Annotated in this window: 61 protein-coding genes and 2 pseudogenes (1 of these 63 running past the window's edge); 61 read left to right on the top strand and 2 right to left on the bottom strand. The window is 35.5% G+C overall.

Features of this window, described 5'->3' with window-relative positions; translation table 11 throughout:
• From xdhB to J4O15_RS16325, 61 genes and pseudogenes are all read left to right on the top strand, one after another.
• Positions 1-632, top strand: partial view of a xanthine dehydrogenase subunit XdhB gene (gene xdhB / locus J4O15_RS10805; protein WP_009220182.1) — the 3' portion only. It extends 268 nt beyond the left edge of the window; 632 of the gene's 900 nt are visible here — the last part of the coding sequence; the start codon falls outside the window, past its left edge; its stop codon occupies positions 630-632.
• Positions 613-1,104, top strand: a complete 492-nt coding sequence (xdhC, locus tag J4O15_RS10800; RefSeq protein ID WP_008752137.1) for a xanthine dehydrogenase subunit XdhC — start codon at positions 613-615, stop codon at positions 1,102-1,104. Before xdhB ends, xdhC begins: the two co-directional genes overlap by 20 nt.
• Before the next feature lie 29 nt (positions 1,105-1,133).
• Positions 1,134-2,867 (top strand): adenine deaminase, encoded by a 1,734-nt coding sequence (gene ade / locus J4O15_RS10795; protein WP_208100751.1) that lies wholly within the window; start codon positions 1,134-1,136, stop codon positions 2,865-2,867.
• Between the two features lie 123 nt (positions 2,868-2,990).
• Positions 2,991-4,373, top strand: coding sequence for an NCS2 family permease (locus J4O15_RS10790; protein ID WP_009220184.1), 1,383 nt, complete (start codon positions 2,991-2,993; stop codon positions 4,371-4,373).
• Positions 4,374-4,720: 347 nt separating this feature from the next.
• A complete protein-coding gene (locus J4O15_RS10785; RefSeq protein WP_009220186.1) occupies positions 4,721-5,413 on the top strand; it encodes an N-acetylmannosamine-6-phosphate 2-epimerase in 693 nt (230 codons plus the stop codon).
• A gap of 39 nt (positions 5,414-5,452) precedes the next feature.
• Positions 5,453-6,742 (top strand): ABC transporter substrate-binding protein, encoded by a 1,290-nt coding sequence (locus J4O15_RS10780; protein WP_009220187.1) that lies wholly within the window; start codon positions 5,453-5,455, stop codon positions 6,740-6,742.
• A gap of 75 nt (positions 6,743-6,817) precedes the next feature.
• A complete protein-coding gene (locus J4O15_RS10775) occupies positions 6,818-7,735 on the top strand; it encodes a carbohydrate ABC transporter permease (protein ID WP_208100750.1) in 918 nt (305 codons plus the stop codon).
• A gap of 20 nt (positions 7,736-7,755) precedes the next feature.
• A complete protein-coding gene (locus J4O15_RS10770; protein ID WP_040457664.1) occupies positions 7,756-8,589 on the top strand; it encodes a carbohydrate ABC transporter permease in 834 nt (277 codons plus the stop codon).
• Positions 8,590-8,592: 3 nt separating this feature from the next.
• Complete coding sequence (locus tag J4O15_RS10765; protein WP_208100749.1) at positions 8,593-10,155, top strand: DUF4127 family protein; 1,563 nt, start codon at positions 8,593-8,595, stop codon at positions 10,153-10,155.
• Positions 10,156-10,253: 98 nt separating this feature from the next.
• Positions 10,254-12,422: a DUF4434 domain-containing protein gene (locus J4O15_RS10760; RefSeq protein WP_208100748.1), complete on the top strand. Its 2,169-nt coding sequence runs from the start codon at positions 10,254-10,256 to the stop codon at positions 12,420-12,422.
• A gap of 121 nt (positions 12,423-12,543) precedes the next feature.
• Entirely contained in the window at positions 12,544-13,893 is a 1,350-nt protein-coding gene (locus tag J4O15_RS10755) for an extracellular solute-binding protein (protein WP_208100747.1), read from the top strand.
• A gap of 103 nt (positions 13,894-13,996) precedes the next feature.
• On the top strand, positions 13,997-14,905 hold the full coding sequence (locus J4O15_RS10750) for a carbohydrate ABC transporter permease (RefSeq protein WP_009220195.1): 909 nt from the start codon (positions 13,997-13,999) through the stop codon (positions 14,903-14,905).
• A gap of 1 nt (position 14,906) precedes the next feature.
• Positions 14,907-15,791, top strand: a complete 885-nt coding sequence (locus J4O15_RS10745; protein ID WP_009220196.1) for a carbohydrate ABC transporter permease — start codon at positions 14,907-14,909, stop codon at positions 15,789-15,791.
• A gap of 23 nt (positions 15,792-15,814) precedes the next feature.
• A complete protein-coding gene (locus J4O15_RS10740; RefSeq protein WP_208100746.1) occupies positions 15,815-16,666 on the top strand; it encodes a MurR/RpiR family transcriptional regulator in 852 nt (283 codons plus the stop codon).
• A gap of 348 nt (positions 16,667-17,014) precedes the next feature.
• Positions 17,015-18,163 (top strand): RNA polymerase sigma factor RpoD, encoded by a 1,149-nt coding sequence (rpoD, locus tag J4O15_RS10735; RefSeq protein ID WP_040457672.1) that lies wholly within the window; start codon positions 17,015-17,017, stop codon positions 18,161-18,163.
• Positions 18,160-18,813, top strand: a complete 654-nt coding sequence (locus J4O15_RS10730) for an epoxyqueuosine reductase QueH (protein WP_208100745.1) — start codon at positions 18,160-18,162, stop codon at positions 18,811-18,813. Before rpoD ends, J4O15_RS10730 begins: the two co-directional genes overlap by 4 nt.
• A 77-nt stretch (positions 18,814-18,890) precedes the next feature.
• The gene (locus J4O15_RS10725) at positions 18,891-19,157 is read left to right on the top strand and encodes an HPr family phosphocarrier protein (protein WP_009220200.1); all 267 of its coding nucleotides are present in this window, start codon (positions 18,891-18,893) and stop codon (positions 19,155-19,157) included.
• Between the two features lie 108 nt (positions 19,158-19,265).
• Positions 19,266-19,508 (top strand): HPr family phosphocarrier protein, encoded by a 243-nt coding sequence (locus tag J4O15_RS10720; protein ID WP_208100744.1) that lies wholly within the window; start codon positions 19,266-19,268, stop codon positions 19,506-19,508.
• 192 nt (positions 19,509-19,700) lie between these two features.
• Positions 19,701-20,243, top strand: a complete 543-nt coding sequence (ispF, locus tag J4O15_RS10715) for a 2-C-methyl-D-erythritol 2,4-cyclodiphosphate synthase (protein ID WP_208100743.1) — start codon at positions 19,701-19,703, stop codon at positions 20,241-20,243.
• 10 nt (positions 20,244-20,253) lie between these two features.
• Positions 20,254-21,663, top strand: coding sequence for a cysteine--tRNA ligase (gene cysS / locus J4O15_RS10710; RefSeq protein ID WP_208100742.1), 1,410 nt, complete (start codon positions 20,254-20,256; stop codon positions 21,661-21,663).
• Positions 21,648-22,103, top strand: a complete 456-nt coding sequence (locus J4O15_RS10705; protein WP_208100741.1) for a Mini-ribonuclease 3 — start codon at positions 21,648-21,650, stop codon at positions 22,101-22,103. The genes cysS and J4O15_RS10705 overlap by 16 nt, the downstream gene beginning before the upstream one ends.
• Positions 22,096-22,851 carry a 23S rRNA (guanosine(2251)-2'-O)-methyltransferase RlmB gene (rlmB, locus tag J4O15_RS10700; RefSeq protein WP_208100740.1) on the top strand — a complete coding sequence of 252 codons (756 nt, stop codon included), beginning with the start codon at positions 22,096-22,098 and terminating at the stop codon, positions 22,849-22,851. Before J4O15_RS10705 ends, rlmB begins: the two co-directional genes overlap by 8 nt.
• Positions 22,841-23,794 carry an L-lactate dehydrogenase gene (locus J4O15_RS10695; protein ID WP_208100739.1) on the top strand — a complete coding sequence of 318 codons (954 nt, stop codon included), beginning with the start codon at positions 22,841-22,843 and terminating at the stop codon, positions 23,792-23,794. The genes rlmB and J4O15_RS10695 overlap by 11 nt, the downstream gene beginning before the upstream one ends.
• A 109-nt stretch (positions 23,795-23,903) precedes the next feature.
• On the top strand, positions 23,904-24,761 hold the full coding sequence (locus J4O15_RS10690; protein ID WP_009220207.1) for a MerR family transcriptional regulator: 858 nt from the start codon (positions 23,904-23,906) through the stop codon (positions 24,759-24,761).
• A 391-nt stretch (positions 24,762-25,152) separates the two neighbouring features.
• Positions 25,153-25,662 carry a DUF1097 domain-containing protein gene (locus J4O15_RS10685; protein ID WP_040457665.1) on the top strand — a complete coding sequence of 170 codons (510 nt, stop codon included), beginning with the start codon at positions 25,153-25,155 and terminating at the stop codon, positions 25,660-25,662.
• A gap of 24 nt (positions 25,663-25,686) precedes the next feature.
• Positions 25,687-26,895 carry an FAD-dependent oxidoreductase gene (locus J4O15_RS10680; protein WP_208100738.1) on the top strand — a complete coding sequence of 403 codons (1,209 nt, stop codon included), beginning with the start codon at positions 25,687-25,689 and terminating at the stop codon, positions 26,893-26,895.
• A 10-nt stretch (positions 26,896-26,905) separates the two neighbouring features.
• Positions 26,906-28,168 carry an NAD-dependent dihydropyrimidine dehydrogenase subunit PreA gene (preA, locus tag J4O15_RS10675; protein WP_208100737.1) on the top strand — a complete coding sequence of 421 codons (1,263 nt, stop codon included), beginning with the start codon at positions 26,906-26,908 and terminating at the stop codon, positions 28,166-28,168.
• 20 nt (positions 28,169-28,188) lie between these two features.
• Entirely contained in the window at positions 28,189-29,559 is a 1,371-nt protein-coding gene (gene hydA, locus J4O15_RS10670; protein WP_208100736.1) for a dihydropyrimidinase, read from the top strand.
• 101 nt (positions 29,560-29,660) lie between these two features.
• Positions 29,661-30,917: a Zn-dependent hydrolase gene (locus J4O15_RS10665; RefSeq protein WP_208100735.1), complete on the top strand. Its 1,257-nt coding sequence runs from the start codon at positions 29,661-29,663 to the stop codon at positions 30,915-30,917.
• Between the two features lie 64 nt (positions 30,918-30,981).
• Entirely contained in the window at positions 30,982-31,437 is a 456-nt protein-coding gene (locus J4O15_RS10660) for a beta-alanyl-CoA:ammonia lyase (protein ID WP_208100734.1), read from the top strand.
• A gap of 11 nt (positions 31,438-31,448) precedes the next feature.
• Positions 31,449-33,020, top strand: coding sequence for a CoA transferase (locus tag J4O15_RS10655; RefSeq protein WP_208100733.1), 1,572 nt, complete (start codon positions 31,449-31,451; stop codon positions 33,018-33,020).
• 13 nt (positions 33,021-33,033) lie between these two features.
• The gene (gene acrC / locus J4O15_RS10650) at positions 33,034-34,176 is read left to right on the top strand and encodes an acryloyl-CoA reductase (RefSeq protein WP_208100732.1); all 1,143 of its coding nucleotides are present in this window, start codon (positions 33,034-33,036) and stop codon (positions 34,174-34,176) included.
• 10 nt (positions 34,177-34,186) lie between these two features.
• The gene (locus J4O15_RS10645) at positions 34,187-34,999 is read left to right on the top strand and encodes an electron transfer flavoprotein subunit beta/FixA family protein (RefSeq protein ID WP_208100731.1); all 813 of its coding nucleotides are present in this window, start codon (positions 34,187-34,189) and stop codon (positions 34,997-34,999) included.
• Positions 34,999-36,036, top strand: a complete 1,038-nt coding sequence (locus J4O15_RS10640; RefSeq protein ID WP_208100730.1) for an electron transfer flavoprotein subunit alpha/FixB family protein — start codon at positions 34,999-35,001, stop codon at positions 36,034-36,036. The genes J4O15_RS10645 and J4O15_RS10640 overlap by 1 nt, the downstream gene beginning before the upstream one ends.
• Before the next feature lie 88 nt (positions 36,037-36,124).
• Positions 36,125-37,483, top strand: a complete 1,359-nt coding sequence (locus J4O15_RS10635; RefSeq protein WP_208100729.1) for an MATE family efflux transporter — start codon at positions 36,125-36,127, stop codon at positions 37,481-37,483.
• A 257-nt stretch (positions 37,484-37,740) separates the two neighbouring features.
• Positions 37,741-43,317 carry an RHS repeat-associated core domain-containing protein gene (locus tag J4O15_RS10630; protein WP_208100728.1) on the top strand — a complete coding sequence of 1,859 codons (5,577 nt, stop codon included), beginning with the start codon at positions 37,741-37,743 and terminating at the stop codon, positions 43,315-43,317.
• 12 nt (positions 43,318-43,329) lie between these two features.
• A complete protein-coding gene (locus tag J4O15_RS10625) occupies positions 43,330-44,004 on the top strand; it encodes a hypothetical protein (protein ID WP_208100727.1) in 675 nt (224 codons plus the stop codon).
• A gap of 42 nt (positions 44,005-44,046) precedes the next feature.
• Complete coding sequence (locus J4O15_RS10620; RefSeq protein WP_208100726.1) at positions 44,047-44,532, top strand: hypothetical protein; 486 nt, start codon at positions 44,047-44,049, stop codon at positions 44,530-44,532.
• Between the two features lie 130 nt (positions 44,533-44,662).
• Positions 44,663-45,205: an RNA 2'-phosphotransferase gene (locus J4O15_RS10615; RefSeq protein WP_208100725.1), complete on the top strand. Its 543-nt coding sequence runs from the start codon at positions 44,663-44,665 to the stop codon at positions 45,203-45,205.
• 37 nt (positions 45,206-45,242) lie between these two features.
• The gene (locus tag J4O15_RS10610) at positions 45,243-45,707 is read left to right on the top strand and encodes a hypothetical protein (protein ID WP_208100724.1); all 465 of its coding nucleotides are present in this window, start codon (positions 45,243-45,245) and stop codon (positions 45,705-45,707) included.
• Between the two features lie 42 nt (positions 45,708-45,749).
• The gene (locus J4O15_RS10605; protein ID WP_034212203.1) at positions 45,750-46,217 is read left to right on the top strand and encodes a hypothetical protein; all 468 of its coding nucleotides are present in this window, start codon (positions 45,750-45,752) and stop codon (positions 46,215-46,217) included.
• 64 nt (positions 46,218-46,281) lie between these two features.
• Positions 46,282-46,755, top strand: a complete 474-nt coding sequence (locus J4O15_RS10600) for a hypothetical protein (protein WP_208100723.1) — start codon at positions 46,282-46,284, stop codon at positions 46,753-46,755.
• A gap of 28 nt (positions 46,756-46,783) precedes the next feature.
• The gene (locus tag J4O15_RS10595; protein ID WP_208100722.1) at positions 46,784-47,275 is read left to right on the top strand and encodes a hypothetical protein; all 492 of its coding nucleotides are present in this window, start codon (positions 46,784-46,786) and stop codon (positions 47,273-47,275) included.
• 128 nt (positions 47,276-47,403) lie between these two features.
• Complete coding sequence (locus tag J4O15_RS10590) at positions 47,404-47,943, top strand: RNA 2'-phosphotransferase (protein WP_208100721.1); 540 nt, start codon at positions 47,404-47,406, stop codon at positions 47,941-47,943.
• Positions 47,944-48,060: 117 nt separating this feature from the next.
• Complete coding sequence (locus tag J4O15_RS10585; protein ID WP_208100720.1) at positions 48,061-48,552, top strand: hypothetical protein; 492 nt, start codon at positions 48,061-48,063, stop codon at positions 48,550-48,552.
• Between the two features lie 110 nt (positions 48,553-48,662).
• A pseudogene (locus J4O15_RS10580) lies at positions 48,663-48,989 on the top strand (RNA 2'-phosphotransferase); the annotation flags it as partial.
• Between the two features lie 33 nt (positions 48,990-49,022).
• The gene (locus J4O15_RS10575) at positions 49,023-49,487 is read left to right on the top strand and encodes a hypothetical protein (protein WP_208100719.1); all 465 of its coding nucleotides are present in this window, start codon (positions 49,023-49,025) and stop codon (positions 49,485-49,487) included.
• Between the two features lie 42 nt (positions 49,488-49,529).
• Positions 49,530-49,997 carry a hypothetical protein gene (locus J4O15_RS10570; protein ID WP_208100718.1) on the top strand — a complete coding sequence of 156 codons (468 nt, stop codon included), beginning with the start codon at positions 49,530-49,532 and terminating at the stop codon, positions 49,995-49,997.
• Between the two features lie 65 nt (positions 49,998-50,062).
• The gene (locus tag J4O15_RS10565; RefSeq protein WP_208100717.1) at positions 50,063-50,545 is read left to right on the top strand and encodes a hypothetical protein; all 483 of its coding nucleotides are present in this window, start codon (positions 50,063-50,065) and stop codon (positions 50,543-50,545) included.
• A gap of 21 nt (positions 50,546-50,566) precedes the next feature.
• Positions 50,567-51,052 carry a hypothetical protein gene (locus J4O15_RS10560; protein ID WP_208100716.1) on the top strand — a complete coding sequence of 162 codons (486 nt, stop codon included), beginning with the start codon at positions 50,567-50,569 and terminating at the stop codon, positions 51,050-51,052.
• Between the two features lie 37 nt (positions 51,053-51,089).
• On the top strand, positions 51,090-51,554 hold the full coding sequence (locus tag J4O15_RS10555) for a hypothetical protein (RefSeq protein ID WP_208100715.1): 465 nt from the start codon (positions 51,090-51,092) through the stop codon (positions 51,552-51,554).
• A gap of 17 nt (positions 51,555-51,571) precedes the next feature.
• Entirely contained in the window at positions 51,572-52,045 is a 474-nt protein-coding gene (locus J4O15_RS10550) for a hypothetical protein (RefSeq protein ID WP_208100714.1), read from the top strand.
• A gap of 33 nt (positions 52,046-52,078) precedes the next feature.
• Entirely contained in the window at positions 52,079-52,570 is a 492-nt protein-coding gene (locus J4O15_RS10545; protein ID WP_208100713.1) for a hypothetical protein, read from the top strand.
• A gap of 226 nt (positions 52,571-52,796) precedes the next feature.
• Entirely contained in the window at positions 52,797-53,261 is a 465-nt protein-coding gene (locus J4O15_RS10540) for a hypothetical protein (RefSeq protein ID WP_208100712.1), read from the top strand.
• Positions 53,262-53,303: 42 nt separating this feature from the next.
• Positions 53,304-53,771 carry a hypothetical protein gene (locus J4O15_RS10535; RefSeq protein WP_208100711.1) on the top strand — a complete coding sequence of 156 codons (468 nt, stop codon included), beginning with the start codon at positions 53,304-53,306 and terminating at the stop codon, positions 53,769-53,771.
• A 33-nt stretch (positions 53,772-53,804) separates the two neighbouring features.
• Complete coding sequence (locus tag J4O15_RS10530) at positions 53,805-54,116, top strand: hypothetical protein (protein ID WP_007592494.1); 312 nt, start codon at positions 53,805-53,807, stop codon at positions 54,114-54,116.
• 2 nt (positions 54,117-54,118) lie between these two features.
• The gene (locus tag J4O15_RS10525; RefSeq protein ID WP_008751951.1) at positions 54,119-54,352 is read left to right on the top strand and encodes an Imm74 family immunity protein; all 234 of its coding nucleotides are present in this window, start codon (positions 54,119-54,121) and stop codon (positions 54,350-54,352) included.
• Positions 54,353-54,473: 121 nt separating this feature from the next.
• Positions 54,474-54,896 (top strand): hypothetical protein, encoded by a 423-nt coding sequence (locus tag J4O15_RS10520; RefSeq protein ID WP_008751950.1) that lies wholly within the window; start codon positions 54,474-54,476, stop codon positions 54,894-54,896.
• A gap of 12 nt (positions 54,897-54,908) precedes the next feature.
• Positions 54,909-55,112, top strand: coding sequence for a hypothetical protein (locus tag J4O15_RS15980; protein ID WP_243762034.1), 204 nt, complete (start codon positions 54,909-54,911; stop codon positions 55,110-55,112).
• Complete coding sequence (locus J4O15_RS15975) at positions 55,060-55,326, top strand: hypothetical protein (protein WP_243762033.1); 267 nt, start codon at positions 55,060-55,062, stop codon at positions 55,324-55,326. The genes J4O15_RS15980 and J4O15_RS15975 overlap by 53 nt, the downstream gene beginning before the upstream one ends.
• Positions 55,327-55,385: 59 nt before the next feature.
• A complete protein-coding gene (locus tag J4O15_RS16325) occupies positions 55,386-55,733 on the top strand; it encodes a hypothetical protein (RefSeq protein WP_156431765.1) in 348 nt (115 codons plus the stop codon).
• Between the two features lie 83 nt (positions 55,734-55,816).
• On the opposite strand, the pseudogene J4O15_RS16465 reads toward J4O15_RS16325, so the two are convergent.
• Together J4O15_RS16465 and J4O15_RS10500 are read right to left on the bottom strand one after the other, a co-directional pair.
• Positions 55,817-56,050, bottom strand: a pseudogene (locus J4O15_RS16465) (IS3 family transposase); the annotation flags it as partial.
• A 77-nt stretch (positions 56,051-56,127) separates the two neighbouring features.
• Positions 56,128-56,427, bottom strand: coding sequence for a transposase (locus tag J4O15_RS10500; protein WP_009221248.1), 300 nt, complete (start codon positions 56,425-56,427; stop codon positions 56,128-56,130).
• Between the last annotated feature and the right edge of the window lie 1,244 nt (positions 56,428-57,671).

Here is a 57,671-nt window from a genome sequence, read left to right as displayed (position 1 = left end):
TAAATGTACTTGGTGAAGCTGTGGATCAGATAGGTGGACCGCAGATCAGAAATATAGGAACTATCGGTGGAAATACATGTAACGGTGTTACATCAGCAGACTCCGCTTCCACACTTTTTGCATGGGATGCACAGGTTGAGATAGCCGGAGAGGGCTACAGAAGATTAGTACCTATAAATGAATTTTATATAAAGGCCGGAACAGTGGATTTAAAAGAGGGTGAAATACAGACAGCTATCATCATTCCGAAGAAAGCTTATGAGGGTTATAAGGGACATTATATAAAATATGCCATGAGAGAGGCTATGGATATCGCTACTACAGGATGTTCGGTAAATGTAAAACTCTCAGAGGATAAAAAGACATTCGAAGATGTAAGAATAGCTTATGGTGTAGCAGGTCCTATCCCTATGAGAGTACATACAGCGGAAAACTTTATCAGAGGTAAAGAAGTTAATGAGGAGAATATAGAGGCTTTTGCTCAGAAAGTTTTGGAAGATATAAATCCTCGTGATTCATGGAGAGCAAGTAAAGCTTTCAGATGTCATATAGGCGTGGTTATGGCAAGAAAAGCCTGTGAAAAGGCTGTAAAACAGGCAGGAGGTAAGGTCGATGACAGGGCAGAGTTATAAATTAGTCAGTTGTACCATCAATGGTAAGAAATGTGAGAAAATGGTAGATGTAAGAAGCTCACTTACAGATATGCTTAGAAATGACTACAGACTTACTTCTGTAAAGAAAGGCTGTGAGGTAGGAGAGTGTGGAGCATGTAATGTCCTTATAGACGGTGAAGCATTCAACTCATGTATCTACCTGGCAGTTTGGGCTGAGGGCAAGGATATCCTCACATTGGAAGGTCTTATGGGACCAAATGGAGAAATTTCAGATTTACAGCAGGCATTTATAGATGAAGCGGCGGTACAATGCGGATTCTGTACACCGGGATTTGTAATGTCGGCTACCGAAATTCTAAACAGCGGAAAACTGTATTCAAAAGAAGAACTTAGAAAACTCCTTTCAGGACATCTTTGCAGATGTACAGGTTATGAAAATATACTTGTAGCGGTTGAAAAGACAATGAAAAAGAGACTTGGAGTAGAATAATAAAGGATAGCTGAACTTTCGGAGGGAGTATGGACAAAGACAGCTTAAAGCGACTGATTGATGTGGCGAATGGGAAGAAAAAAGCGGAACTTGTAATAAAAAACGGATCTATTGTAGATGTTTGCAGCGGTAAAGTATTCAAAACCGATTTGGCTATAGCAGAAGGATATATTGCAGGATTTGGAGAGTATGAAGGTGAAAAAGAAATAGATATAGAAGGAAAATATATTTCTCCGGGACTTATGGATGCACATATTCATATTGAGTCCTCATACTGCACTCCGGAGGAGTTTGGCAGGATGGTGGTGCCTCATGGCACTACCACGGTCATTGCCGATCCTCATGAGATAGTGAATGTATGTGGAATAAACGGATTTCACTATATGCAAAATGCAGCCAAAAACACCTGCCTTTCAGTTAAATATATGATGCCGTCCTGTGTACCTGCAACAAGTATGGAGGATGCGGGATGTATAATACTTGCAAAAGATATGAAAGAAGATATTGTATCCGAAGCTGTTCCGGGACTTGGCGAGTTCATGGATTACAATGCAATAATACAAAATGATGATATTGCACTTGATAAGCTAGTTTTAGCAAGAAATCATAAAAAGATAATAGACGGACATAGTCCCAATCTTTTTGGAAAGGATTTGAATGCATATGTTTGCGGCGGAATAGATACGGACCATGAGTGTTCAACTCTCGAAGAGATGGAAGACAGACTGAGTCGTGGCATATATGTACAATTGCGTCAGGGCTCAGCCTGTCACAATTTGGAAGCACTTATACCCGGTATAAATGAATTTAATTTTAGAAGATGTTTATTATGTTCGGATGACAGACAACCAAAGACTATTTTTGAGGACGGACATCTGGAATATCATCTAAGAACCTTGGTAAAGGCCGGAATATCACCTGTTATGGCTATAGCAATGGCTACAATAAATGTAAGTGATTGCTATGGACTAAAGGACAGAGGAATGATTGTGCCGGGTAAAAGAGCGGATTTTGTTATCTTTGATGATCTTAAAGATTTTAAAGTTTCATCGGTTTATATACTGGGAGAAGAGGTCGCAAAAGACGGAAACTATCTAAAAGAATTAGAAAAGTATGATATCTCGGGAGTATCAGATACCGTACATTTAGATAATTTCAAAAAAGAAATGCTACAAATGTGCCTAAAATCCGATGAAGTTTTCGCAATAGAAATGATTGCGGGAGGAGTGCTGTCTAAAAAGACAAAGATTAAGATAAAAAGGGATGAAAAAGGATTTTTTGTCTTTGATAAAAATATAGATGCCTGCAAATGTGCGGTGATAGAAAGACATCATAATACCGGAAAGGTCGGACTTGGAATTATAAAGGGCTATGGTATTAAGAGCGGAGCAATAGCGGCGTCAGTCGCACATGATTCACATAATATAATATGTGTAGGCGTTAATGATGATGAAATGTATATGGCAATAGAGAATGTGAAGGAAAACGGTGGAGGTTTTTCACTGGTCAAAGACGGTAAGGTAATAGAAAGTCTGTCTTTGCCGGTAGCCGGTCTTATGAGTGATTTGAGCGGAGAAGAGGTATCAAAGAAACTTTTAAGTCTTCACAAAAAGGCTGTGGATGAATTAGGGGTGAATGAAAGTCTTGAGCCTGTAATGTCACTTACTTTTATGTCACTTATGGTTATACCTGAGTTAAAGCTCACTGCCAGAGGCTTGTTCGATATTTTTGAAAACAAGTTTATAGACATTGAGGCGGATTAAGTTTTTAAAATATATTAAATGGCAGTGATATATAGGCTGAATAACTTGAATAAAATTTGACTTAGAGGAAACTAAAAACTCCGGGCCGGATACCGGAGTATAATAAAAAAAAGGAGACTATATATGGAAAAGTTTTTTAAGCTAAAAGAAAATGGGACCGATGTAAAAACTGAAGTCATTGCCGGTATTACAACCTTTATGACAATGGCATATATCCTTGCAGTAAACCCTAATATCCTTGCCGATGCAGGTATGGACAGAGGTGCCGTATTTACAGCAACCGCAGTAGCGGCATTTTTAGGTACTGCATTGATGGCATTATTGGCAAATTATCCGTTTGCACTTGCTCCGGGAATGGGACTTAATGCATATTTTGCATATACCGTAGTTTTAGGTATGGGATATAGCTGGCAGACAGCTCTTACAGCAGTATTTGTAGAAGGTATTATTTTTATAGCACTTTCAGTTACAAATGTGCGTGAGGCTATCTTTAATGCGGTTCCACGAAACTTAAAATCAGCTGTAAGTGTGGGTATCGGACTTTTTATTGCATTTATCGGACTTCAAAATGCTAAGATCGTTATCGGCGGTGCTACATTGGTAGAGTTGTTTTCAATAAAGGGATACAATAGTATTCATGCAGCGGAAGGTGTTGCAGGTTCAGTTAATGATGTCGGTATTACAGTGCTTATAGCAATTATAGGTGTTATTATTACAGCACTTTTAGTTGTAAAGGAAGTTAAGGGAAATATATTACTCGGAATATTGGCAACATGGATTCTTGGAATAATTGCTCAATTAACAGGACTCTATGTCCCAAATCCTGCACTTGGACTCTTCAGCGTATTGCCTGATTTCTCAAACGGACTCAGTATACCAAGTATTGGTCCGGTTTTATTTAAACTTGAGTTTGACAAGATTAAGTCATTAAACTTTGTAGTAGTTATGTTTGCATTCTTATTTGTAGACTTATTTGATACAATCGGAACATTGATCGGTGTATCTACAAAGGCGGGAATGCTTGATAAGGACGGCAAGCTTCCGAATATCAAGGGTGCCTTACTTGCAGATGCTATAGCAACAACAGCAGGTGCAATGCTTGGTACTACTACAGTTACAACATTCGTTGAGTCTGCTTCAGGTGTTTCAGAGGGTGGAAGAACAGGTCTTACAGCAATGACAACAGCTGTTCTCTTTGCAGTATCACTTCTTTTATCACCTATATTCCTTGCTATACCTTCATTTGCAACAGCACCTGCACTTATAGTGGTAGGATTTTATATGTTCACAAATGTGGTACATATTGATTTCTCAGATATGACAGAGGCTATACCTTGCTATATCTGTATAGTTGCAATGCCGCTCTTCTACAGCATTTCAGAAGGTATATCAATGGGAATCATATCATATGTATTGATCAATGCATGTACAGGAAGATCTAAAAAAGTTACACCGCTTATGTATGTACTTTCAATATTGTTTATACTAAAATATGCGTTACTTTAATTAGAGCTTATATTTTCACTGCCTTAAATAAATATTTTAAACAGGGATATGGGGAAACCCATATCTCTTTTTTATCGAGGGTTTTAGTAAAGAAATCATAATTATAAAATTAAATTTTATAAAGTTTAGCATTTAGTAGGCATAGTAGATATAATATATAAATCAATCTAATAAGAGAAAATATGATAAATAGCCGTATTAGTATATTGTGCACAAATAAAAACAATGTAAAATGTGTACTTTTAATAATGCCCGTATGGAGTGAAGAAAGTAAAAACAGAATGATACTAAAGTATTGAAAATTTCTTTCAGAAATGGTAAGATATTTTCAGATGGAGGTAGTAAAAATGAATGACAAAATCAAAAACCTACAAGGGAAACTGATTGTTTCATGTCAGGCACTGGAAAATGAACCTTTACATTCAGACTTCATTATGGGGAGAATGGCTCTCGCAGCAAAGATGGGCGGAGCATGTGGCATCAGAGCAAACTCTATTGTGGATATAGAAGAGATAAAAAAACAGGTTGATTTGCCGATAATCGGAATTATAAAAAAGGATTATGCAGGCAGTGAGGTTTATATCACACCAACTATGGATGAGGTGGATGCTTTGGTAGAGGCAGGAGTTGATATAATTGCTATGGATGCAACATGTAGACTTAGACCTGAGGGAAAGAGTCTTAGGGAATTCTTTTCAGAGGTCAGGGAGAAATATCCGAATACATTATTTATGGCGGATTGCTCCACGGAAGAAGAGGCTTTATTTGCAGATGAAATAGGTTTTGACTTCATCGGTACTACTATGGTCGGTTATACTAAGGAGAGTGAGGGACTTAGAATCGAAGCAAATGATTTTGAGATTCTTAGGAATATCATTTCCAAAGTAAAACACAGGGTTATAGCCGAAGGAAATATAAATACACCTGATAAATGCAGAAGAGTTATAGAGCTTGGTGCTTTCAGCGTAGTAGTGGGTTCTATTATTACAAGACCTCAACTTATAACAAGAGAATTTTCGAAAGTACTTGAGAAAATATAAATTTTATTTTTAATATAAGGAATTAAGGAGGTATTCGGTATGAAAAAAATGTTATCATTGGGATTAAGTTTTTCAATGGCGGTAATGTTGGGAGCTTGTGGAGCAAAAGCAACACCAACTACAACTTCAGTTTCAAGCGAGGGCGGAACGAAGCAAACACAGCGAGAAACAGTCAATTTCTGGTATTTGTGGGGAGGTGAAGAAGCAAAGATTATTGAAGAAATTATCAGTAAGTACAATTCCAGTCAGGATAAGTACGAGGTGGTAGGAACAAGCACACCAGATCAACAAGTAATTATTACAGCTATTTCCGGAGGACAGGGACCGGATATTACTGATGATTTCGGAGGCAGTGTTCCAAAGTATGCAAATGAAAATATTGCACAGAATTTAGATGAATATATTAAAAAAGATAATGTGGACATGACAGCGTTTGTTGATGCCGCTTTGGAACAGCAAAAGTATGAGGGAAGTATCTATTCTTTACCAATAAGTGTGAATGTGTTTGCTCTTTATTATAATAAAGATTTGCTGGATAAGGCGGGAATTACAAAGACACCTCAAACTTTGGAGGAACTTATGCAAATGAGCGAAGATACTACTTTACTTGACGGAGAAAGTTTGACACAATTGGGTGCACCGTTTGTGCCTACCAATTATTGGCCGAATATTTTTACATATGCATACGGCTCAGATTTTGGTCAGCCGAGTAATTGGACGCCTGATAATGAAGGATTTAAAAAATCACTTGAATTTATGGAGAGTCAGGTTAAAAAATTCGGTAAAGATGCTTTGGGTAATTTTATTACTTCCGGTAATTCCAACTTAAATACTCCACAAGATCCGTTTTTAAATGGAACACAGGTATTTCGTATCGACGGACCGTGGCTTTATAACATGGCTAAGGATGCGGGTGTAAATTTTGAAATGATGCCTATCCCCGGTGCTGAAAATGTGGGAGGTGAAGGATGGTCAACAGTAGATACATCTATGCTATATATTCCCACAACAAGTGCGCATAAGGATGGAGCATGGGATTTTATGAAGTATATGTGTATGGGAGAAGGAAATAAACTTTTCTGTAAATTAAAGGGAGATTTGCCACCGACAAAAGCATTATTGGAAGATCAGGAAATTGTTTCACTGTCTCCGGCACAGAGTGTATTTAGCGGAATTGTAGCAAAGAATAATCTTGGAGCACTTCCTCAATCTTTACATACGGTAGAATATTCTAAGGCGATAAAGGATGCGGTTGAGACAGTTTTGTTGGGGGATAGCACAGAACAAGCTTTGACTAAAATGAAAGAGGCTGTAAGTGCTATAAAATAAAAAATAGCTTAATAATAAACTTTAACCTGCTGCTGTATCAGTAGCAGGCTTATTTCAAATAGTTGGGGAAATAAAATGAATAAAACCAATAGACAGTCAGTGAGAACCAATTTAGAAGGATTTCTATTTGCCTTACCTTGGTTGATTGGATTCATAATATTTAGTGTATATCCTATTTTTATGTCAGGCTATTATAGTTTTACAGATTTTAGCGCAATAAAGGATCCTGTGTTTGTCGGACTGGAAAATTATAAGTCTTTGCTTAAAGACCCGTTGTTTTATAAAAGTTTAAAGAATACCGTGGTGTATGTGCTGTTTTCGGTAACTATGGGAATATTTCTTGCATTGGTAATTGCCACCATGCTGAACAAAAAATGGAAAGGGAGAACGATTTTTAGGGCGATTTTCTTTTTACCCTCTGTAGTGCCGGTAGTGGCTTCTACAATGATATGGGTATGGGTATTTGACCCGAATCATGGTTATTTGAACAATTTTTTAAGGATTTTCGGGGTTTCTACAATTAACTGGTTGGGCGATCCCTCTTGGACTATGGCGAGTGTAGTTATGATAACACTTTGGGGGATGGGATCAAGTATGGTGATTTTTTTGGCGGCAATGCAGGACGTTCCAAAAGAATTGTATGAGGCTGCAGGGATAGATGGAGCAGGAGGACTGGCGAAGTTTTTTAGTATAACATTGCCCGGGATAGCTCATGTTGTGCTCTATCAAGTAATACTTACCTTGATTAACGGTTTTCAGTATTTTACTCAAGTATATATTATTATACGAGCACAAAGTGGAAATATTTCGCAGGGTATTAATGGAGGTCCGAGAGATTCATTGATGATGTATCCTCTGTATCTGTTTTATAACGCTTTCACAGTATTAAAAATGGGCAGGGCTGCAGCTATGTCATGGATTTTATTTTTAGTGGTCAGTTTTATAACTTTTGTACTGCTAAAAGTATCTAAAAAATGGGTTATGAATCGTTAACAGATGTAAAGGGTGGGTTTATGGCTATTTTAAAGAAAAAAATATCAAAAATCATATTTTATATCGTAATAGTTGTTATGGCATTTGTGTTTCTTTTTCCATTGCTGGTAATGATTACTACATCCTTTAAAACATATAAAGAGGCATTTGATGTTAAAGTGGGAATTTTACCTCATGCGCTTTATTTAGGAAATTATATTGATGTGTTTAAAACTATTCCTTTTCTAAGATATTTTGGGAATACGATGTGGATTACAGGAATGAATGTACTCGGAACGGTAATCGTGACTCCAATGATAGCTTATTCTTTATCGAAAGTGCGTTGGGCGGGAAGAAATATTATATTCACAATGATTACGGCGACAATGATGATTCCGTATACTGCTATTATGATTCCTTTATATAGGATGTGGGTTAAGTTCGGTTTGGTGGGAAGTTTTTGGCCACTGATTATTCCTTCGTTCTTCGGATATCCTCTTTATATTATTATTTTAAGGCAATTTATGCTGGGAATTCCCGATGAACTTTTGGAATCTGCAAAAATAGATGGTTGTAATGCATGGCAGAGATTTTTTTTGATTGCTCTGCCATTGGCAAAACCGGGTATTGCGACTATTACCATTTTTTCATTTATGTATACATTTTCAGATTTTTTAGGTCCGCTGTTATATGCCAATAAAAGCGAGTTATATACTTTGTCATTAGGCTTATATTCATTTATGAATGAGCATAGTATAAATTGGACATCACTTATGGCGGCTGCCACTATGTTTATGCTTCCGATCTTGATAATATTTTTGATTGGACAAAAACATTTTGTAGAAGGAATTTCGACTTCAGGATTAAAGGGGTAAAGGATGAAAGTATTATATGTTCCACTTGATGATAGAGCATGTAACTATGAATTCCCATACGCTTTGTCAAGGCTGACAGATAATATAGAACTTTTGAGACCGCCACATGTATGGATGGGTTTTTTAAAGCAAGGGGCTGATGTTGAAAAAATATGGGATTGGATTTTTCAAAATGCCGGGGACTGTGAATATGCTATTTTATCTGTTGATACCTTGGTGTATGGGAATTTGGTGAACTCCAGAATACATAATCTTTCTATAGATGTATGTATGGAGAGAATGGATAGATTTCGAGAACTGAAAGAAAAAATACCTAAGATAAAGTTACATGCGTTTAACCTTGTTGCAAGAGTGGCCGCTTACAATAACAGTTTTGAGGATCCTATGTATTGGGATGTTTACGGATATGATATTTGGAGATATACATGCTTTTTGGATAGGGAAAGCAGAGGCGAGATAAGTGAGAGGGAAAGAGAAGAAAAAAATAAAATAGAAAAAAAAATACCGGAAGAAGTCATGACGGATTTTGTTGAACGAAGAAATATTGACAGAGAAGTTAATAAAAAAAGTGCTTTATTAGTGAAGGACAATGTATTTGATACATTGAATATACCTAAAGATGATAATGGAGAATATGGAATGTCTGCAATGGACTCTCAAGTAATGTTGAATGAAGTGAACAGATTGGGTATTTCTCATAGGGTATACATATATCCCGGAACGGATGAAGTGGCTTGTAATATTTTTACACGTATTTTTTGTGAGAGTAAATCATATTTACCAAGAGTATATGTGAGATATTCTGCCACAAATGCACCGTTTGTAGTTCCAAAATACGAAGACAGGTTACTTAGTGAAAGTATAAAATGGCAAATTCATTCAGCAGGCGGTATTTTTGAAGAATGTGCAGAATTTTCCGACTGTATGCTGGCAGTCAATATGTCAGGGACAAAACAAGTGGAAGCATCAAGACAAAAGGAAGATATTGATTCAGCCTTCAGGACAAGTATAAATATCCATGAATTTTTAAATTATATTAAATTTTATAGAAAAATAATGGATAAAAGTATCGGTATTGCTGAAATAAGTTGTTGCAATGGTTGTGAAAACAGTTTTATGGAAATGATGATGCAACTTGATGTATTTCCATATATCACAGCTTTTGGAGGTTGGAATACGGCACAAAATACTATTGGCGTAGTTTTATCACATATAATAATAGCATCATTTTATAAAGGGTACAGAAATAATGTTAGGGCTTATTTAAAGAGTGAAAGTTTTAAGTTGGGATTTTTGCTGTCTGACTGGGTTTGTCAGACACTTTTACAGGATAGAGTATCCAAGGAAGTAGATGACATAAAAAATCTTGATCTATATCGATTAAAGGAAAATCATTTAAAAATTCGTGAGTGGTACATGAATGAGTTAGAAATGTGGTTTAATGAATTTTTAAACAAATATGGTTGGGAGAAAAGTTTTGCTATAAAAAATTTTGATTTTGACTGGGATAGTGTTTATTTTTATAATGTAGTTGTGTCAGAAAAAAATGACCATAAAAATTTGTAAAAGTGGGATTTAGTGGGATGAGTAGGAAATACTTTTGCTTTAACAATGTATTTTTTGTATGTATTATAGGAATAATATTTTTTATATGTAATGCGAATTTGGCATACTCAAAGGAGTCGGATTCAAATTGTAATATATTACTTGGTAAAAGTTATGAAGTTAGTTCTGAAGCCAGTGAAATTTATCCTGATACAGGTGGAGAAATAACTGATGGGAATTATGCCTTACCATATTTGACTGAACAAGGTTGGCAAGGTAGAGAAAACATAACTTCATATACAGTTACTGTGGATTTAGGTAAAATAACAAATATTGTCGGATTTAAGGCGGATTTTTTCAGATATGAAAATGCAGGAGTTATTTTGCCTGATTCAGTCAGTCTTAGTGTATCAAAAGATGGAAATAACTATATAGACATATGTAGCGGTATAAAGTCAACGGTTTTCGATGAAATAAGCTCAGTAGCATATGTAGGTAATGCAAAAGAAAAGAATGTTTCAGGACGTTATGTACGATTGACAGTAAGCGGTAGGCAGTGGTCATTTATAGATGAGTGGGAAGTATATAGTTTTAAAAAGAAAAAGAATGTTGAATCTCGTTTTTATGGAACATTTGTACAGCCTGAATTATGTGAAAAGTGGACAGAAAGTGAATGGGAGAGAGAATTTGCTTTAATGAAAGACGTTGGCATGGAACATTTAATTTTGCAATGGACTGCTGACTCAAAAAATATGACAACAGTGTACCCATCAGATATTTCAGGTTTTGAGCAGAACACAACATCAGATTTAGTTGCTAAAGTTTTGAATATGGGAGAAAAATACGATATTGATGTTTATTTGGGCTTACAATTAAACGAAGATTGGTTTGGCAAGTATACCGGAGATCAAGCTTGGATTAATGAGCAAGGAGATGTAGCTGTCTCTTTGGCAAGTGACTTGTGGATGAAATATAAAAATTCTTCATCCTTTGCAGGTTGGTATCTGAGCTTTGAGGTGGATAATTGGAATTTTAAGGATGAGTCTCAATGGAAGATACTGACAGATTTTTATAATAAATTAACAGACAGTATAAACGGTTTTGAGGAACAGAAACCAATTATGATTTCACCATTTTACAATACTGTTGGCGGTTTGAATTCAAAACAATGGGAAGATATGTGGGGATATATACTTACACATTCTAAAATTGATATTTTAGCATTGCAGGATGGAGTAGGTGCCGGTCATGTAAAGAATGAAAAACTGGCTGAATGGTTTAAGGCTACATACAATGCGATTAAGAAGAGCAAATCAAAGACTTCCTTATGGGCGGATGTAGAAACATTTGACTTGGATAGACAACCGATGCCTACAAAAGAGATGATTGCAGATATTAATGCAGTATTACCATATGTTGATAATGTTACATGCTTTAGTTTTAATCACTATTTGAGCCCTCAACAGGTACCGGAAGTATACTATGAAACTTATAAAGAATACGTAGATAGCGGTAGTTTAGATAGTAGCTTGCCTTCAACACCTCAAAATATCTTTGCAGAAAACAGGGGGAGTTTGGCAATCGAATTAAATTGGACTTCTTCTTCTGACAATGTGGGGGTTGCCGGTTATAATATTTATAGAGATGGAGTTTTGGTAAAAAAGACATATACAGAAAACGATGAATTTATGGATGTTCAATTGGAGCCACAAACAAGTTATAAATATATTATAACCGCCAGGGATGCAGCAGGTAATGAATCAAAAAAATCAGAAGCCGTTGTAGCCTCAACCTCTTCAAAAACAAATTATGACACATTGCTGTCAATTGGAAAACCATATACATATGGTGTAGCAAATCCGAACTATGATCCAAAGGGAAGCAAACTTGAATTGTATAAAGATCCTATGTTAAAAAAACTGACTGACGGAAATTTTGGTTCCGGTAGATATGATGATGGAACTTGGGTAGGTATAGAAAATGGTAAAATTTTATCTGTTACAATGGATTTACAAAAGTTAGAATATATTCATGAAGTAGAGATGGAATTTAAACAGGATATTTCAGCATATATTTTTTTGCCTTCTTCAGTAAAAGTAGAGATTTCACAAGACGGAAATACTTTTGTGGAAATAGGAGATACAGGGCAGGCAGTAATAGGAAAAATATCAGGGAATAAAACTTTAAGGATTATTACAGATAAGGAAGTGTCAGCAAGATACATAAGATTTACAATACATCCGGGAAGCTTTGCATGGACATTTTTAGATGAATTAACTGTAAGGTAAGAAAAGCAGATGTCAAAAACAAAAAATTGATAAAGTCAAAGTTTTTGTTTATAATATAAAAGTTTTTACTTAAATTTATTTCAAGTGAAATGAAAAACTCATCAAGGAGGAAAGAGGAAATATGAAGAAACTATTGTTAACAGGATTGACACTTACAGCGGCAGGAATGCTTGCTGCATGTGGTGGAGGAAAGGCAGAGCAGACAAGTGCGGCAGCTGATTCACAAGCTGAAACAAAGCAGGAAGCACAGGCAGGCGAGGCGACAGAGCTATCACTTTGGACATATCCTGTAGGTAAGTGGGGCGATGCGGCAACAGTGGAAGGTATCATTAAGAATTTTAATGAGAAATATCCGAATATCAAGGTATCTGTAGAGTATCTTGATTATCAAAACGGTGATGACCAGATCAATACAGCTATCGAAGGAAAGCAGGCACCTGATATAGTACTTGAGGGACCTGAAAGACTTGTAGCCAACTGGGGTGCTAAGGGACTTATGGTGGATTTAAAGGATTTATTCGAGAAAGATTCAGCTTCAGATATTTATGATCCTGTAAAGACGGCATGTAAGAGCCCAAGCGGTGAATACTATGAGTATCCTGCATTTATGGTTGCACATTGCATGGCTGTTAACAAAACAATGTTTGAGAAAGCTGATGCATTACAGTATCTTGATTTAGATACACATACATGGACTACAGAGAATTTCTTAAAGGCGGTTCAGGCTGTATATGATTCAGGACAGCAAAATGTAGGAGCTATTTACTGCAGTTCACAGGGTGGAGATCAGGGAACAAGAGCATTGGTAAACAATCTTTACTCAGGTACATTTACAGATAAAGAGCACACAAAATATACAGTTGATTCAGCTGAAAATGTTAAGGCATTACAGGCAATTGTAGATCAGGCAGGTTTAAACTTCGATCCTTCTATAGCAGGTGGTGATGAGATTACATTATTCAGAAACGGTACACTTGCAATGGCATTCTGCTGGAATGCTTCACAGCAGACAAATGCAGACAATGGTCCTGCAGGAAAGACAAATGCCGGAGATGAGATAATACCTATGTTATTCCCAAGTGATGACGGAGCTACAGAGCTTTGCGGCGGTATCTGGGGATATGGTATCTTTGACAATGGAGATGCAAATAAGATCGAGGCTGCAAAAACATTTATAGATTTCGTATGTAATGATGAGGCACAGGTAAAGGAAAGTGTAAAGGCTTCAGGTTTCTTCCCGGTTAGACCTTCTGTAACAGGCGTTTATGAGGGAACAGAGACAGCTGATACAATGAAGCTTTTTGAAGAGAAGTTTATGCCTTCAATGGGTGATTACTATCAGGTTACAAAGGGATGGACTACAGCTCGTACAGAGTGGTGGAATATGCTTCAAAGAATCGGTACAGGCGGTGATGTGGCAACAGAGGCTGCAACATTTACAACCAATGCCAATGCGGCGGCTGCACAGTAAAGATTTAACAGTGCTATATTGATTATTAAAAGTTAGATAATCCAACATATTATAAAATGTTGCTAAAGAAAATCTTTAGCAACATTTTTTAGAAAGGGGAAACATGGCTAAAGTTGTTTATACCGGCAGATCAAAAGAACTGGTAAGAAGAGAAACTGCATCTGCTTATATGTTTTTATTGCCGAGTCTGGTTTTCTTTATAGGTTTTGTAATAATACCAATGATTATATGTATTTATACAAGTTTTTTTGATTCCACAATGGGTAAGGATGCAAAGGATGTTTTTATCGGTTTCGGGAATTATATAGAATTGTTTAAAGATGGTATTTTTATAAAGGCATTAAAGAATACTTTTGTTATTGTTATTATTTCAGTTCCTGTAGTTTGTATATTTTCATTATGGGTATCATCCGTTATATATAATCTTAATGATAAAGTATTGTCGGTTTTCAGATGTATATTTTATCTTCCTGTAGTTACAGGTTCGGTAGCGGTTACAGTGGTTTGGAAATGGATGTATAATAATTATTACGGTATCTTTAATTATATAGGAAAGAGTACCGGAGTTTTAAAGACAAATATCAACTGGCTTGGAGATGAGAGATTTGCACTTATGTGCATAATACTTATTTTACTTACTACATCTGTAGGTCAGCCGATAGTATTATATGTATCCGCACTCGGAAATGTGGATAATTCATTGGTGGAGGCTGCACAGGTAGACGGTGCCAATGAGTTGCAATTATTCTGGAAGATAAAGTGGCCACAGATAATGCCGACAACATTATATATTTTGGTTATAACAACTATCAACAGTTTCCAGTGTTTTGCTCTGATACAGCTTTTGACATCAGGCGGACCGAATCATTCCACAGATACTGTAATGTATTATATATACTATATGGCATTTAAGATGTTCAGATACGGATACGGAAATGCAATGGGCGTGGTACTTGCAATATTTATAGCAGTATTGTCTGCACTTCAGTTTAGAGTGGCAAAGGAGAGATAATATGAAAACTTCAAATTCACTAAAAAAACTGTATAATATCGTATCAATTATTGTATTGATAGCTTTGGCTTTTTGCTTTGTATTTCCATTATATTGGATAGTTACGGGAGCATTTAAAACTCCTGTTTCAATAAACTCTCCGACACCTGACTGGATTCCCAAGGAATTAGTGATGGATAATTTTAAGAAGCTTTTTTCAAGACAGATGGCACCGGTTTTTGAATTGGGATTTATAAAGGGACCTGATGCACCTGCAGCCGTAAGATGGATGATAAATACTGTCTTTATGGCGATTATGGCTATGGTACTTACATGCATTACAGCATCTATGGCAGGCTATGCTCTTGCAAAGAAAAGATTTCATGGAAGAGTTTTATTATTTACTCTTATAGTATGTGCTATGGCATTACCTAAGCAGGTTATTTTAATACCGCTTATAAGGGAAATGTCCGCACTAAAGTTATACAATACTATATGGGCGGTTATACTTCCCACTGTAGGATGGCCTTTCGGTGTATTCTTAATGAAGCAGTTTTCTGAAGGAATACCTACAGAGATGCTGGAGGCTGCAAGGATTGACGGTGCAAATGAGTTTAAGACTTTTACAGATATAGTTTTTGAGATGGTAAAGCCGGGAGTGGGTGCATTGGCAATATTTACCTTTATTAACAGCTGGAATGATTATTTCATGCAACTTATAATGTTAAGTTCCACTTCCAATTTGACAATATCGCTAGGTATTGCTAAACTACAAGCAGAAAACTCGACGGATTTCGGACTTATAATGGCAGGAGCTACACTGGCTGCAGCGCCTATACTTATTGTATTTATTGTTTTACAAAAATATTTTACAAAGGGTATTACTCTGGGTGCTGTAAAAGGTTAGACTCCGTTAGAAAAGAGGGGAAAATGATATACGAAAAATCGGTGATTCCAATAATAGAATCAAAATATACACTTTTTACAAATACAGAAAAAAAGATAGCGGATTATTTTTTACAATGTGACACAAATATGGATATAAATATCCAAAATGTGGCGGAGCAATTATATGTATCTCAGGCATCTATTTCAAGATTTGCAAAGAAATGCGGCTTTGTGGGATTTAGAGAGTTTATATTTGCTTATCTTGATAGTGCCAGAGTGAAAAAGCCTAATGGAAACAGTACTACACAGAATGTATTTAATACATATCAGGACCTTTTGAATAAGGCATATTCACTTCTTGACAATGACCAGGTTCAAAGAGTTGTAAAAATGCTTGTAAATTCCAAAAAGGTGATTGCGGTAGGTAAGGGTAGTTCCGGATATGCTGCCAGTGAGATGGAAAGCCGCTTTGTAAGGGTTGGACTTGATATAGATGCACTTACCGATTCGGACAGAATAAGAATGCAGTCGGTATTTTTAAAGGATGGTGATACTGTAGTGGCATTCAGTATCAGCGGAAAAACCGAGGATATTATATTCCTCTTAAAGCATGCACATGACAGAGGTAAAAAGACAGTGTTTTTCACTGCTGCGGACAATCCGTATTTACATGAGTTTTGTGATGAAGTGGTTTTGGTAGCTTCACTTGAATATTTGGAGAACGGGAATTTGATTTCACCTCAGTTCCCTATGTTGTTGGTACTCGATCTTATATACAGCGAGTATATAAATATAGACAGCGTATTTAAGAGTGCGATTTTGGAAGATACGGTTACTACATTAAATAAGAAGGAAGACGATAGAAAGTTTTATATGATGCGTTCTCCAAGGTAGGGGGCATAGTATTTTTTTATAGTTTGTTTTATTATTTATGCTGAAAATAGAATAATTAATATCTTGAAAAACTGCATTAAAAGCATTATAATGTCAATGCAGATAACAAGTAAAATAAAATGGGTATTTGTATACCTTTATATTATTGGTAGCTGCAAAAGAGGGAAGAACTGAGGTTTTTGCCTCTTTAAGCGTTACAAATCAATTTGATTTGTATTTAGAAATAAAAGATAGATATGCCTGTTAAAGGTAACTATTTGTGAAGGGATGATCTTAGTGGCTAAAGAAAACCGAAATACTACAGGAAATAAGGCATCAAAAAGTATTGAAACCGTAAGCAAAAAAAAGATGTCACCGCCGGAGTTTTTACAAAAGCTTGAAGACCTTGTAAATAAGGGAATTGCTTTGGATATGAAGCTCAGTATAGGTGAAATAAATGATTTCTTTGCGGATACGGAATTAAATACGGAAAGCATAGAACAGATTTATTCATATCTTGAGAATAAGGGTATTGAGATTAACGAAGACAGTGTAGATGATATGAATATCGATATTGATAATATCGATAATATTACTGATGAAGATTCATTACTCTTAGATGATGATGAATTTGATAAGGACTCTGAAGAGGATATAGACCTCAGTGCAATAGATTTGCTTGAGGGTGTAGGTACTGAGGATCCGGTGAGGATGTATCTGAAGGAAATCGGTACAGTGCCTCTTTTGACGGCAAATGAAGAACTTGAGTTGGCAAAGAGAAAACAGGATGGCGATGAGTATGCCAAACAGCGTCTTATAGAAGCAAATCTTCGTTTGGTGGTAAGTATTGCAAAAAGATATACCGGAAGAGGTATGAGCTTTTTGGATTTGGTACAGGAAGGTAATCTGGGACTTATAAAGGGGGTAGAAAAGTTTGACTACACTAAGGGATTTAAACTTTCAACCTATGCCACATGGTGGATCAGACAATCGGTAACCAGAGCTCTTGCGGATCAGGCAAGAACTATAAGAGTACCTGTACATATGGTTGAGACCATCAATAAGATGAGCAAGATGCAAAGAAAGCTCACATTGGAGCTTGGATATGAGCCAAGTGTGACCGAGCTTGCAAATGAGCTTGGTATGACGGAAGAAAAAGTAATGGAAATAATGCAGATAGCCAGAGAGCCGGCTTCTCTTGAAACCCCTATAGGTGAGGAAGATGATTCAAATCTTGGAGATTTTGTGGCTGATGCAAATGTTTTAACTCCTGAGGGAAATGTAGAATCTGTGATGCTTAGAGAGCATATAGATACATTGCTTGGAGATTTGAAAGAAAGAGAGAGACAGGTTATCGTGCTTAGATTCGGTCTTGAGGACGGACATCCAAGAACCTTGGAAGAGGTTGGAAAGGAGTTCAAGGTCACAAGGGAGAGAATAAGACAGATAGAGGCTAAGGCTCTAAGAAAGCTTAGAAATCCTGTCAGATCAAAGAGAATCAGAGATTTTTTGGCATGATAAAGAGAAATTTACAAAAAGAATTAGAAGAAATTATAAAGAAAGAGGAAGCTTTGGGTAATCGCCCAAGGCTTCTTCTTCATGCCTGCTGTGCCCCCTGTTCATCATATTGTATGGAATATTTGGATAAATACTTTGATTTAACCATATTTTTTTATAATCCCAATATTGACGATGCCAAAGAATACGAGCTTAGAGTGGAAGAGGCAAAAAGGCTTATAAAAGAAATGGATTTTATCGGTGAGGTAAAACTTATAGAAGGTGACTATGATCCGTCTATTTTTCACAGCAAAATAAAGGGATATGAAAATGAAAAAGAGGGTGGAAAAAGATGTGATATCTGTTTTGAACTGAGATTGCATGAGGCTGCAAAGGCAGCCCTAGACTACGGTTTTGATTATTTTACCACCTCACTTACCATTTCACCTATGAAAAATGCCGATAAACTTTGTGAGATAGGTGAGGCGGTGGCAAAGGAGTATAATGTAAAGTATTTGCCGAGTGATTTTAAGAAAAAGAACGGATATAAAAGATCTGTTGATTTATCAAAGGAGCATGAACTTTACAGACAGGATTATTGCGGTTGCTCTTTTTCAAAGAGAGAGTCCATAGAAAGGGCAAAAGCAAGGGAGAATACATTTGACGATTGATGTAGTTTGATTTATAATAAAACAGTATTGTTATGTCAAGGATCAAAAAGATCTTGAAATATGAAAGGAAGATTCTTATGTTAAGTAGAAAAATTACTATTAAAAATCCTTCAGGTTTACACTTGCGTCCGGCAGGAGTTTTGTCACAAACTGCAATGAAATTCAAGTCGGATATAATAATAGAGTATGGTGAGAAGAAAATAGTTGCAAAGAGCGTACTTAATGTTATGGCGGCAGGTATCAAGTCAGGTACGGAGGTAACTTTGGTAGTTGACGGTGAGGATGAAGAAGAGGCAATGAAGACTCTGGTGGAGGCTATTGAATCAGGTCTCGGTGAAAAATAATTTTTTGAATTTAACATATCTTACTTGACAAATACCTATACAAGTGATTTAATAGGATATCGTATTTTGGATTGTCCAAGATACAAGGTTATTAAATGAGGTATAGATATGAAAGAGAGAAAAATCCGCCTTCAGTCCGTCGAAGATGCGAAGAACTTTGTAAAAGTTACTACGGAATGTGATTTTGATGTGGATTTATGTGATAATAGTATAATAATCGACGCAAAATCTATTATAGGAGTACTGAGCATGGATCTTAGACATGTTTTGATGGTAAGATACTATGGCGAAAATGAAGCATTGGAAGCTTTTTTAGATAACCATATGGATGGAATTGTAAAAATAGCTTAAAGATATTTATGAGATTCTCATAAATATGTGAAATATTGAACCGGCTTGTCCGGTAGTTGTTTAACATACAGGCAGGTCTTAGACTTGCCTGTTTTTTAGTATAAGAGGAGCAGAAAGAAAATATTATAATATGATAAAAGCCGCAAAAAAATATAGCGGGCATACAGCTCTGCCCCTTTATGAGAGGTAATCATGAGAATAGGACATGGATATGATGTGCATAGACTTGTGGAAGGAAGGAAGTTGATAATCGGAGGTGTTTTGATAGAGCATAGTTTGGGATTGCTCGGTCATTCCGATGCGGATGTACTTTTACATGCTGTAATGGACAGCCTTCTCGGCGCTGCAGGTCTTGGAGATATAGGAAAGCACTTTCCTGACAGTGCGCAGGAATATAAGGATGTAAGCAGTGTAGTGCTTTTGAAAAAAGTTGCTAATATACTTGACGAGAATGCATATATAATAGAAAATATAGATGCAACTATTATTGCTCAAAAGCCGAAGCTTGCACCATATATTGAGAAGATGAAGGAAGTTATATGCAGTACACTAAAAATATCATTAAATCAATTAAATATAAAGGCAACAACTGAAGAAGGGCTTGGCTTTACAGGAAATGAAAGCGGTATATCGGCACATAGTGTTTGTCTTTTAAACTCTGTAAGAGATGCATTTTATGTATCGAGGGATATGAAGGACTGTACAGCATGTGACGGATGTCGGGGTAAAGGATAAAAGGTAAATTATGAAGATTTTTAATACACTTTCCAGAAGAAAAGAAGAATTTGTACCTATTGAAGAGGGGAAAGTAAAAATGTATGTCTGCGGACCTACAGTTTATAATTTGATACACATCGGAAATGCCAGACCGATGATTTTTTTTGATACAGTCAGAAGATATTTTGAGTATAGGGGCTATGATGTAAACTATGTTTCAAATTTTACCGATGTGGATGATAAGATAATCAATAAGGCTATAGAAGAGGGAGTAGAGGCTTCAGTAATTTCTACAAGATATATAGATGAGTGTAAAAAAGATATGGAAGCCATGAATGTGCTTCCTGCCACAAAGAACCCTTTGGCAACAGAAGAGATAGACGGTATGGAGGAGATGATAGGCAGTCTTATAGAAAAAGGGCATGCCTATGTTGCTAAGGACGGTACGGTATATTTTAGAGTAAAGAGTTTTGAAGATTATGGCAAGCTCTCTCATAAGAATATAGATGAACTTCAATCAGGCTTTAGAGAAATAAAGGTAAAGGGTGAAGAGGATAAGGAAGACAGTAATGACTTCGTACTTTGGAAACCGAAAAAAGACGGTGAACCTTATTGGGATTCACCATGGTCAAAGGGAAGACCGGGCTGGCATATAGAATGTTCTGTAATGAGCAAGAAATATCTTGGGGATCAGATAGATATACATGGTGGAGGTGAGGATCTTATATTCCCACATCATGAAAATGAGATAGCGCAATCAGAGTCTGCAAGCGGTAAAAGCTTTGCCAATTACTGGATGCACAATGCCTTTTTAAATATTGATAATAAAAAGATGAGTAAATCTCTGGGAAATTTCTTTACAGTGAGAGATATCAGCGAAAAGTATGATTTACAGGTGCTTAGATTTTTTATGTTGTCGGCACATTACAGAAGTCCTCTGAATTTCTCGGCAGAGCTTATGGAGGCTTCAAAGAACAGTCTTGAAAGAATACTTACAGGAGTGGAAAATATCAAGGATGTCCAAAAAAGAAATAATGCAGATGCTATTACCGATGCAGAGCTTTCAAATCTTGAAATAGCAAAAGTTTTGAAAGATAAATTTGTGATTGCAATGGATGATGATTTTAATACAGCCGATGCCATTACTGCTATTTTTGAACTTATAAAGCTTTCAAATACTTCGTTAAATGAGAAGAGTACAGTTGAATATGCCAACGGGCTTTTAAATATTATATTGCCTCTTTGTGATACATTGGGAATTATTACAGAAAGAAAAGTAGAGATTCTTGACAGTGAAATCGAGGATTTAATAGAGCAGAGAACTTCGGCAAGAAAGAATAAGGACTTTGCACTTGCAGATAAGATAAGAAATGAACTTCTTGAGATGGGTATAGTACTTGAAGATACCAGAGAGGGAGTAAAATGGAAGAGATCTTAGATTTTCTTCTAAAGCCCTTTAATATAGAAAGAAGAGATGCAAAAGAGTTCTCACCACTGGTACTTGCATATATAGGTGATGCGGTATATGAACTTATAATAAGAAGCATTCTGGTATCCGGAGGAAACAGACCTGTCAATAAGCTGAATAAGGATGCAACTTCTCTTGTAAAGGCGGGCGCACAGGCACAGATAATAAAGCTTATTACTTCGGAACTGAGTGAGGAGGAGTTTATTATCTTTAAAAGAGGCAGGAATTCATCACCTCATACCATGGCAAAGAATGCAAGTATGTCGGATTATAAACATGCTACAGGATTTGAAAGTCTTATAGGTTATTTATATTTGAATAATCAGTTTGAAAGAGCACTTTGGATTGTAAGAAAAGGTCTTGAAAGATTTTTGGAAAATAATGATATTGGAGTAAAAATATATGAATGAAAATGCCATCGAAGGCAGAAATGTAGTTATAGAAGCTTTTAGAGGCGGTAAGACTGTTGATAAATTGTATTTACAGGACGGTTTGAAGGATTATACTATTTCTACAATACTCAGAGAAGCAAAAAAGCATGGTACATATGTAAACTTTGTAAGCAAGGACAGGCTGGACACAATGAGTGAAACCGGAAAGCATCAGGGAGTTATTGCAATTGTTGCGGCTTATGAATATGCAAGTGTAGAAGATATTTTGGAAAAGGCAAGGCAAAAAAATGAGCCTCCATTTGTATTTATACTGGACGGTATAGAGGATCCCCATAATCTTGGAGCCATCATAAGAACTGCAAATTTAAGCGGTGCTCATGGAGTTATAATACCAAAACACAGGGCGGTGGGACTTACCGCAGCGGTCGCAAGAGCTTCCGCAGGCGCTATAAATTATACTCCGGTTGCCAAAGTCACCAATATAAACAAAACCATGCAGGAGCTGAAAGATGCAGGAATGTGGTTTGTTTGTGCAGACATGGGCGGCGAAAAGATGTATAATATTGATTTGACGGGAAGTATCGGACTTGTAATAGGTAATGAGGGAGACGGAGTAAGTGAAAGTGTTAAGAAAAATTGCGATTTCATAGCTTCTATACCTATGAACGGTGATATTGATTCACTCAATGCATCTGTTGCCTGTGGTGTATTGGCTTATGAGATAGTCAGACAGAGGATTGCGAAAGGAGCAATATATGAAAAGTGATAAGAGAAAAGTTGTTCTTGTGGGATGCGGTATGGTCGGCATGAGCTATGCATATGCCATGTTAAACCAAAATGTTGTGGACGAGCTTGTTCTTATAGATGTAAATAAACTTAGAGCCGAAGGTGAGGCTATGGACTTAAACCATGGTTTGGCTTTTTCAGGCTCACATATGAGGATTTGGGCAGGAGATTACAGTGACTGTACAAATGCGGATATTGTTGTAATATGTGCAGGCGTAGCTCAGGCACCGGGAGAGAGCAGAAGAGATCTCTTAAAGAGAAATATGGAAGTGTTCAAATCCATTATAGATCCTATTACAGAGAGCGGATTTAACGGAATATTCCTTGTGGCCACAAATCCTGTAGATATAATGACTGAGATTACATATAAGCTTTCAGGGTTTAATCCGAGAAGAGTAATCGGTTCAGGTACGGCACTTGACTCTGCAAGACTCAGATATCTGCTTGGATCATATATACAGGCAGATCCAAGAAGTGTGCATGCCTATGTTATAGGTGAACATGGTGATTCGGAGTTTGTGCCATGGTCAAATGCAATGCTTGCAACAAAGCCTATTAAGGACCTGATTGCGGAATCAAAGGGCAAATTAAATATAGAAGAACTTGACCGTATAGAAGAGGATGTAAGAACGGCTGCATATAAGATAATTGAAGCTAAGAGAGCGACATATTACGGTATAGGAATGAGTCTTACAAGAATCACAAAGGCAATACTTGGTGATGAAAACTCGGTACTTACAGTATCTGCGAATTTGCGTGGAGAATATGGACAGAATGATGTTTTTGTCGGTGTTCCATGTGTAATAAACAGTGCCGGAATACAAAGAATTTTGGAGTTTTCTCTGACCGATGAGGAAAAGGCTAAGTTTGCAAAATCATGTGATGAGCTCAGAGCGACATATAATGATTTGGATGAGAAATAAATATTAAAATAATATTTTGCCGGATATTATAAGGCAAAACTGATAAGTGCCATAAGAATAAATTTATTTTGGCACTCTTGACATCTTTGTTTTATTTGGGAGGAGAGGCTTGAAAGAGAAATATTATTCTATTGGAAGGGTATCTGAAATATGTAATATACCGATAAAGACTTTAAGATATTATGATAAAATAAATGTAATGGTTCCAAGGCATAGGCAGGAAAACAATAATTACAGGTATTACAGCCATGACCAGATGGTCAGATTGTTTATAATAAAGCGGCTCAGATATCTTGGGTTTTCATTGGAAGAAGTAAGGAATATATTAAAAGAGAATGATATTCAAAAAATAGAACATATTGTGGAAAAAAAGATAGACTCCATAAAAAACGAGATTACGGAGTTAAATAAAAAATATGAAGAAGCTTCCACATTAAAAGATAAAATCCTTAAAGCTGAGAAAATACTGGAAAACAGTGAAAGTTACAATGTGCTTAACTCCTTTAAGTTGGAAAAACAAAGGGAAGTATATGTTTTTGGAAAGACCACTATGATGCAATCCTATAAAAATGAGAATGTGAGTCTGGAAAAGTGGATTGATATTATAGAGTCGGCTAAAGAAAGAAATTTGAATATTCAAGGTGATATACTGGTATCTTATCATACTGAAATGTTCGGACAGTTTATTCACAGGGATTGTGAAGTGGAATTTTCCATTGTAGTGGAAAATGATATAAAAGATATTGAAGTAAAAAAATTTGGGAATTTCCTTGCGGCAAATGCTATACATGTAGGAGAATACAGTGATATAGTGCATACCTATATTTCATTAAAGAGATGGATAGAAGATAATGATCTGAAAGTAGACGGACCTGTAACCGAAAGATTTATGCTTTCCCCTGTGGATTTACCAAATACAAGGTCTCATATAGTAAAAATAATAGTACCTGTAAAACCAAGAAATTAAATCAATCAATTTTTTTGAATAAAAAGTCTCCACCAGGTGGAGGCTTTTTTATTATGCTCAAATACTGTTCAAAAAAATAGAGATGGATATATCTAACAAAAACAGAGGGTTCAAATTGTGTAAGATTACTTTCAATAATCAGCAATATATACAAAAATATAAGTTTTGATGTAGAAGCATAAATTAATTATATGTAAAAAAAGATATTAATCAATAAATTTATAGGAGATTAAAATGAAATAAAGATAAAATATATAATGAATTCATAAATTTTTAAGTTGAATATACAATAGCTGTATATTTTAAGATAATAGCTAGTAAAAGAGATTTAGCGTCAATTATAGTTAATTATTTAACATTAAAAATAAAATATCGAGGAAAGGAGGACAGTATGGCAGGCTTTATTATATCAAATACCATATCCAACATAATTGTATGCGGACTATGGACATACATATCAGCTATGTTTGCAGGTCCCTTGATAGCAACCTGGGTAGGATTTGCAGGATGTACATCCTATTATACGGCAGGATGCGGTAAGAACGGTTTTATCAGATCGATATGCAGCAATATGGCAGGAATATTGATCGGATGTACTATCATTTGGTTATGTGTGAATGTAAACGGAAGTCTATGGTTTAACGGACTTATAACCGGAATATTCAGTGGAGTTATTATCTACATTACACACTGTGATTTGACCAGATTTGCAACATGTACATTTATGGGTGGCTTTAGTGCATTTGCATCAGGTGGCAATTGGAAAATGCTTGTTATTTGCTTTATCTTAGGAAATATCGTTGGGCTCACATCAGATTATTTAGGAAGATTTATTTTAGCAAAGTTTTTCAAGAAAACCGATAAAAAAGACTGGGTCATTGCTAAATTTTTAGAGGATTAAGAATCAAAAGTAAGGGGTTTTAATATGAGCAAAATTTTAAAATTGGCATATGGCATGGAAAAGTCAACAGGCTTTAATTACAGACTTGCCATGGAGGAAGCGTCCAGATGTCTTCTATGTGAAGATGCACCTTGTTCAAAGGGCTGTCCTGCCGGGACAGATCCTGCTAAGTTCATTCGCTCACTTAGATTTAAAAATATAAAGGGTGCGGCAGAGACAATAAGAGAAAATAATCCATTGGGCGGTTCATGTGCCTGGGTATGTCCTTATGACAGAATGTGTGAAGAAGAATGTAGCAGATGTGGAATAGATAAGCCTATACAGATAGGTAAAATACAAAGATATCTTGTTGAAGAAGAACAGGCTGTGTCTGCAAAATTTGTCGGTGCGGGCAAGAAGATAGGAAAAAAAGTGGCACTTATAGGCGCAGGTCCCGCATCACTGGCATGTGCAAGAGAACTTGCGATTGCAGGAGTGGATACAACAATTTTTGAAAAACAGGCTAAAGCAGGTGGAGTACTTAGATACGGTATCACTCCTACAAGACTTCCGGACAGGGTAGTGGATTTTGATATAGAGCTTATAAAAGAGCTTGGAGTAAAATTTGAATTCGGCAAAGAGATCAAGTTTGAAGATATAGCAAAGCTTAAGAATGATTATGATGCCGTATTTGTCGGAGTCGGACTTTGGGACTCAAAAAAAGTAAATATAGAGGGTAGCGAACTTAAGGGGGTTGAATCCGCCATTGATTTCTTGTTCAAGGCAAGAACAGGTGAAATAAAGGAATTACCTGAGAGAGTAGTTGTAATAGGTGGCGGTGATGTGGCAATGGATTGTGCTACAACAGCAAGACAATTAGGTTCAGAGAAAGCATGTATTTGTTATCGAAGAAGTATAGAAGAAGCGCCTGCAAATATTGATGAAATTTCATTTGTAAGAGAAATGGGTATACCTATTTACACAGGCTTTGCACCTGAAAAAATCTGTGGAGAAAATGGCAGAGTGACAGGACTTGTTGCAAAGGGAATGAAGGATGACAATGAGATGACATTGAAGGCTGATATGGTAATCTTTGCCATAGGTCAGGAACAGGTTGAAGAGTATAAAGATTTTGTAGCCGGAGACGGAGTATTTTCAGGCGGAGATGCATTACATGGTGTAGGTATAACAGTGGTAGAGTCTGTTCATGAAGGAAAAGAAGCAGCTTACCAAATATTGGATTATATAAGGTGAGGAGATTAATATGGCTTTAAAAAAAGATTTATCAATAAATTTTTTAGGTGTTGATTGTGAGAATCCTTTTTTTCTATCTTCTTCACCTGTAGGCAGTAATTATGAAATGTGTGCAAAGGCACTAAGAGCCGGTTGGGGTGGTATTTTCTATAAAACAATCAGTGTTTTTATACCAAATGAATGTTCTCCAAGATTTGATATAGCATCAAAAGAGGGAACTCCATGGACCGGATTTAAAAATATGGAGATGACTTCGGATAAGCCGAATGAAGTAAACTTCGGATTTATAAAGCAATTAAAGAAGGATTTTCCGAATAAAGTGATAGTTTCAAGTATCATGGGTGCAAGTGATGATGAATGGGCAATACTGGCTAAGGAATCTGAGAAAGCCGGAGCGGATATGATTGAATGTAATTTCTCATGTCCACAGATGACATCATCCACTATGGGTTCAGATGTAGGACAAAATCCGGACTTGGTAAAGCATTATTGTGAGGTGGCTTCTTCAAGTACCAAATTACCGATAATTGCGAAGATGACACCGAATCTTGGCAATATGGAGATACCTGCCAGAGCTGCACTTGAGGGCGGTGCAAAGGGAATAGCCGCTATCAATACTGTGAAATCTATTACAAACCTTGATATAAATTTAAGAACAGGTATGCCGGTTGTAAACGGAAAGTCCGCAATATCGGGTTACTCCGGTGCAGCTGTAAAGCCTATAGCACTTAGATTTATATCGGATTTGATGCATGATCCTGTTGTAAGCAAGGTGCCTATAACCGGTATGGGCGGTATAGAGACCTGGAGAGATTGCCTTGAGTTTTTGATGCTTGGTGCATCAAATCTTCAGGTAACAACAGCGGTAATGCAGTATGGATATAGAATTGTTGAAGATATGATAAGCGGTATATCACATTATATGAATGATTATGGAATAAATAAGCTTCAGGATATAGTGGGAAGTGCCGTAGGAAATATTGTCGGTGCGGATGACCTTGACAGATCATATAAGATTTTGGTCCGAATTGACAAAGAAAAATGTGTTAAATGCGGAAGATGCTATGTATCATGTTTTGATGCTGCACATCAGGCTATTGAATATGATTATGAAACCAGAGTTCCGACAATAAATGAAGAAAAATGTGTTGGATGTCATCTATGCTTAAATGTTTGTCCGGTAATGCATTGTATAACTCCGGGTAAACTTGTATATAAGGATAAGAATGACAATCATACTGTTAACTTAAAGGAAAGTAATAGTTATCTATAATATATTCGGGGGGAATATTTATGTTGGATTTAATTATTAAGGGTGGTATGGTAGTTACGGCTATTGATAGTTTTTTATGTGATGTAGGTATAAAAGACGGCAAGATTGTAGAGATGGCTGTGAATACGGATAAAGAGGCAAAGGAAGTAGTTGATGCTACAGGCAAGCTGGTGCTTCCGGGTGCTTTGGATGTACATACACATCTGGCTATGCCGTTTGGCGGAACTATTTCGGCTGACAGTTATCTGTCAGGAACCAAAGCGGCAGCCTGTGGAGGTGTTACCACAATCTTTGATTACCCTGTTCAGAGAAAAGGTGGCACTATTATGGATTTGATAAACTCCAAAAAAGCCATCCTGGAAAAAGAAGCATGTGTGGATTGGGCATCACACTGTATCATTACAGACTTTAATGACGGTCAAATACTTGAAGAGATGGAAGAGGCGGTTAAAGAAGGTATTACCTCTTACAAATGTTTCATGGTATATAAAAAAGCCGGAATGATGGTAGATGACGGAATGTTTGCGACCTTACTGCTTAGAGCAAAGGAACTTGGAGCATTGGTAAATGTTCATGCTGAAAACTCCGATATGATCGATTATTTTGAAGCAAAGTTCGAAAAAGAAGGAAAGACGAGCCCATGGTATCACTATCTTGCCCGTCAGGAGTTTGTAGAGGCTGAGGCGGACAAAAGAGCTCTACACTGGTGCAAGCATTTGGATGCACCCCTCTACATTGTTCATATGGCTGATAAAGAAGGGCTTGAGGCATGTATAGAAGGAAAGAAAGAGGGAGTACCTATTTATATTGAAACCTGTCCTCAATATTTGGAATTTACATGTGATGTTTATAAGAGAGAGGACGGAAGAAACTTTGTATGTTCACCTCCTATAAAGGGTGAGGAGAGCAGGCAGGCTCTTTGGGAAGCAATAAAGAAAGACCAGGTGGATGTAGTGGCTACAGACCATTGTCCTTTCCAAAGCTATGAAAAGGATTGGGGAATAGACGATTTTACAAAGATCCCGAACGGATGCGCAGGATTGGAAAATTTATATCCATATATGTTGGATGCGGCAAATTCGGGAAAGATAACATTTTCACAGGCTGTAGCACTTTGCTCAACAAATCCGGCAAGAATATTCGGCTGTGATAAAAAGGGTGCTGTAAGAGTGGGAAATGATGCGGACATAGTTATTTATGACAGGGATAAGGATTTTACCATAAGTGTAAATAATATGCATTCAGACTATGACCATACAATATGGGAAGGAAAGAAGCTTCATGGATATCCTGTAAAGACATTCCTTAGAGGACAACTTGTCTATGACAATGGAGATTTTGTAGGAAAACCGGGAATGGGTAGATTCGTTAAGAGAGTACCAAGAAGCTGAAGTATTTAATAAAAATTTTATTCCACTGTCACTACTTTAGAAGCTTATATGTAGTGACAGTATGAATTTACAAACAATATCTTGTTTTAATAGGGGGTTATATGTATAAGTGTAGCGAAGAAAGAATGGCGGATAAGATTAAAACTATGAGCGGATTCGGTGATGCGGGACATGGCGGTATTACCAGATATTCTCTCTCAAAAGAAAATCTTATGGCAAGAGCGGAATTTAAAAAGAGAATGGAAGCTATAGGTGCAAAAGTAAAGACTGATGATATGGCAAATATGTACGCAACACTTGAGGGTAGTGATCCTACATTACCGGCGATTGTAATGGCTTCACATTCAGATTCTGTAAGAAATGGCGGAAACTATGACGGTATCTTGGGTGTAATGGGCGCAATGGAGGTTTTGGAAACCGTTGCCGACCAAAAGATACCTCATAAGCATAATCTTGTGGCAATGATTTGGACAAATGAGGAAGGCTCATTATATCCTCCTGCTATGATGTCATCGGGCGTTATATGCAATGAGTATTTGCCGGAAGAAATCGGAAAGAAATTCCGTCATGAGGATATGCTTGCATCCACATCGGTTCTTGATAAAACAAAGACCTTTAAAGAGGCACTTGAAGCTTCAGGATATAAGGGAGATAAAGCTAACAGATTAAATCCTAAGGATTATATGGCTATGTTTGAGCTTCATATCGAACAGGGACCGATTCTTGAGGCAGCAAAGAATGATATCGGAATAGTTACCTGTGTGCTTGGAATGATAAACTACAGAATAAAGACTTTCGGTCAGTCGGATCATGCGGGAACCACACCTATGCCATATAGAAAAGATGCATTATATGCTGCTGCCAAGCTTTTACAATATCTGCATGATGAACTTGATAAGCTTGATAAGGCACTCGTATACACTACAGGCGAAATAGTATGTCATCCTAATGTACATACAGTTATTCCTGATTTTGTAGAGTTCTCAATAGATGCAAGACATGAGGATCCTAAGGTTATCGAGCAGGTAGTGGAAGTAATAAAGAATATGCCGAAGGAAATCGTAGGCTGTACCACAGGATACGAGAGAGCATGGTCAAGAGATACGGTTTATTATGATGAGAAGCTGGTAGGATATGTTACAGAGGCTGTAAATGAGCTCGGATATTCAAATCAGAGAATAAATTCAGGAGCAGGACATGATGCACAGTTTGTAAGTTATATGATGCCTACTACAATGATATTTGTTCCTTCAAAAGACGGTCATTCACATTGTGAAGAGGAGTTCACACCGGTGGATCAATGTACAAAGGGTGCCAGTGTACTTTTAAATGCAGTATTAAAATGTGATGCACAATAATAATAGAACGGTTGTTGGGGTCAAATACATTTTGGCCCCAATATTATAAAAACAGAGGTGTAAAATGAGTGTTAGAAAAGTAGCGGAATTAAACTATAATATGACAACTGCCGATGCAAACAATGTGGACGGGGTTATACCTTTTGGAAGGCAGTTTGATTTTATAGGTGATGTTGAAACAGAGCTTATGATATTAAATGACGGTGATGAATCTTTATGTCTTGGCTATACGGATGTTGAGCTGTATGAAGATGCATATGCAGGAGATCAGCTTAATTTCAGGGCGGAAATGTTAAAGGTAGGAAATACATCAAGGACATGCAGAATAAGCACATATAAGGTGGCTACCCCTGCATATAGAATGGGTATTAAGGATGCTAAGCCCGGAGATATGTATTATTTTGATCCTCCGAAATTGATTACGGAAGGTACTGTTGTACTTGTAGTAAAGAAAGAATTACAACGAGGAAATCAGCCAAGCGGTGAGGTTATCAACCCTTGGAGAGAGATTGAGCTTTAATAGGGGGGAGTATGAGTACAGAAGTTACATTAAGATATAGAATGTCCGACAGAGATGTTTTCTATGGAGGAGGAGTAGTAAACGGGGCAAGATCCATCACTTTGATGGAGGATACCGCTAATAGATTGATGACAAAGGTTTATGGCAATCAGAGCAGATGTGCAAAGGTAAGAAAGGTCAGACTTTTCGTACCATGTTTTGCCGGAGACTATATGGAGTTTAAGGCAAGACTTCTCGGAGAAGAAAACGGCAGAGCGGTTATAGAAGTTCGTTCATTTAAAATTGCCGTTATACCGAAAGAACCCGAGTTTGAAAGTTCTATAGATGTTTTAGAGGATCCACCGATTTCTACAGTATGTATATTTGAATATATTATTCCCAAAAAAAAGGAAGATAAAAAGAAAACTAAAGCGCTTGAGGGATTGAAAGTTCTTGATCTCACACATGCATATAACGGTCCTTTCTGTACCGCACTTCTCGCGGACAATGGTGCTGAAGTTATCAAGATAGAGCCGCTTACGGGCGATCAGTCCAGATATTGGCCACCAATGGATGATAATAGCGGCGAGAGTGGATTCTACGCTTTTATAAACAGAAATAAAAAAGGTGTTACATTAAATCTAAAGACGGATAAGGGTAGAGAGATATTTTATAATCTTGTAAAAGAAGCAGATGTGGTGGTGGAAAACTTCAGAGTCGGAGTAACAAAAAAATTAAAGGTTGACTATGAGACATTAAAGAAGATAAATCCTAGGATAATTTATGCTTCAGGAAGCGGCTTCGGACAATATGGTCCTTTCTCAAACAGACCATGTTATGATATTGTAGCTCAGGCACTTGGAGGTATGATAAATCTTACCGGTTATCCGGATGCACCTCCGGTAAAATGTGGAGTTTCAGTGGCTGATAATGTTACGGGAATTTATCTGTGCGTAGGTGTACTTATGGCTCTGTACAGAAGAAATATAAGCGGTGAAGGTCAACAGGTGGATGTGGCAATGGCTGATACTATCTTTACATTGCTTGAAAATGCTATTATTTATACCACTCTAAAGGGAATTATACCGCAGAGACAGGGAAATGTAGATGCTACAGTTTCACCGTTTAATGTATATGAAGCTAAGGACGGATATATTGCTTTGGGAGTAGGAACAGACAAGCTCTTTAAGCTGTTTTGCGATGTAATAGGCAGACCTGATCTTGTTACAAATGAAAAGTTTGCAACCAATGATTTAAGAATTAAAAATTACAATGACGGATTGCATGATATAGTGGTAGATTGGGTAAAGCAAAGAGGTAAGGCGGAAGTAGAGAGATTGTTTGAAGAGGTGGGAATACCTTGCGGACAGATACTTGATATGAAGGAAGCTATAGAACATCCACATTTTAAAGCAAGAGAAATGATGGTACATGTAGAACATCCTACTATCGGAGATATGTATATACAGGGTTGTCCTATTAAGCTGAGTGAGACTCCGGGAAGTGTAGATGCTCCCGCACCTTTACTCGGACAACATAATAAAGAAGTATACGGCTTTGATGATGAGACATTAAAGCAATTAAAAGAAGAAGGCATAATCTAGTGGAGGAAAAGAAATGGATTTTAATTTTTCCAAAGCGCAGCAAATGCTGAAAAAAACTGTGGCTGATTTTAGCGAAAACAGAGTAAAGCCAAGAGCAGAAGAAATAGACAAAAGCGGCAAGTTCCCCAAGGATTTATTCCTTGAAATGACAAAGATGGGACTGACCGGTATAGGTACTGATGAAAAGTATGGAGGAAGCGGAGGCAGCGATATTGAAAAAATAATAGCTGTGGAAGAGATAGCAAAACATTGTGCTTCTACCGCCGCCACCCTGTCGATTCATACTATCTTTGCCTCTGTGCTTGACAAGTTCGGTACGGAAGAACAAAAACAAAAGTATTTGCCTGATGTATGCTCGGGCGGAGAACTTGGAGCATTTGCACTTACCGAACCGAATGCAGGCTCAGATGCGGGAAGTGCGAGAACTACTGCAATATATGATGAGAGTAAAGAAGAATATGTGTTAAACGGTACAAAATGCTTTATAACCGGAGGAGGTCTTGCAAAGTATGTATTGGTATTTGCTCTTACCTCGCCGGAGCTAAAGACTAAGGGACTTAGCTGTATATTGGTAGAGCGTGGAACACCCGGATTTTCTATAGGAAAGATTGAAGATAAAATGGGATTGCACGGCTCTGAAACCGCTGAACTTATATTTGACAATTGCAGAGTACCTAAAGGGAATCTTATAGGACAACCCGGAAAGGGCTTTAAGATAGCTATGACAGCACTTGACGGTGCAAGAATAGGAATAGCGGCACAGGCTGTGGGTATAGCTGCCGGAGCTTTGGATGAAAGCATAAAGTATACAAAGGAAAGAGTGCAATTTGGCAGGCCGATTTCTTCGTTGCAGGGTTTACAATGGTATCTGGCTGAAATGGCTACCAAGGTGGAATGTGCAAGATGGATGACTTATAGGGCTGCAAGTTTGAAAGTAAGCGGATTGCCTCATACAAAGGAAGCCGCAATTGCCAAGTTTAATGCATCAAAAACTGCGGTGGAAGTAACGGATAAAGCATTGCAGATACATGGAGGATATGGTTATATGAGAGAATATCCGTCAGAGAGAATGTATCGTGATGCAAAAATAACGGAAATATATGAAGGTACTTCAGAGATTCATAAGGTTGTTATAGCCAGAGAAGTGCTTAAATAGGGGGTGGATTATGAAAATCATTGTATGTATAAAGCAGGTGCCAAATACAAGTGAAGTCAAGATTAACCCTGAGACGAAAACACTTATAAGGGATGGAGTGGAAAGTATAATAAATCCTGATGATAAGAATGCCCTGGAGGCTGCATTAAAGCTGAAGGATGAAAATAATGCACAGGTGGTCGTTTTAAGTATGGGACCGATGCAGGCAAAGGAAGCCTTACTTGAGGCTTTGGCTATGGGAGCAGACAGCGCATATCTTATAAGTGACAGAAAATTCGGAGGTTCCGATACCTGGGCTACAGCAACCATTCTGGCGGCGGCTATAGAAAAAATAGGTGATTATGATTTGATAATATGCGGCAGACAGGCTATAGACGGTGATACCGCACAGGTTGGACCTGAGATAGCGGAATTCCTTAATATACCTCAGGTAACCTATGCCAAGGAAATAGAACTCAAAGAAAATATAATCAGAGTTAAGAGATTTTGTGAATCAAAGGATTATGAATTTGAGGTGGAATTACCTGCACTTATTACCGCCATTAAGGAATTAAATACTGTAAGATATCCAAGTGTCAGAGGAATCTTTAAGGCTTATGAGAGCGGAGAGGATTTGATTAAGATTTTGACCTTTGATGATTTGAATGTGGATGAAACTCAAATCGGTATCAAAGGTTCGCCGACCAATGTGCATCGCTCCTTTGTACCTGTAAAAGAAAAACATAGTGAGTTTATAGAAGGAAATACAGCCATGGAAAAGGCAAAACTTCTTTTGACAAAGCTATATGAAAATAAATTGATACAGTCCGGAGGTGCCAAATAGTGGAAAGAGCAAAGGTAAATCAAGACATAAATCTTAATGAGTATAAAGATGTTTGGGTACTTGCAGAAACCGTAAACGGTAAGATTTTGCCTATCACTTTGGAACTGATGGGAGAGGGCAGAAAGCTTGCAAATGAACTCGGAAAAAAGCTTGTTGTTATTGTTCCCGGATATGAGATAGAGGAAGCGGTAAAAGAACTGCTTGAATATGATGTTGATAAGGTGTATTACTTAGAACATGAACTTTTAAAAGATTTTTCCACATTGGGATTTGTTGAAGTACTCTCAGAAGAGATAAAAAAGAGAAAGCCCGAGGTGCTTTTAGTAGGTGCGACTTCCATAGGAAGAGATATCGGTCCGAGACTTGCTGCAAGACTTGGCACAGGACTTACTGCAGATTGTACCGGACTTGAGGTGGATGCTGAGGATAAAAAACTCCTTATGACAAGACCTGCATTCGGTGGAAATATTATGGCAACGATTATTTGCCCGAAAAATCGTCCACAAATGGCTACAGTAAGACCGGGAGTAATGTCAAGAGCAAAGAAAGCAGAGAAAAATGATGCAGGTTTTGAGAAAATACTTCCTAAACTTAGTAAAGAGGATATAAGAACAAGGCTTATCGGAACAGTTGAACATGACCAAAAACGAGTAAATTTAATAGATGCAAAGATTATTGTATCAGGAGGCAGAGGTATAAAAAATAAGGACGGTTTTGCCCTGATAGAAAGTCTTGCAAATGCCTTGGGTGGTGAAGTCGGATCATCTCGTGCCTGCGTTGATGCAGGATGGATTGACTCCTCTCATCAGGTAGGACAGACAGGAACGACTGTCAGACCTGATTTATATATAGCCTGCGGTATATCAGGTGCTATACAGCATTTGGCTGGAATGAGCGAATCAAAGTATATAGTTGCAATAAACACAGATAAAAATGCACCTATATTTGATATTTGTGATTATGGTATCGTAGGCGATTTAAAAGAAATTATACCGGCACTTGTTTCAAGTATAGAATCCGGAGATTTTGTATTATAGTTTTTGCAAAATTATAAATATGGGGTGGCTAAGGCTGCCCCGATTTTGTTATCATAGGGGCAGTAAATTATCATTATAAGGAGGGGAAATGGAAGGAGTAAGTACAAAAAATAAAATGGAGGTGGAGCCTATAAAATCTCTTATTTTAAAAATGTCCATACCTCCGCTTATTTCCATGTGTATGCAATACTCATATAATCTGATAGATTGTATTTTTGTATCATGTATCAGTGATAAATCTTTGAGTGCTGTTTCTATAATTTTTCCCATTACAACACTGTTTTTGGCTATTGCCATTTGGATAGGGGTAGGTGTCAGCGTGCTGGTTGCAAAATACCTTGGGGAAAAAGATGAGGAAAAGGCTAATACAATAGTAGCCAATGGAATAATTGTTTCTTTTGTAGTGAGCAGCACTGTAACATTTATAACCATGAATATTATAAGAGGATTTATAATGTCATTTACAAGTGATACAGAGATTATAAATCAGGCAATGGCATATATGGATATATGTGTATTTATGGCTATACCATGTGCAGTACATATCTGTATTCAAAAGGTATTGCAGGGAACAGGGAATATGCTTGCTCCTATGTGCTTTCAGATAGCAGGTGTTGTGGTAAATCTTATATTTGATCCTGTTTTAATATTCGGATATTTGGGATTTAAACCTATGGGAGTCAGAGGGGCTGCCATTGCCACGGTTATGGGATATACTTTCTCTACGATTCTTGCATTTCTTGTACTTATATTCCAAAAGCAAAAGGTCAAACTTGGTTTAAAATACTTTATAATCCGTTTTAATCATGTAAGGGATATCTTTGTAGTGGGTTTCCCGTCTTTTATAATGAATGTGCTTGGAGCGGCAATGGTATATAATACAAATCTCTTTCTGAAAAATTATTCGGAGATAGCAATAGCCTTCTTTGGAGCATATTTTAAGATACAGCAGATGGTAATAATGACATTAAACGGACTTATACAGGGATGTATACCGGTGATGAGCTATAATTACGGGGCAAAAAGAGAGGACAGATTAAAGGAGAGTCTAAAGATAGGCACAATTGTTGCAATAATACTTACATCATTCAGTATAATAATGCTTTGGACTTTTACAAAAAATATATTACTGACCTTTAATCCGCCGAAGGAAATGTTTGAGTTTGGAATTTTCGGTATAAGGGTAATGAGTCTCAGCTATGTATTTGTTGGCATTACTACGATGATAGCATCATATATGCAGTCTACAAAGAATGTAGGTAAAAGTATATGGATAAATCTATGCAGACAACTTTTGGTGCTGATTCCTATAATGTTCATCGGTTCACAGACTTTCGGGCTTGCAGGCATATGGAGCGCCTTCCTTGCAACAGAGATAATCTGTGTTTTACTAAGTCTTATTTTATATAAGAATACAAAGATAGATATAGAAAATGGAGTTATATAGAAATTTTAACGGGCTGTTATTTAAGGTTTAATTGATGCAGTATTTTTTGTATACTGTTATACAGGAGAATCTTGGAATAACAGCTCTTTTTATTGTCTCAACCAAGCTTAGAATATTACAGTATATTTTAATTCCTGAATTTGTTCGAATTATCCAATGATAAAATAAAAATATTGACATTAAGATATCTTTTGTTATATAAACATTTTAACAAATCAATTAAATATAATTTTGTAAAAAGGAAATGGGTGAATAGGATGAAAAACAGAATATTTTGTAAAAGTCTTGTTGCAGGTATGGTTTCTTTCAGCTTAATGCTGGGGCAGATTGTGCCGACCTTTGGGGCGGTACAGGATAAGGAATCGGTAAGAAAATACTATTACTATCAAGATGTACTTAGAGATGCGAAGAGTAAAGTGTCTAAGGTGGCAAAAAAAGAGACAACTCATGAAAAAATACCAAGTGAGTTGGCAGAAGAGTATACCGATGAGTATGGTGCCGTTACTAAGGATACTTATGACGAAGCCGGTAATCTGATTAGTAGAAAGGTTAACGGTAAAGATGTTGTACAGTTTTCATATGATAGTGACGGTAATATAACAAGTATCAAGGATGCACTTGGTTTTGAAACAAAGTATGAGTATGATGAGAACAATAGGCTTATTGCCAATATAGATGCATTGGGGAATAAGACAAATTATACTTATGACGGTGAAAATCTATCAAGAGTTATATTTCCGGATAATAGTGAAACAAGCTATAAGTATGACTCACAGGGCAGAGTTATTACTCAAACAGAAGCTAACGGTCTTATTACAAATATACAATATGATGATGCAGGAAATATCATAAGACTTTATGATAATAAGGATTTAGATGAAAACTATACTTATGACAGTGCTAATAATCTACTGACGGAAACAAACAGCTTGGGAGAAAAGACAAGCTATACATATGATTCAGAGGGTAGAGTAACAAAGATAGACTATGCAGATAAAACTTCTGAGAGTTTTTCATATGATGAAGCCGGCAATCTGATAAAAAGTGTAGATATATATGGAGTCGGCACAGAATACACTTATGACACATCAGGTAATTTAATAAAAGAAGCAAGCGGAGAAGATGTCATTGAGTATACATATGATAATGCCGGCAATCTCTTGACTGAAAAAGAAGCTGACGGAAGTAAGAGTGAGTATAAGTATGATGCTAAAGGGAATATAGTAGAAACAAAGGACGCACCGGGTAATATACAAAAGTTTTCATATGATATCAATGACAATCTGATACTGTATGTGGATGGTAAAAATCAGCCGGTAGTATATAGATATGATGCACTTGGACAAAATACGGAGATAGTATATCCTGACGGCAGCAGTGAAAAGTATAAGTATGATGCACTTGGAAATATAATTGAATTCATAGATATAGACGGCAGTAAAACAATATATACTTATGACGCTCTAAGTAGATTGGTAGAAAAGAAAGATACATCGGGAAACTATGAAAAATACAGCTATGATACTCTTGGTGACATAACTTCTATTACAGATAATAAAGGGAATGAAAAAAAGTACTCCTATGACTTGTATGGACAGCTTATAGAGGAGAGTGACCAAAGTGGAAAAAGACATATATATACTTATGATAAAATAGGTCAGGTGATGTCAGAAAGCATTGACGGTGAAGATTTCTCATATACTTACGACACTTTTGGAAATACTTTAGAAGAGAAAAGCAGCAGCGGATATAACGCACAGTATAAGTATGATAAACTTGGTCAGTTGATAGAAGAAAATAACAGCACCGGCGAAGCCAACAGTTATAATTACAACAATGTAGGAAACTTAATAAATGAGGTATATAAGAATGTAAATACCGGAGTATCTGAAAATATTTCATATACACTTGATAATAAGAGTCAAGTAACAGGTATGAAAACAGATTCGGATGATATCAGGTTATATTATAACGCCAAGGGGCAGATAACACAAAAAGACAGTAAAGCAGGGAGTGAAAAATTCTCATATGATGCTAACGGCAATCTTACAAAAATAACCGGAGGAGGCAAAGAAGATACCGATTTTACATATAGTGTAAGAAATCGTCTGCTTTCTATAAACCCTAATAAGAAACAAGAAAATAATGATATACAAAAAGAACTTATAGAGACCAAGCTTGGAGATATTTTCTACAAATCTGACGATAATGGAATAGTAGAGTACAGTGACGGAAATTCACATACTACATATTTTAAAAGAGATAGTCAGGGGCGAGTGGTAGAGAGAAAAAATCCAAATGGTGATGTGGAGTACTATGAATATGGTAACAGCGATACTCCAATCAGGATAGTCAAAGCTGACGGAAAGCAATTAACTTATGAGCTTGACAGTGAGGGCAGGATACTATCTCAAAGTGAAGAGGCAGGTAGTGAAAGTAAGAAACTTTTAGAATACCGCTACGATGAGAATGGGAATATATCAGAAGCTATAGGGAATACCGGAACTTCCACCTACAAGTATGATAACAGTGGGAATATTTTAAATTACACAGATATATTCGGAAAGACAATAAATTATACTTATGATGAAAGAGGAAATTTAAGTAAGCTTGAAGCAGCCGGTGAGCCGCCAACTGTATATACATATGACAGTGAAGATAGAATCATATCTTTAATATATGGTGATAATAAAACTGTCAGCTATGAGTATGTGGGAAATACTACAATTACACATCTGCCGGATGAAAAGATTATAGTAGAAAAATATAATGATAGCGGTGACTTGGTAGATAAGACATATACTGATAATGTCGGAAATATCATATATAAGATCTCATTGGAGTATGACAGTGAAAATAGAATATCTAAAAGATATGTTGTATTGTGTAAGGATAATAAGGAATCTGATAAAAAAGAAAGTGCGTCCACAGATAAGGATACGCTGACAGCCTCAAGTGAGAATGTATCATCAGAGGAGAATACTGTATCAGATAATTCAGGTAATAATACAGATTTTATAAAGATAGAATACCGATACAGTTATACTGATAATTCACAGCTAAAAAGTGAGAGTATCGTAAGTGATACAGGTACAAAAGATATAAGCTATACATATGATAATGCAGGCAATAGAACAAGTGAAACTATAAAAACAGGTGATAGAGAAGAAGTAACCACCTTTACATATGATGAAAGCAATAGGCTTATTAAAAAACAATCGCCTAAGAAAACTACCATATATACTTATGATAAAAACGGAAATCGTATATCAGCTACAAGTGATGGAGAGAAGTTTAGCTATACATATGATATCAATGATAACCTGACAGGAATAAAGAAAAATAATGTAACAATATTTGAAGCGACCTATGATGCAATGGGAGAGCGAGTTCTTACCAAAGAACTGAATGCCGACGGTACCTTGGAAAGTAAATACAGGCTAAATGATATAAGCTTTGAAGATACACAGGTGCTTTCTGTTTATAATGACAGTTCAAAAACAAATTTAATATACGGAAATGAAAGGACAGTTGAACTTTCAACCGGTACTGAGAGTATATTTATAACAGATGAAAAAGAAAGTGTATTAGGTAGAATCGGAGACGAAAACACGTTCTATACACCATTTGGAGATAATGAAGATACAAATTTTATTGATACTCAAAAAGCTTTAATAACCGGCTTTGGATTTGATGGAGAATGGAAAGATAGTACAGGATTATATTATCTAAGAGCCAGATATTATGATCCGAATACCGGGGTGTTCTTATCAGAAGACAGTGTAAGTGGAGATATAGAGTCGGCGATCAGCTTAAACGGATACAGCTTTGTAGAAAATGACCCTGTCAATTATACCGACCCAAGCGGAAATACAAGAAACAGGGGGAAATCCTCAGGCAGAGGTAAGGGTGCAAAGGGAAAGCAGGTAAGTAAAAAGTCAACCGCAAGTGCTAAGGGAAAAGCTTCAAATAAATCCAAATCTCCAAAACTGAAGATGCCGAAGATATCGCCAAAGGCAAAAGCACAATCAAAGAGACAGGATAAACCAAAGAATTCAGGCAGAAGATTAGGTAAGCAAAATATAAGACAAAGTACAAATCTGTCAAGAAGCTTTGGAAGAAGAACTGCTAACAGTTATTCTAAAAACCATTCAAAGAATGTTAACGCAAATGTAAAGAGGTCAGGGAGAAATACCGCCAACAGATTTGCATCAAGTATACGACCAAGACCTGTGGTTGCTAAGCGTGTAAATGAAAAGTCAAGAAAAAGCTTTATGGGTGTTATAAACAAAAAAATACCGCCTAAAAGAAATAATAACAGTGTTGATACAGCAAAGGCTAAAAAGGCTTTTCAAGATATAAACAAGAATAATGAGGACTTTGCAAAAAGGGCAAAGAAAAATCCGATACTTTATTTGTATTCAGCTTATGGAGCAATAGATTCCCTAAATACAAATATAAAGAACCTTAAAGCACTTGAAGAAGCAGGGGTTATAAAATTACCGAACATAGGTATACACTATGATAATCTAAGGAATACCGTTATAAGAGAGAGTACAAAAGCAGGAAACTCTGTATACGCTGCAAATATACCTATAATATCAAATGGACTCGGAAGATTCCTTGGAGCTACAAATATGCCGAAGAATGCCGGCTTAATGTCTACAATAGGGGCATACTATAGAGGAGTGTATATAAAGGGATTTTTGGGTACTGCGGACGGTATTTATAGTACAGTGGCACATCCTATAAAAACGGTAGAGGGATTAACAGATATAATAGTGAACCCCGGGATGTTGGTGAAAGCAGTAAAAAACTATACAAACGAAAAGATAATTCATGGAAGCAGTGAGGATAGAGCAGAGCTTTTAGGACATGCAGCATTTGAAATAGGCTTGGCTGTAGTTGCAAATGGTTCTGCGAAATCCGGAAAAGGGGCTAAAAAAGCAATTGGATCATCAAAAGCCGCTGATATAGCAGATGATGTTGGTGATATATCAAATGGATCAAAAATCTCATCAAAAATATCCGGGATTGGAGATGAAATTGCAGGCGGTTCAAATATAAAGCAGCCTTCAAAGATAATTTACCCCTCAAAGGCTGCAGAGATTGGAGAACAAGCAGGTGATATAGCAGGTATTGATAAGAAAATAAATCCTATCAAACCTCCTTTAGAAATACCTGAACCGAATAAGCTGCCTATAGAAGCACCTGAGCCGAATAAACTGCCTATAGAAGTGCCTGAACCGAATAAGTCACCTATAGAAGTACCTAAGCCTAAGAATCCGTCTATAGAGCTACCTAAGACGGAAAAAGCACCTATAGAGATACCGGAGTCTAAAAATCCTCCAAAACTGCCTGAGGTAACCGAAAAACCAAAGCTGCCTGAACTTGAAAAGCCGATAGATAAAGTTGATGATATAGCTAAAGAAAAGCCTTTATCTAAAGAGGATGTAAAGCCTGAGGATAAGAAAATAGTACCTGAGATGGGATGGGATATGCCGGATGGAGGTGCTATTATCAATGGAAGAGAGTACACTAAGCATGCACTTGAAAGAATGGCACCGGATACACCTTCTGTAAGAGCAGAGTTATCCAAGCGAGTGGAAGAGATAACGGATAAAAAAGGATTTAAGCCTGGAACCAAAGAATATATGAAGGAATTTAATAAATATGTTAATCCAAGAAATATACCGCCGTCTGTTGTTGAGGATACAATTTCTTCTGTGAAGCCGGTGTTAGGGGATGAACCTGGTACTTTAAAATATGAAACGAATTATATTAGAGTAATAACAGATTTTTCAGGAAAAGTTGTAACTGTTATGCCACAGTAGAAAGGAGTTAAATTGTCTATTAAATATAAAAGAAATGAATTGATAGATTTTTTTAAAAGAGAGCCTGTGACAATATCTGGAGAAGCGGATGGCGATTGGCTATATATCTATGAAAGAAATGAGTTTAAGTTGATCTTATCACTGTCTACATATTGTGAAAATATAGATATTGCAATTTGTTATAATGAGAAAATTGTATATGACAAATCATTTGAACATATTAGAGAAATTTATAGATTAAATATATATGAAGTTCAAATAGTTGGTGAGCTTCAGAATATAACTTTAAATAAGTTTCCACAGATATCTGCTATTATAGAGAACAAGGAAACTAATCATAATAGTGATACCAAGACTTCAAGAATATCTATATTATTTGATGAATTTGATTTTTTTGAATTTTTTGAATCAGATCCTACAGTCATTGGGACTGAGAAAGATGGTAGATTACAGTATTTCTATCAAACAGAAGATTTTAAAATGATTTTTGATTTATTGATATATGAGCATAAAGTCAATATATCAATTTCTCACAATAATGATATAGTGTGCAGTGAACAGTTCAACTCGGTTGAAGAGATTCGGAAAGTGGATGCCGATACACTAAGGATGATAACAGAAGATAAGTGGATAATTGTAAGAAAGTGGTCACAAATTTCTGTACAAGTTGAAGATAGGCTGGAGTAAAATTATTCTGTAGCAATGAGTGTTAGGGAGGATATTAAGATAATGGGAGCATCAGCGTCAATGTTTAGAAAAGGTAAATATGTAACAGAAAGAGACTTGGATATAATAATTGATATATTTACTGAAATGGGATTTTATTCAAGTAATAAAGTGGATATGAGTTCAGGTGAAAGAGTGTGTTTAAGTGTGAGTTTTTTTAATGATGAGTGGGTAAGAAAGTGGGATGAGGACGAACTTGATTCATTAGATGATAATGACCATATTATAATTTACTTCTTTCCTAATTTGGAAATAGAGCTTGGAGAATATATTCCAAGTATGGGAGAAGAAGTACCTAATTACCTTTACTTTGAAGATATTTCAGGTAGAGGAAGATTATTACTGGAATTTTTGCATAGATATTTTAAATTGTTTCCGGAAGATGTATTTATGGAAAGTCACTTTTATACAAAGGATGATATAGATAAGTTATATGCGAAGGTACCATGGAATGAGACTTGGATGTATGAGGATCCTAAAACATTCTAAATTATACTATTGATATTTTTTTAAGAGGAGCTGTTTTATATCTAACAGCTCTTCTTTACTAAAAAAGTTAATAAACTTATAGATTGATTTAGAGAAGCTATAGATAAGATGATAGAAGAAGGGGAATACGATGAAATATGAAGAATTAAGCAAGGAAGTTTCATACGCACTTCGACATGCACCTTGGGAGTATGAACTTGAAATGGATGAAGAAGGTTGGGTAAGTATAGAGCAGCTTTTGACTGCACTAAATACAGAAGGTAGATTTGGATATATTACTCAAAACGATTTGGCTGTTATGATTGATAAGTCTGAAAAGAAAAGACATGAAATAAAGGCAGGAAAAATAAGAGCTTTGTACGGGCATTCCATACCGATGCATATAGTAAAGGACAAGAAGATTCCACCTGATAAATTATATCATGGTACTGCAAGGAGATTTATTGAGAGCATAAAAAATAACGGGCTTTTACCTATGAGCAGACAATATGTACACTTGTCGGCTGATATAGATACAGCAAAAAAAGTAGGGCTTAGGCGTGACAAGAGTCCTTGTATATTGGAAATTGATTCTAAGAGAGCATATGAGGACGGAGTGGTATTTTATCATGGAAATGAAAAAGTGTGGCTGGCAGACATAATACCGGCGTGTTATATAAAGGAATTAGATTGATAAATGGATTTGAGGAGCTAAAGGAGTTTTTTAAATAATGTTAGATACAGGTATATTAAGGAAAAAAGTAACAGCTAATAAAGAAGACATGGAAAAAGTCATAAACATTTTAATGTCAATAGGATATACACATTGTTCAATTATTGACTCAGAGGATTTTTACAGTTTGTCTGCAAGTATACTTGAAGAGGATGATGAAAGTAATATAAGAAAAAGAGTTTACAATATGTACTTAAATATGTTCCTGGCGGAGAGAGATAGAGAAGGAGTGTATAAGTTTTTTTATCCAAGAGAAAATTGCCATTATTATGCATATATTTCCTTTGATGACATTAAAGGAAGAGAATTGATAATATCGGAGTTTTTATATAGATATTTTAAACTCTTTCCTGAGGATATTTTCTTAAGTGCGTCAGGATATGTATATACAAAAGAAGACATTGAAAAAGCATACTGTAATAAAGATCTAAGTTGGATATATTACAGTCCGGATGCTTTGTAAAAAAGATCTCTTGTGGCAGCAGTATAAGAAGGGGATGTACATATGATATGTGAGGGAAGAATATTGGAAAAATTTGAGAGAAAAAATATAGCTGTTGATTTCAGGATGCTAAAGATACTTGATGCTATGAACTACCATAGAATAGTGACAATATATAAAAGTGATGGTAGTCTTATACTGTTTAAGGAAGATAATGAATACGATTTTTTTGATGAAGAGGATCCTGCGCCAATGATTCAAATTTATGCTTATTTAGGTATAAAGGAGGTTTTTACAAGAAAATCAAGAAAAAATGAGCTTGTTACCTTTTTTCGCTTTCCTGATATGATTGGAAAAGAACTTATCATATTGGAAATAGTACACAGATATATGGGAAAATACCCAAATACCGCATTCTATGTTGATAACGGTTATACATTCAGAAAACATCATATTGATGCAATATATAATATGCCTGAGCCTGATGCGGAGTGGATTTATAAAAGCCCGGATACGTATATAAAAGGATGATATAGATAAGTTATATGCTTAACAGGACTATTTTGTGGCAGCAGTATAAAATGGAGAATTATATATGATATGTGAGGGAAGAATATTACAAAAGTCTGAGGGTAGAAAAACATCTATCGGTGTCAGTATGTGGAAAATACTTGATGCTATGAACTACAATAGAAGATTGATGATAGGTAAAAGAGATTATGATATTATACTGTCTAAAGAAGACAGTGAGTATGATTTTTTTGATAAAAAGGATCCTACATCAATGATTCAAATTTATTCTTATGTAGATATAAAAGAGATTTTCACAAGAAAGTCAAGGAAACAGGGGCTTGAGACCTTCTTTCGTTTTCCGGATATGATTGGAAAAGAACTTATCATATTGGAAATAGTATACAGATATATGGAGGAATATCCAAATACCGCATTCTATGTTGATAACGGTTATACATTCAGGAAACATAATATTGATGCAATATATAATATGCCTGAACCGGATGCAGGGTGGATTTACAAAGGTCCTGATAAATATGATAAGAGTAAACACTGAAAAATAATTTTGGGAGGATATTAAGGTAATGGGAGCATCAGCGTCAATGTTTAGAAAAGGTAAATATGTAACAGAAAAAGACTTGGATATAATAATTGATATATTTACCAAGATGAAGTTTTATTCAAGTGGCATAGATAAAGAAAAATTAAGTAAAGGCGAATGTTTTAGTATTAGCTTTACTAATGATCATTGGAGAAGAAGATGGGATGATGACGATTATCAATGGGATTCACTGGATGACAATGATCATATTATAATTTACTTCGATCCTAATGTGGAAATAGAGGATGGCAGATATATTCCAAGCATGGGAGAAACAGTACCTGATTTTCTTTACTTTGAAGATATTTCAGGTAGAGGCAGATTATTACTGGAATTCCTGCATAGATATTTTAAATTGTTTCCGGAAGATGTATTTATGGAAAGGCACTTTTATACAAAGGATGATATAGATAAGTTATATGCGAAAGTACCATGGAATGAGACTTGGATGTATGAGGATCCTAAAACATTCTAAATGATACTATTGATATTTTTAAGAGGAGCTGTTTTATATCTAACAGCTCTTCTTTACTAAAAAAGTTGATAAACTTATAGATTGGTTTAGAGAAGCGATAGACGAGATGATAGAAGAAGGGGAATACGATGAAATATGAGGAATTAAGTAAGGAAGTTTCATATGCACTTCGCCATGCACCATGGGAGTATGAACTTGAAATGGACGAAGAAGGTTGGGTAAGTATTGAACAGCTTTTGAGCGCTCTAAATACAGAAGGTAAGTTTGGAAATATAACAAGGAACGATTTGGCTGTTATGATTGATAAGTCTGAAAAGAAAAGACATGAAATAAAGGCAGGAAAAATAAGGGCTATGTACGGGCATTCCATACCGATGCATATAGTAAAGGAAACGAAGGTTCCACCTGATAAATTATATCATGGTACTGCAAGGAGATTTATTGAGAGTATAAAAAAGAACGGGCTTTTACCTATGAGCAGACAATATGTACATATGTCAGCTGATATAGATACAGCAAAAAAAGTAGGACTTAGACGTGATGATAGTCCATGTATATTGGAAATTGATTCTAAGAGAGCAAATGAGGACGGAGTAGTGTTTTATCATGGAAATGAAAAAGTATGGCTGGCAGATAAAATACCAACGTGTTATATAAAGGAATTATAAGTATTGATGCAATATATAATATGCCTGAACCGGATGCAGGGTGGATTTACAAAAATCCTGATAAATACAAAAAGGAGAGTAAACACTAAAAAATAATTTAGGGAGGATACTAAGATAATGGGGGTGCCAGCATCGTTATTTAGAAAAGGTGAATATCCAACAGAAAAAGACTTGGATATAATAATTGATATATTTACAAAGATGAAGTTTTATTCAAGTAGTAAAGAAAAAGATAAATTAAGTACTGGTGAAAGTTTTAGTATTAGTTTTATTAATGATCATTGGAAAAGAAAATGGGATGATGGCGATTATCAATGGGATTCGTTTGATTATAATGATAATATTATAATTTATTTTTATCCGAAGCCAAAAGAATCACATGAATACTATATTCCAAGTATGGGAGAAACAGTGCCAAGTTATATTATTTTCGAGGATATATCAGGTAGAGAAAGACTTTTGTTGGAATTTTTTCGTAGATATTTTAAGCTTTTTCCTGAGGATGTATTTATGGAGGAGTACTTTTATACAAAGGATGATATAGATAAGTTATATGCAAAACTACCTTGGAATGAATTATGGGCGTATGAGGATCCTAAAACATTCTAAATTATACTATTGATATTTTTTAAGAGGAGCTATTTTATATCTTAACAGCTCTTTTTTACTAAAAAAGTTGATAAACTTGTAGATTGGTTTAGAGAGGCTATAGACGAGATATAAGAGCTATGTATGGGCATTCAATACCGATGCATATAGTAAAGGAAAAGAGGATCCCACCTTATAAATTATATCATGGTACTGCAAGAAGATTTATTGAGAGCATAAAAAAGAATGGGATTTTACCTATGAGCAGACAATATGTATACCTGTCAACCGATATAGATACAGCAAAAAAAGTAGAGCTTAGGCGTGATGATAGTCCATGTATGTTAGAAATTGATTCTAAGAGAGCATATGAGGACGGAGTTGTATTTTATCATGGAAATGAAAAAGTATGGCTGGCAGACATAATAACAACGTGTTATATAAAGGAATCATATTGATAAGATTTGATAAGATAAAGGAGTTTTTAAATAATGTGGCGTGCAGGTATATTAAGAAAAAGAATAAGAGCTAATAAAGAAGACATGGAAAAAGTCATAAACATTTTAATGTCAATAGGATATACACATTGTTCAATTATTGACTCAAATGATTATTACAGTTTGTCTGCAAGTATACTTGAAGAGGATGATGAAAGTAATATAAGAAAAAGAGTTTACAATATGTACTTAAATATGTACCTAGTGGAGATAGATATAGAAGGGAAATATAAGTTTTTTTATCCAAGAGAAAATTGCTATTATTATGCATATATTTACTTTGATGACATTAAAGGAAGAGAATTGATAATATCGGAGTTTTTATATAGATATTTTAAACGCTTTCCTGAGGATATTTTCTTAAGTGCGTCAGGATATGTTTATACAAAAGAAGACATTGAAAAAGTATACTCTAGTAAAGACTCAAATTGGATATATTACAGTCCGGATGCTTTGTAAAAAAGCTCTCTTGTGGCAGCAGTATAAGAAGGGGATGTACATATGATATGTGAGGGAAGAATATTAGAAAAATTTAAGGAAAGAAATATATTTGTTGATTCCAGGATGCAAGAGATACTTGATGCTATGAACTACAATAGAATAGTGAAGATACGTAAAAGAGATGGTAGTCTTATACTGTCTAAAGAAGATAATGAATACGATTTTTTTGATGAAGAAGATCCTGCGCCAATGATTCAAATTTATGCTTATGTAGATATAAAGGAGGTTTTTACAAGAAAATTAAGAAAAAATGAGCTTGTTACCTTTTTTCGCTTTCCTGATATGATTGGAAAAGAACTTATCATATTGGAAATAGTACACAGATATATGGGAAAATACCCAAATACCGCATTCTATGTTGATAACGGTTATACATTCAGAAAACATCATATTGATGCAATATATAATATGCCTGAGCCTGATGCAGAGTGGATTTATAAAAGTCCGGAGACGTATATAAAAGGATGATATAGATAAGTTATATGCTTAACAGGACTATTTTTTTGGCAGCAGTATAAAAGGGAGAATTATATATGATATGTGAGGGAAGAATATTACAAAAATCTGAGGGTAGAAAAACATCTATCGGTGTCAGCATGTGGAAAATACTTGATGCTATGAACTACAATAGAAGATTGATGATAGGTAAAAGAGATTATGATATTATACTGTCTAAAGAAGACAGTGAGTATGATTTTTTTGATAAAAAGGATCCTGCACCATTGATTCAAATTTATTCTTATGTAGATATAAAAGAGATTTTCATGAGAAAGTCAAGGAAACAGGGGCTTGAGACCTTCTTTCGCTTTCCTGATATGATTGGAAAAGAACTTATCATATTGGAAATAGTATACAGATATATGGAGGAATATCCAAATACCGCATTCTATGTTGATAACGGTTATACATTCAGGAAACATAATATTGATGCAATATATAATATGCCTGAACCGGATGCAGGGTGGATTTACAAAAATCCTAATAAATACAAAAGAAGAGTAAATACTAAAAAATAATTTAGGGAGGATATTAAGGTAATGGGAGCATCAGGATGGATGTTTAGGAAAGGTGAATATGTAACAGAAAAAGACTTGGATATAATAATTGATATATTTACTGAAATGGTATTTTATTCAAGTAATAAGTTGAATATTAGTTCAGGTGAAAGAGTACATACAACTGTGAGTTTTTTTAATGATGAGTGGGTAAGAAAGTGGGATGAGGACGAACTTGATTCTTTAGATGATAATGACCATATTAGAATTTACTTCTTTCCTAATATGGAAATGAAGTATGGCAAATATATTCCAAGCATGGGAGAAAAAGTACCTGCTTTTATTTACTTTGAAGATATTTCAGGTAGAGGCAGATTATTACTGGAATTTTTGCATAGATATTTTAAATTGTTTCCGGAAGATGTATTTATGGAAATGCACTTTTATACAAAGGATGATATAGATAAGTTATATGTGAAGGTACCATGGAATGAGACTTGGATGTATGAGGATCCCGGTACATTTTAACAAATATTTTTGAAGAACTTGAGGAGATATTAAAGTGATGGCAACATCAATGAGACTTTTAAGAAGTGAAATTCACCCTGATTATATAAGAATAGAAGAGATAATAAATATTTTTGTGTCGTTAGGTTATGCAAGATTTAGTATACAGGATGAAACAGATGTTTATATATTAACAATAGCTATGCCGATTACTGATGATGAGTTGGTTAATTCAGAGAACTTTAAAAAGAGTACAATTATTTATATCGATTTAATAGAGAATGATAAGGAAATGTTTTATTGTCCCAAAACTTGTAAAAAATATTACTCTTATTTATTTTTTGAAAATGTTAGCTCTATAGAAATAATAATATTGGAATTTTTACATAGATATTTTGAACTTTATCCGGATGATATATTTTGGGACTGTGATAAGTTTTTTTATACTAAAAAATACATAGATAAAATATATTCAAAAACTTATGATCCTAATTGGTTATATATTAGTCCGGATAGTTTTTAAGTTAGAGGGAGCAGATAATGATATATGAGGGTAGGATATTAAATAAAAGCTGTATAGAGAAAAGATTTATTGCGTATAAATTTGTAGATATATTGAGAGAACTTGGATATATTAAATATATAGTTCTTAAAAAGGAAACTACAGATCTGATATATATAAAGAAAGGAAATGATAAATTTTTTTTTAATAAGAATGATACTTCATCTTTATTAAATGTATATGCATACAAAGAATGTAAAGAGATTCCGACTGAAAAAGCAGAGAGTGCAGGACTTGAAACTTTTTTCAGATTTACAGATATAATTGGCAGAGAGTTAGTTATACTTGAAATATTACATAAATATATGGAAAAGTATAGCGATGCTATATTTTATGTAGATAATGGACTTTATTTTACAAAGCAAGATATAGATAGAATTTATAATTTAAAAGAACCGGATTCAGAATGGATTTACAAAGATCCTGATACATATAAAGAGAAAAGTAAATAATAAAAATATTAATTTAGGGAGGATACTAAGATAATGGGGGTGCCAGCATCGTTATTTAGAAAAGGTGAATATCCAACAGAAAAAGACTTGGATATAATAATTGATATATTTACAAAGATGAAGTTTTATTCAAGTAGTAAAGAAAAAGATAAATTAAGTACTGGTGAAAGTTTTAGTATTAGTTTTATTAATGATCATTGGAAAAGAAAATGGGATGATGACGATTATCAATGGGATTCGTTTGATTATAATGATAATATTATAATTTATTTTTATCCGAAGCCAAAAGAATCACATGAATACTATATTCCAAGTATGGGAGAAACAGTGCCAAGTTATATTATTTTCGAGGATATATCAGGTAGAGAAAGACTTTTGTTGGAATTTTTTCATAGATATTTTAAGTTTTTTCCTGAGGACGTTTTTATGGAGGAGTACCTTTATACGAAGGATGATATAGATAAGTTATATGCAAAACTACCATGGAATGAATTATGGGCGTATGAAGACCCTAAAACATTCTAAATTATACTATTGATATTTTTTTAAGAGGAGCTGTTTTATATCTAACAGCTCTTCTTTACTAAAAAGTTGATAAACTTATAGATTGGTTTAGAGAAGCTATAGACAAGATGATAGAAGAAGGGGAATACATGGAAATGAAAAAGTCTGGCCGGCAGACAAAATACCTTGCTATATCAGGGAATTAAATTGATAAATAGATTTGAGGAGATAAAGGAGATTTTTTATAATGTGGCGCACAGGTATATTAAGAAAAAAAGTAACAGCTAATAAAGAAGACATGGAAAAAGTCATAAACATTTTAATGTCAATAGGATATACACATTGTTCAATTAGTGACTCAAATGATTTTTACAGTTTGTCTGCAAGTATACTAGAAGAGGATGATGAAAGTAATATAAAAAAAAGAGTTTACAATATGTACTTAAATATGTTCCTGGTGGAGAGAGATAGAGAAGGGGTGTATAAGTTTTTTTATCCAAGAGAAAATTGCTATTATTATGCATATATTTACTTTGATGAGATTAAAGGAAGAGAATTGATAATATCGGAGTTTTTATATAGATATTTTAAACTCTTTCCTGAGGATATTTTCTTAAGCGCGTCAGGATATGCTTATACAAAAGAAGACATTGAAAAAGCATACTGTAATAAAGACTCAAATTGGATATATTACAGTCCGGATGCTTTGTAAAAAAGCTCTCTTGTGACAGCAGTATAAGAAGGGGATGTATATATGATATGTGAGGGAAGAATATTAGAAAAATTTGAGGAAAGAAATATATTTGTTGATGACAGGATGCAAGAAATACTTGATGCTATGAACTACCATAGAATAGTGACGATACGTAAAAGAGATTGTATTCTTATACTGTCTAAGGAAAATAATGAATACGATTTTTTTGATGAAAAAGATCCTGCGCCAATTATTCAAATTTATGCTTATTTAGGTATAAAGGAGGTTTTCACAAGAAAATCAAGAAAAGATGAGCTTGTTACCTTTTTTCGCTTTCCTGATTTGATTGGAATAGAACTTACCATATTGGAGATAGTACACAGATATATGGAAGAATACCCAAATAGCGCATTCTATGTTGATAACGGTTACACATTAAGAAAACATCATATTGACGCAATATATAATATGCTTGAGCCTGATGTAGGGTGGATTTATAAAAGCCCGGATATGTATAAAAAAGGATGATTCTGGTCAGGACAAACAGATAGTATTGGAGGAATGGATGTTGCGAAAAAAATAGCAAAAAATAAAGGAGGAGTTACATTAGAATCTACGATTGATGATACGAATATTGTAATGCCTGAATGGGATTTTAATGCTCCTTCAAGTGTAACAGCTTGGGAGGAAGCTTCGAATGTTTACGCAGAGCAAGTATCTGGTGAAATAAGAGCTGTAGTTGGTAGCGAACTAAGACCAGGAAATATTTGGGAAAATATCGAATTACCAAGATTGAAGGCCAATCCAAATGTTACTAAGATTACAACAATAGATCCTAAAACAGGGGTAGAAAAAATTATATTCGAGAGGTAGAAATGAAAATTACAGGAACAAGATCAACAATTACTTTTGATTTAGAGAATGGTTTCCTCTTAAAAGCACAAGGAGAATTGTTGATTAATGAAAAATTTGTTGTTTATAAAGATAGTATGACACATTGGGAACCCCCTCATGAAAATCTTCCGATAACTCCAAGAGAAATAGACAATATTATTAACATGGCTAAAAAAATGGAGAGCGATCAAACTATTCGATTGGACTTTATATAATTATGTTGAACTCTATATATTCTAAGTAAACCTGTGGCAATAGATATCCCTTATGATTCAATTAAGAATTTGAAAGTTCCATGGGGAGAATTTACAATTAGAAAATTAGGAGGCAATTAAAATGAGTTTAACTAAAATAACTTGGGAGGAGTTTGATACCTTTGAAAAGATTGAATCACCAAAAGGATATGATTTTCGAACACATGAAGGAAAATACTACACTTTTGGTGAGTTTGGAGTAGCTTCAGTTCGTCGTATCTTTGAGATTAATCCTTCTGATTTTAACGAATATTTATTAGGTAGGAGAACGGCACGTGAAATTGATTTTAAAGCGGAGAACGATCGTTGGCCACCAACGGAAGAAGAGAGAAGAGAATCTAGAAGAAAATTTATAAGTAAACATCCAGCTTCTTTGATAGATGTCCCTAAAAATAGGAAACTTTTTTCTAAGGAAGAACTTGAAGAGTTGATTCCGATTGCTGAGAAGCTGTGGATTGAATCTGAAGGAGAACTTCCAGATTATTATGTATCACCACTTAAGTAAAAGAGGTTTGAAATGAAACCAACAAAACTAGGCTGGGAAGATGTTATCCAGTTCGAAGAAGTAGAAGGTTACGGTCAGCATATCTGGAGAGATGGTAATCATCTTTATTACGTTACCGAGGAGGGAGGAATTGCCCCTCAGCGTGTGGTTTATGAATTACCAAATGAGTCCATTAATAGAGAGTGGGGAAAGAACGGAGTTAGAAGTATTAAATAAGCTTCAGACTGATCGTTGGCCACCGACGGAAGAAGGAAAGAAAGCTAGTGAGAAACGATTCATAGAAGAGAGTCCTACATCATTAATTGATTTACCTGAAACTACAGAGTTATTTACTCAGGAAGAGCTTGAAAGATTAATTCCAATTGCTGAGCAAATGTGGATTGACTGGAGAGACAAACTTCCAGATGATTATGTATCACCACTTAAGTAACAGATATATACAATGATACCAACGAGATCTTCACTCTTAAACGAGTGGTGAAGAGGATGGTGGATGATTTTGAAAAAGATAACCCAGGATTTTTTTATAATCCATCTAAGACGTTTATTGATTTGTACATGAAATCAGGCTTCTATATCGCAGAACTCGTTAAGCGATTATATAATAGCAAATGTCTGAAAAATACATTTCCAAATTTTGAAGAACGTTTAAAACGTATCCTAGAAAATCAAGTTTGTGGATTTGTGCCTTCACCATTTATCTATAATATTTCCACTAATTTTATCTTTGGAAATCTTTCTCGAGATATTAGTAGAAAGAACTTTGTTCTAGAAGATACCATCCCTGCGGCTAAAGAAGGGAAACTACAAAAATTGGTAGATAAATATTTTGAGTAGAAGAGTAATTGTTCATCAAGTATGTTTGTAAGTTCAGTACTGAAATCAGAGTCTCTGGTAGTGGTAGTAAAAGGCTTAATCCATTGGGCTTTAATACCCATTTCACGCATATATTTGCCTACAGTGCGCTCAGTAATAGTTTCACCTGACTTACGAAGTTCTTTGGTTATTTTAGGAGCACCATAGTTTTGTTTTGAAGCATCATAAATAAGTCGGATATTCTTCTTAATAGCTTCCTTCCTCTGAATAGCAGAAGATATTTTTCTATTAAGAAAAGAACGATATCCGGATCGAGATACACCCAAAAATTTAAGCATTCCGGAAGTAGAGACACGGTGCCCATTTACTTTAGCTGCCTCTACCTTTGCAGAAACCTCTGTATAGATAGCAATAGTTAACTTTTCCCCAGAATGCTTATGGCTTTTTTTAGTACATCAAGAGCATCCTGCGCATCACGAAGCTCACGTTTAAGGCGAGCTATTTCTTTGGCATCATCAGATTGATAGTTACCTGAGCCACAAACGGGAATGTCACCATCATTATTACGAAATTGACTTTCCCATTTGGCAAGTGTACTAACACCAATACCAAGATTCTTGGCACATTCAACTTGAGTAAGATCCGGATGTTCATTTCGATAGTTTATAGCATCCAGCTTAAATTGCTTTGAGTGATGGTTTCTTTTACTTGACATGATGAGTTCCTCCTAAGGTTTATTATATAACAAATAAGGAAATATCTCATTTTGTTTTGTACTAAATATATTCTAGCACCAGTGATATTCCAATCAAGATAGTAAAGGCTGACGGAAAGCAATTAACTTATGAGCTTGACGGTGAGGGTAGGATACTATCTCAAAGTGAAGTGTCAGATGGTGAAAGTAAGAAACTTTTAGAATACCGATATGATGAGAATGGGAATATATCAGAAGCTATAGGAGATACCGGAACTTCTACCTACAAGTATGATAACAGTGGAAATATTTTAAATTATACAGATATATTCGGAAAGACAATAAATTATACTTATGATGAAAGAGGAAATTTAAGTAAGCTTGAAGTAGCCGGTGAGTCGCCAACTGTATATACTTATGACAGTGAAGATAGAATTATATCTGTAATATACGGTGATAATAAAACTGTCAGCTATGAGTATGTGGAAAATACTACAATTACACATCTGCCGGATAACAAGACTATCGTAGAAAAATATAATGATAGCGGCGACTTGGTAGATAAGACATATACTGATGATGCAGGAAATATCATATATAAGATCTCATTGGAGTATGACGGTGAAGACAGAATATCTAAAAGATATGTTGTGTTGAGTAAGGATAATAAGGAATCTGATACTAAAGAAAGTGCATTAACAAATCAGGATACGCTGACAGCCACAAGTGAGAATGTATCATCAGTGGAGGATACTGTATCAGATAATTCAGGTAATAATACAGATTTTATAAAGGTAGAATACCGATACAGTTATACTGATAAATCGCAGCTAAAAAGTGAGAATATTGTAGGTGATACCGGCGCAAAAGATATCAGCTATACATATGATAATGCAGGCAATAGAACAAGTGAAACTATAAAAACAGGTTATAAAGAAGAAGTAACTACATTTACATATGATGAAAGTAACAGGCTTATTAAAAAACAATTATCTAAGAAAACTACCATATATACTTATGATAAAAACGGCAATCGTATATCAGCTACAAGTGATGGAGAGAAGTTTAGCTATACATATGATATCAATGATAATCTGACAGGAATAAAGAAAAATGATGTAACAATATTTGAAGCAATCTATGATGCAATGGGAGAGCGAGTTCTTACCAAAGAACTGAATGCCGACGGTACCTTGGAAAGTAAATACAGGCTAAATGATATAAGCTTTGAAGATACACAGGTGCTTTCTGTTTATAATGACAGT

It is taken from the genome of Lachnoanaerobaculum sp. Marseille-Q4761, from assembly GCF_017565785.1.
Lineage (GTDB): Bacteria > Bacillota > Clostridia > Lachnospirales > Lachnospiraceae > Lachnoanaerobaculum.
This window is presented reverse-complemented; position numbering and strand designations above follow the sequence as displayed.

Excerpts from the sequence above, each read along its gene's own strand:
- xdhC (WP_008752137.1), top strand. The coding sequence starts at position 613 with ATGACAGGGCAGAGTTATAAATTAGTCAGTTGTACCATCAATGGTAAG.
- ade (WP_208100751.1), top strand. The coding sequence starts at position 1,134 with ATGGACAAAGACAGCTTAAAGCGACTGATTGATGTGGCGAATGGGAAG.
- J4O15_RS10790 (WP_009220184.1), top strand. The coding sequence starts at position 2,991 with ATGGAAAAGTTTTTTAAGCTAAAAGAAAATGGGACCGATGTAAAAACT.
- J4O15_RS10785 (WP_009220186.1), top strand. The coding sequence starts at position 4,721 with ATGAATGACAAAATCAAAAACCTACAAGGGAAACTGATTGTTTCATGT.
- J4O15_RS10780 (WP_009220187.1), top strand. The coding sequence starts at position 5,453 with ATGAAAAAAATGTTATCATTGGGATTAAGTTTTTCAATGGCGGTAATG.
- J4O15_RS10775 (WP_208100750.1), top strand. The coding sequence starts at position 6,818 with ATGAATAAAACCAATAGACAGTCAGTGAGAACCAATTTAGAAGGATTT.
- J4O15_RS10770 (WP_040457664.1), top strand. The coding sequence starts at position 7,756 with ATGGCTATTTTAAAGAAAAAAATATCAAAAATCATATTTTATATCGTA.
- J4O15_RS10765 (WP_208100749.1), top strand. The coding sequence starts at position 8,593 with ATGAAAGTATTATATGTTCCACTTGATGATAGAGCATGTAACTATGAA.
- J4O15_RS10755 (WP_208100747.1), top strand. The coding sequence starts at position 12,544 with ATGAAGAAACTATTGTTAACAGGATTGACACTTACAGCGGCAGGAATG.
- J4O15_RS10750 (WP_009220195.1), top strand. The coding sequence starts at position 13,997 with ATGGCTAAAGTTGTTTATACCGGCAGATCAAAAGAACTGGTAAGAAGA.
- J4O15_RS10745 (WP_009220196.1), top strand. The coding sequence starts at position 14,907 with ATGAAAACTTCAAATTCACTAAAAAAACTGTATAATATCGTATCAATT.
- J4O15_RS10740 (WP_208100746.1), top strand. The coding sequence starts at position 15,815 with ATGATATACGAAAAATCGGTGATTCCAATAATAGAATCAAAATATACA.
- rpoD (WP_040457672.1), top strand. The coding sequence starts at position 17,015 with ATGTCACCGCCGGAGTTTTTACAAAAGCTTGAAGACCTTGTAAATAAG.
- J4O15_RS10730 (WP_208100745.1), top strand. The coding sequence starts at position 18,160 with ATGATAAAGAGAAATTTACAAAAAGAATTAGAAGAAATTATAAAGAAA.
- J4O15_RS10725 (WP_009220200.1), top strand. The coding sequence starts at position 18,891 with ATGTTAAGTAGAAAAATTACTATTAAAAATCCTTCAGGTTTACACTTG.
- J4O15_RS10720 (WP_208100744.1), top strand. The coding sequence starts at position 19,266 with ATGAAAGAGAGAAAAATCCGCCTTCAGTCCGTCGAAGATGCGAAGAAC.
- ispF (WP_208100743.1), top strand. The coding sequence starts at position 19,701 with ATGAGAATAGGACATGGATATGATGTGCATAGACTTGTGGAAGGAAGG.
- cysS (WP_208100742.1), top strand. The coding sequence starts at position 20,254 with ATGAAGATTTTTAATACACTTTCCAGAAGAAAAGAAGAATTTGTACCT.
- J4O15_RS10705 (WP_208100741.1), top strand. The coding sequence starts at position 21,648 with ATGGAAGAGATCTTAGATTTTCTTCTAAAGCCCTTTAATATAGAAAGA.
- rlmB (WP_208100740.1), top strand. The coding sequence starts at position 22,096 with ATGAATGAAAATGCCATCGAAGGCAGAAATGTAGTTATAGAAGCTTTT.
- J4O15_RS10695 (WP_208100739.1), top strand. The coding sequence starts at position 22,841 with ATGAAAAGTGATAAGAGAAAAGTTGTTCTTGTGGGATGCGGTATGGTC.
- J4O15_RS10685 (WP_040457665.1), top strand. The coding sequence starts at position 25,153 with ATGGCAGGCTTTATTATATCAAATACCATATCCAACATAATTGTATGC.
- J4O15_RS10680 (WP_208100738.1), top strand. The coding sequence starts at position 25,687 with ATGAGCAAAATTTTAAAATTGGCATATGGCATGGAAAAGTCAACAGGC.
- preA (WP_208100737.1), top strand. The coding sequence starts at position 26,906 with ATGGCTTTAAAAAAAGATTTATCAATAAATTTTTTAGGTGTTGATTGT.
- hydA (WP_208100736.1), top strand. The coding sequence starts at position 28,189 with ATGTTGGATTTAATTATTAAGGGTGGTATGGTAGTTACGGCTATTGAT.
- J4O15_RS10665 (WP_208100735.1), top strand. The coding sequence starts at position 29,661 with ATGTATAAGTGTAGCGAAGAAAGAATGGCGGATAAGATTAAAACTATG.
- J4O15_RS10660 (WP_208100734.1), top strand. The coding sequence starts at position 30,982 with ATGAGTGTTAGAAAAGTAGCGGAATTAAACTATAATATGACAACTGCC.
- J4O15_RS10655 (WP_208100733.1), top strand. The coding sequence starts at position 31,449 with ATGAGTACAGAAGTTACATTAAGATATAGAATGTCCGACAGAGATGTT.
- acrC (WP_208100732.1), top strand. The coding sequence starts at position 33,034 with ATGGATTTTAATTTTTCCAAAGCGCAGCAAATGCTGAAAAAAACTGTG.
- J4O15_RS10645 (WP_208100731.1), top strand. The coding sequence starts at position 34,187 with ATGAAAATCATTGTATGTATAAAGCAGGTGCCAAATACAAGTGAAGTC.
- J4O15_RS10635 (WP_208100729.1), top strand. The coding sequence starts at position 36,125 with ATGGAAGGAGTAAGTACAAAAAATAAAATGGAGGTGGAGCCTATAAAA.
- J4O15_RS10630 (WP_208100728.1), top strand. The coding sequence starts at position 37,741 with ATGAAAAACAGAATATTTTGTAAAAGTCTTGTTGCAGGTATGGTTTCT.
- J4O15_RS10620 (WP_208100726.1), top strand. The coding sequence starts at position 44,047 with ATGGGAGCATCAGCGTCAATGTTTAGAAAAGGTAAATATGTAACAGAA.
- J4O15_RS10615 (WP_208100725.1), top strand. The coding sequence starts at position 44,663 with ATGAAATATGAAGAATTAAGCAAGGAAGTTTCATACGCACTTCGACAT.
- J4O15_RS10610 (WP_208100724.1), top strand. The coding sequence starts at position 45,243 with ATGTTAGATACAGGTATATTAAGGAAAAAAGTAACAGCTAATAAAGAA.
- J4O15_RS10605 (WP_034212203.1), top strand. The coding sequence starts at position 45,750 with ATGATATGTGAGGGAAGAATATTGGAAAAATTTGAGAGAAAAAATATA.
- J4O15_RS10600 (WP_208100723.1), top strand. The coding sequence starts at position 46,282 with ATGATATGTGAGGGAAGAATATTACAAAAGTCTGAGGGTAGAAAAACA.
- J4O15_RS10595 (WP_208100722.1), top strand. The coding sequence starts at position 46,784 with ATGGGAGCATCAGCGTCAATGTTTAGAAAAGGTAAATATGTAACAGAA.
- J4O15_RS10590 (WP_208100721.1), top strand. The coding sequence starts at position 47,404 with ATGAAATATGAGGAATTAAGTAAGGAAGTTTCATATGCACTTCGCCAT.
- J4O15_RS10585 (WP_208100720.1), top strand. The coding sequence starts at position 48,061 with ATGGGGGTGCCAGCATCGTTATTTAGAAAAGGTGAATATCCAACAGAA.
- J4O15_RS10575 (WP_208100719.1), top strand. The coding sequence starts at position 49,023 with ATGTGGCGTGCAGGTATATTAAGAAAAAGAATAAGAGCTAATAAAGAA.
- J4O15_RS10570 (WP_208100718.1), top strand. The coding sequence starts at position 49,530 with ATGATATGTGAGGGAAGAATATTAGAAAAATTTAAGGAAAGAAATATA.
- J4O15_RS10565 (WP_208100717.1), top strand. The coding sequence starts at position 50,063 with ATGATATGTGAGGGAAGAATATTACAAAAATCTGAGGGTAGAAAAACA.
- J4O15_RS10560 (WP_208100716.1), top strand. The coding sequence starts at position 50,567 with ATGGGAGCATCAGGATGGATGTTTAGGAAAGGTGAATATGTAACAGAA.
- J4O15_RS10555 (WP_208100715.1), top strand. The coding sequence starts at position 51,090 with ATGGCAACATCAATGAGACTTTTAAGAAGTGAAATTCACCCTGATTAT.
- J4O15_RS10550 (WP_208100714.1), top strand. The coding sequence starts at position 51,572 with ATGATATATGAGGGTAGGATATTAAATAAAAGCTGTATAGAGAAAAGA.
- J4O15_RS10545 (WP_208100713.1), top strand. The coding sequence starts at position 52,079 with ATGGGGGTGCCAGCATCGTTATTTAGAAAAGGTGAATATCCAACAGAA.
- J4O15_RS10540 (WP_208100712.1), top strand. The coding sequence starts at position 52,797 with ATGTGGCGCACAGGTATATTAAGAAAAAAAGTAACAGCTAATAAAGAA.
- J4O15_RS10535 (WP_208100711.1), top strand. The coding sequence starts at position 53,304 with ATGATATGTGAGGGAAGAATATTAGAAAAATTTGAGGAAAGAAATATA.
- J4O15_RS10530 (WP_007592494.1), top strand. The coding sequence starts at position 53,805 with ATGGATGTTGCGAAAAAAATAGCAAAAAATAAAGGAGGAGTTACATTA.
- J4O15_RS10525 (WP_008751951.1), top strand. The coding sequence starts at position 54,119 with ATGAAAATTACAGGAACAAGATCAACAATTACTTTTGATTTAGAGAAT.
- J4O15_RS10520 (WP_008751950.1), top strand. The coding sequence starts at position 54,474 with ATGAGTTTAACTAAAATAACTTGGGAGGAGTTTGATACCTTTGAAAAG.
- J4O15_RS15980 (WP_243762034.1), top strand. The coding sequence starts at position 54,909 with ATGAAACCAACAAAACTAGGCTGGGAAGATGTTATCCAGTTCGAAGAA.
- J4O15_RS15975 (WP_243762033.1), top strand. The coding sequence starts at position 55,060 with ATGAGTCCATTAATAGAGAGTGGGGAAAGAACGGAGTTAGAAGTATTA.
- J4O15_RS10500 (WP_009221248.1), bottom strand. The coding sequence starts at position 56,427 with ATGTCAAGTAAAAGAAACCATCACTCAAAGCAATTTAAGCTGGATGCT.